Source organism: Cupriavidus sp. 05N38 (assembly GCF_056397345.1).
Map to the genome: position 1 here is coordinate 225,809 of NZ_JBFTNF010000010.1, position 47,578 is coordinate 273,386.

Sequence of the window (47,578 nt, forward strand, 5' to 3'; positions counted from 1 at the left end):
TGCCGTCGCGCTTGATGATGACGTCACCATTGCCCAGTGCGTCGGCCGACAATTCCTCGCAATCGAGGAAGGAATTGTATTGGTCGCCCAGGTCGCCCGGCGTGTTGGTCACGGCGATCTGCTTGGTCAGGCCGGCACCCAGCGAGTCGGTACGGGCCACGATGATGCCGTCGTCCACGCCCAGTTCCAGGAAGGCATAGCGGATGGCGCGGATCTTGGCCAGGAAGTCCTCGTGCGGCACGGTGACCTTGCCATCCTGGTGGCCGCACTGCTTCTCGTCGGACACCTGGTTTTCGATCTGAATGCAGCATGCGCCCGCTTCGATGAACTGCTTGGCCAGCAGGTACGTTGCTTCGGCGTTGCCGAAACCCGCGTCGATGTCCGCGATGATGGGCACGACGTGGGTAACGTGGTTGTCGATCTTTTCCTGGATGGCGGCCTTGGCAGGGCCTTGGGCAGCATCCAGTTCGCGGAACAGGCCGCCCAGTTCACGGGCGTCGGCCTGGCGCAGGAAGGTGTACAGCTCGCGGATCAGCGCGCTGACGGAGGTTTTTTCGTGCATCGACTGGTCCGGCAGCGGGCCGAACTCGGAGCGCAGCGCGGCCACCATCCAGCCGGACAGGTAAAGGTAGCGGCGCTCGGTGCTGTTGAAGTGCTTCTTGATGGAGATCATCTTCTGCTGGCCGATGAAGCCGTGCCAGCAACCCAGCGACTGGGTGTACTTGGCCGGGTCTGCATCGTAGGCGGCCATGTCGGCACGCATGATCTTGGCGGTGTACTTGGCGATGTCCAGGCCCGTCTTGAACTTGTTCTGGGCACGCATGCGGGCGGCATACTCAGGGTTGATGGCATTCCATGCGCTGCCGTTGTTCTCTTTCAAACCGGCGACTGCCTTGATGTCGTCTTGATACTGGGCCATGGGAAATTCCTAAGAAGAAAGCGCGTTTGAAGAAAGGGTTGCGTGTGTTGCTACGGGTGTCGAAGCAATCAGCGTGGAATCATTGTATGGCGCTTCTGGTGCATCGCGGCGAAGTCTTATATAAGACATAAGAGTTGGTTTGTCCTTATTTTTCAATGACTTAGGCTTTGAATTTCGCAATGTGGAACGCGTTTTCGGGGAACGGAACGATGGCGTTGGGGAAGTTCGGAGCAAATTCCGCAATGTGAAACCCGCTTTCAGTTGTCGGAGGTGACGGCAGGCACGGATGTTCGGGCAACGATAGCTGGGGGATTTGTAGACGTCTGTCGAACGAACAGTGTCATGAGCCGGCGCAGGAACGCGTGGCTGTCTTCGTGTCCGCTGCGGTCGTTCGATCACGAGCGAGGATCGTCGCAAACTGGCCGGCCTCGGCCGCCGGATCACCGGCCTTCCCTGAAATCGGCGATAAACCAAGAAAATCGGGCAGCGCATGCTGCCCGTGTCTCCATCGCCCTTCCTGTTATCTGGCGCTCACCGCCACCGCATGTTCAACGGTTTGCTGCTGACGCAGTTCCTCTGTCGTCGTGCCCCTGCCATCCGGTGCCCAGCCCGGGGGCATGGCCAGGTAGCCAATCGCGTTCAGCACGTTGCCCGATTTCATCATGTCCTGGCCCAGGCTGACCCAGTGCTCGAACTGGTTGACGAGCGGATTGTGCGTGGTGGTCGGATGGACCAGGCCGAAGCGGCACGGTTCGTCTTCACGTTCTTCCACATAGGTGCCAAACAGCCGGTCGAAGATGATCAGCACGCCGCCGTAGTTGGCATCGAGGTAGTCCACGTTCGAGGCATGGTGCACGCGGTGTGCCGACGGGGTGTTGAACACGTATTCGAGCCAGCCAAGTTTGGGGATCCAGGTGGTGTGCAGCCAGAATTGGTACAGCAGGTTCAGGCTCAGCGTGGCCAGCACCACTTCCGGACGCACACCCAGGAACACCAGCGGTGCGAAGAAGATGGCGGTGCCCGTGATCTTGCCGGTCCAGCCCAGGCGGTAGGCGGTGCCCAGCGTCAGCTCATTGGGCGAGTGATGCACGGCGTGGGTGGCCCAGAAGAAGCGGATACGGTGCGAGGCGCGGTGGTACCAGTAGTAGCAGAACTCCTGGGCGATGAAGAGCAGCAGCACCGCGAGCACGCCGTTGATCTGGATCGTGAAGATGCGGTGGTCCCAGGCAAACGCGAAGATCGGCGTGGCCAGCGAGAGCGGCAGCAGTGCCGTCAGCTTGCGGCCGGCCATGTCGGCCAGCGACAGGCCCATTTCGTGCCAGGGGTAGTCCTTGCCTCCCTGACGCGCCTTGCGTGCCAGGAAGAAGGCTTCTACCAGTGAGGCGGCCACGACGATGACCGTGGCGAAGAGCGCTATCTTGTGGAGGTTTTCCATGATCGTCCTGTGTGTTGAGCGGTGACGTTGCTGCGTCGGTGAGCCAACTGTAGGAGTCGGTCGGGGAGGGCGCCATGCGGCAATTATGTCGGCCCATGTCATGGGTCGTGGAACCATGGCGGGTGCAGGACAGACGCCAATGTCCATCGCATCCGGCCGTGAATCCGCGCGGCTGTTCGACGCCGCGATCGTGTAACGCCGTGACATGTTTTCCACCGCGAGATTCACAAGTCCCCGACCTATAGTTCGGTCCGTCGCCGCGCCGCACCGGCTGGCTGAAACCGAAACTGAAACTGAAGGACTTGTGATGACCTCGCGCTTCTCTCGAATCTCCCGCTTCCTTGGCACCGTTGCCGGCACCGTGATGCTGTTGGCCAGCGGCCAGGCGTCTGCCTCGACCGTGGTGGTCGCTCCGGCTCCCGTTCATGTCGCCCGGGCGACGGTTGCGGTGACGACCGCGCCGACAGTGGTCGTGAAGCCAGTAGTGGTTATCAAGCCTGCACCGAAGGTGGTGTACGTGGCCGTAGCGCCGCTGCCGGCGGTGGTCGTGAAGGCCAGCCGGCGTACCGTCTACGTCGCTTCTCGTCCCATCTACGTTGTGCGCTGAGACCGCGAGGTCACAGCATTGGCGCCGTGTGAGCGTTCATGTCCGACCTCGCAACCCGCGCCGAAGGCCGTGACATCGGACGAAATAATTCCTGCCTGGCTTACGACGCCGCCGTTTTCCATACTCTGTTCACCGCGCCGCAGCGCATCGACAAACTGAAGGATTCAAGATGCCCACCACTCTCCAAACCACTGCCACCAAGATCAAGCGCCTGGCCATTGCCGCTCTCGCGACGGGCGCAATGCTGACGGCCGGCTACGCCAATGCCGGTGTCACCGACATCAGCCGTCCTGGCCTGCTGCAGACGGTGCAGGCCGATGTCATCTACGTGCATGCGTTTAGCGCCGATGCCGGTCAGGTACGACTTGACGGTGGCTTCATGCAGAAGGTGAAGACGATGGCCACAGGAAGCTCGGCTGCCGGCGAGCAATCGCAGGAGGCTTCCGAGGCACGCGAACAGGTGGCCAACGAGATTGTGCGCACGCTGCGTGGGCAGGGCCTGAACGCTGTGCGCTCGGACGCCCCTGCACCGGCCAATGCCAACGCGCTGATCGTGGAAGGCGACTTCCGCAAGATCGATGAAGGCACTAGCCGTCGTCGACTGCTGGTCGGCCTTGGCGCCGGCAAGAGCGAGGTCGGCGTGCAGGTGCGCATCTCTTACAAGCCGGCCAACGGCGCGCCGGTGCCGCTGCAGAGCTTTGTCGCCAATGCCGACAGTGGTCATATCCCGGGCATTGCCGAGACCGCTGGCGTGGGCGCCATAGCCGGACACGTGGCGGTCGCCGCTGCCGCAGGGACGGGCGTGCATGGCGTGTCCGAAATGAAGCATGACACCATCTACGCCGATGCCACGCGCCTGGGCGATTCAATTGGCAAACAAGTGGCGGCGGCAAGCAATGAGGAGAGGTGGATGGCGGTGCAACCGGCTATCTGATCGCAGACGGGCAGACGGGCCGGCGGCGGATGAATCGGTAGCTCGCCCCGGCCTTGTCCGGGGCGAGCTACTTCTTGGGCCTGATAGCCGGCAAGCGAGACAACCTCGTGCGTCGTGAAAGCAGCTTTGCGGCTCGATCAAGGACTCCGGTCGTCTCTCAAGACGGCTTCTCCCGTGCGCGGATTCGTCAGGGTGACATTCTCGAGCGCCTTGATTCGCCACTTGCCAACCTGTCGCGTCAGCACGGCAAGGATCAGCGTGTCGACAGCGTGCGGGCCCGCCGGATGAGCCGCACCGGCCGTGAGGCGGCTCCAGAAGTGAATGACCGCCGCATCGTCGCCGATGGGGATCACGTCGATCAGTTCGTTATCCAGCGTGGAATCGCTGTAGATAGTTGCGTGGATGGGCGCATGCAGCTTGATAATCGCCTCGACGCCGCGCACGTAGTGCCCGAACCGGTTCACAAATGTCGCATTCTCATGGAACAACGCGCCGAGGGACTGCATGTCGTGGCTGTTCCAAGCAGTCTGAAACGCGTGGGGCACGTCTTCGGGTTGACTCATTTGAATCATGTGGATTCTCGCAAGTGTCTAGGTCGGGACGCCCGACGTCCGCATCGGACGGTTGTTGTCGAGCGGTTGAATCCTCAGCCGAAAGATGCCCGCCATTGGTGAACGGCCGTGCCCGAGCCCATCTCGGACATCATCCAGCGCTTGCGAAACGGTCGCGCAGCCTGGCCCCGGAGCTACCCGCATCTTCCCCGCCGGACAGAAGGGGTGTCCGGATGGCTAGAGATTGACGAGGGGTTCATACTTGATCTGTCGCTTCAGCGCCAAGGGGGAAGAAATGGACCGCCGAGAATTCATCAGAGCCACTTTGGTACTGCTGCCATCGACGGCAAAGGGCGCCGACCAGATCGGCGAGACCCTCGATGGTACTTGGTTGGTTGTGGTCGAAGGAGAGAAAAGAGAGCGACTGCTTCGAATTGTGGACGCCTCTGCAGAGTCAGGGAAGATCCGGGTGGGTGATATCCGGTATGGCTGGATCGATGCTAAGACGCTGTCGCAGGTAACGGACTTTGACGCGCGATTCACCGGCGACAGATTGCAGATTTCATTTGTCACAAATGCCGGCTCTCGAATCGTAGTATCTCTGCGGTCAGGCGAAGAGAGCCTCGAAGGAACATTTGATGGCGCAAACGGAAAGCACGCCGCCATTCGGATGACTCGGCTCTCCACAGAAGAAGTCTCTGCGATAGCGTCCAACGTCGCGCCTAGTGTAGGTGGAGTAGGGCGCTATCCGTCGTCTGGTCCGCTGCATGTGGTGGCAGGGTCACGCATTAGTCTGGTCTACCTTGGAGCAAACAACTGCGTGGCATGCCGTGGCTACAAAGCCGAGTACTTTGGCTCTATGGACATAATGCGGAAGTCGCTGCCGGAATTCCACCAGATCGAGTACGTCGAGATCAGCCTCGGCGGGTTTAACTCTAACGTCCGGAGCAAGGATCTTCCTGAACATCTCGCTTGGGCCGCTGGAGACCGGCCTAACGGGAAACCCATTCTTCGCGCTCGCGGTACTCCGGCATTCTTTGCTGCGGTCGATAAGGAAATCTGGGCGCAAGGCCATGGTGTCGCGGGCCTCGAGAGCATCGTGATCCCACAAATCAGATTGGCGGTCGCGGAAAGATCTCGGCTGGCCCACTAGATTCGGCGCTTTGCATTTCGGCCGACGCGTCCACTGACTGCGCGTAGGGCGGTAGGCAGAAACTGTTTGGTAGCCGATGGCTTTGATGACTGGGCGCGCCGGCCCTTGAAAAGGCATCCGAAATCAGCGCTGTGATGTCGGCTGCCGGACACGCTTCCGCCAGTCCCTGAAGGACGCGTGAGCGGCCGCAACAGGCAGCCGAACTCGTTCAAGTAAGTCCTCGTTGTCTTCACCGAGTAACCGTTCAAACAGAAAATCGGTCACCTTGTGGCCGGATCGGGCCTGTCGGCCCAGCCCAGCCGAGGTCACCCATCACCTCAGCCGAGTGCCCGCTCCTTGAGCCGCTTCCGGTGAGCCGCAACCTTGGCCCGGTTGCCGCAGATCGCCATGCTGCACCATCTGCGGCCATGGCCCCGCGTGTGATCGGCAAACATCAGCGTGCACTGAGGACCCTCGCACGCTTTCACATGCAAGAAGTCTTCTTCACACACGAGTTTCGCGAGTATCTCGGCGATCGGCATCAGCAACGACTCCGGCGAGCGCCACCGTCGAGTCGCACGTAGTCCGAAGGCCGTTGGCGCACCTGGCGCGTTGGCGACGATCTCGGCATACCCTTCGTCCCGCTCAAGCAGGCGGTTTAGAGGTTCGAGTTCACGCAAATCCTCGGCGACCAGCGGTCGTCCCTTCGTACGCTGGACAAATCCCCTGAACCATTCCCGCAGACTTCGCGCCTGTGCCGCGACGCCATCGAGTTCGCCGGGCATCGACTCCGACCGTAGCGCGTCGAGCGTGCTGCGAGGCACCAAACCTGCCTGTTCTAGCCACGCAAGAAGGCCTTCCCCATCACCGATCCAGTCGACTTGCTCACTCGTCGGCGTGGCAACCGAGTTCAGGAAATCGAGGCCCTGCGCATCGGCCACGAATATTGCGGGAAGTCGTCGGTAGTCCATCTCAAGTGACCTGATGTGCAGTGTTGATGGAGGCCATGGTAACCCCTTAAAATCGTCTTGACAAGTTACACAACAAGAAACTAACCTACATGAACACAGCAGAACGGTTACTCGGGTTCGGAGCGTGTGCATTGCAAACGGCTGGAAGATTGAAAGGAGCGAGAAATGCCTCGTGGAGACGTGAAAGCGGCGCTAGGGGATGGCGCCTGGGCGGACGGAGCGAGTTGCAGGAAGGTGATTAGCGGTCTGGCGGAGCGAGGCGTCAATGCAAGGGCGGCATCCGTGCCGGTGATGTCGTCCGGCGAAGACATCGCCGTACTGGACAGAGCGCTGCAACGAATCGAACAACCGGTTGTGCTTGTCGGCGACGCCCAGCCTGGAAAGCGGCGGTCACTTCGCATGTTGGTTGCTGTTTCCAACGCGTGTTAACCACCGGTCACGTCATCAACTCACGAGAGAGAACCTCATGTCCGCTATTGCCTATCGCCACGCCGACGTCGACGGCTTCAATGTGTTTTATCGAGAAGCCGGTCGTGCCGGTGCCCAGAAAGTACTGCTCCTCCACGGCTTTCCAAGCTCGAGCCACATGTTTCGGGATTTGATTCCTCAACTGTCCGACCGCTTCCATCTGGTTGCGCCGGATCTACCTGGGTTTGGTCGTTCGGATATGCCGGCCCATGACACCTTCGCCTACACGTTCGACAACATCGCCGACGTGATCAGCCGCTTTACCGAAGTGATCGGGTTCGATCGCTTTGCCGTCTACGTATTCGACTACGGCGCGCCGACGGGCTTTCGGCTTGCGCTGAACCATCCGGAGCGGATCACCGCGATCATTTCCCAGAACGGCAATGCTTACGAAGAAGGACTCAGCGAAGGCTGGAATCCTATCCGGGCTTATTGGCGAGATCCTTCGCAGGGAAACCGTGAGGCACTGCGGGCCCTGTTGACTCCGGAAACGACACGCTGGCAGTACACACACGGGGTATCTGACACGGCTTCGGTATCGCCGGACGGGTATTCGCTGGATAACTTTTACTTGGGCCGTGCCGGCGCGGACGAGATTCAACTGGACCTGTTTGGCGACTACCAAAGCAATGTCGCGTTGTATCCCGCGTTTCAGCAGTATTTCAGAACGCACAAGCCTCCGTTCCTCGCCGTCTGGGGGAAAAATGATCCATTCTTCCTGCCTGCTGGCGCTACGGCATTCAAGCGTGACATCCCTGGCGCGGTGGTGCGCTTTCTCGATACGGGCCACTTCGCGCTCGAGACGCATGCGACAGAAATCGCCGCGGCCATGCGTGATTTTCTTGTTACCTGAAGTGTGGGTGTGTGTGGTCGATATGTAGCGACCAGACACGCCAATCAAATTGATTGTTCAACCAAAGGAGCAGCAATATGCGTGCAATCGTGATCGAGAAATTCGGCGGTCTGGATGGCCTTGTCTACACAGAGTTGCCTGAACCCGAACCGCTGGCGGGCCACGTGGTAATCGAAATCAAGGCATTTGGCATCAACCACGCAGAGATGCATATGCGGCGTGGCGAATGGGCCGAAGCCGCAAAGGTAAGCGGCATCGAATGCGTCGGGGTGGTGAAGTCGTGCCCTGGCGGCGAGTTCCCGGTTGGGGCGAAGGTTGCCGCGTTGATGGGAGGTCTAGGTCGAACCATCAACGGGAGCTATGCGGAATACACGCGCGCACCGGTGTCCAACGTCGCATTGATTGAGTCAGACCTGTCGTGGGCCGAACTGGCGGCCATCCCCGAAACCTATGCGACCGCATGGACCTGCCTGTTTCGCAATCTCGAGATCACGGAGGGACAGACGTTGGTCATCCGCGGTGCGACATCATCGTTTGGACAGGCGGCGGTGAAACTGGCGGTCAATGCCGGTGCGCGGGTCATCGCAACAACACGCAATCGCGAGCGCTTCGAGATGCTGGAGGGCCTGGGCGTGGCACGTGTCGAGCTCGAGGGACCGGACCTTTCGCAGCGAATTGCCGAGGCAAAGCAGGTTGACGCGGTACTCGACCTCGTCGGCAACAGCACCATTCTCGATTCGCTGGCGATGCTGCGACGGGGTGGCCGTGCCTGTCTTGCGGGCTGGTTGGGCGGCCTGGCTCCGATCGCGGACTTCAACCCACTCCTGCAAATGGCGAGCGGCGTGTATCTGACCTTTTTCGGTAGTTTCGTGTTCGGCACCCCGGGTTTTCCGCTGTCCGACGTACCGCTTCAGAAAATCGCAGAAGACGTGGCGGCTGGCCGTCTCAAGGTGACTCCGTCCCGGGTGTTCGGCTTTGATCAGATCCATGAGGCGCATCGGGTGATGGAAGCCAATGAAGCCGGCGGAAAGATGGTAGTCGTTCACTGAAGCAACATTGGCTTACCCAGACCGGGAGACATGAGATGTCCACGAAAGTAGCGATCGTCACGGGCGCCAGTCAGGGCGTCGGGCATTCGGGCGGATCGTGTCGATATCCGGCCATTGAACGACCGATCTAGCCCCTCATTTCAGCCAGAATCTGCTCGGCGAGAAAATCACACGGCGGTCGGCCGGACTGTGCGCTGCGGGCAAGCACGACCTCGAGTTCGTCCAGGGGCGGCAACCCTTCGTTCTGGGATAGCTGGACAAGGTGCCCCGGCACGCTGCATCTTGCGAGGGGCGCTATCGCGAGCCCCGCTTCTACCATGCTGACAAGGCCCAGCAGACTCGGGCTTTCGTAGGACATCCGGTACTTGATATTTTCCCGCTGCAGCGCGCTGATGGCATGGGCACGCGCGGTGCTGCCATGTGCGAAGACGGCGATGGGCAGCGGGCGTTCTTTCCATACTTTCCTTGCGGCCGACCCGGCCCACACCATCGGCTCGAACCGGATGAATTCGCCCGCGATGCCCCTTGTTTTCGTGATGCAGGCCAGGTCCAGCGTATTGTCTTTGAGCAAGGGAGCGAGCGCACTGCTGGGCAGGCCGATGACCCGGATTTCGACACGCGGGTGAGCAACCGCGAACTTTCCCAGAACCTGTGGCAGCAACGATGAAGCGTAGTCGTCAGGAACGCCGATGGTGACCCGGCCCTTTATCTCCGGGCGAACGATCGACGCCCATGCTTCCTCCCGCATGGCAAGCATTCGGCGGGCATAGTCCAGAAGCGTCCTGCCCTCTGCCGTAATCGCCACGTTGCGGGTGCTTCGCACGAAGAGCGGTTTTCCCAGCGCTTGTTCAAGCGCCTTGATCTGCATGCTCACCGCCGATGGCGATCGATGCACGGACTCCGCACCCCGAACAAATGAACCTGTATCGGCGACCGCCACAACCATTTCAAGAACGTCCAGATCGAGCTTCTTCATTTTGGTCAGAAAAGCTGAGCAATGGATTCAGTTTAATGCGTTTTACTTGAGTATGCATCGGACCGATACTGCTTGGGATGACCACTTGAACGAGCCCACAAAAATGCACGGTACGGTATCGATTTACGGATTTCTGGCGGTCGGCGGAATGCTTGCCGTGACACCGGGTCCGAACATGATCTACGTGATGTCGCGCTCGATTGCGCAAGGACCTGCGGCCGGCCTGATATCGCTTGCAGGCGTCATGCTCGGATACCTCGTCTATATGTTCGGGGCAGCATTCGGCATCACGGCGCTTTTCCTGAGGGTGCCTTATGCAGGCAGCGCGTTGGGTGCGGTGGGCGCCGTGTATCTGTTCTATCTGGCGTGGCAGGCCGTGAGGCCTGGGGGCCGTTCGCCTCTGGAGGTTCGCGATCTGCCTCGCGAACAGCCTCGCCGGCTCTTCGCGATGGGCGCAACGACTAGTTTGCTGAATCCCAAGCTCGCGATGGTCTTTCTGTCGCTCCTGCCGCAATTCATCAACCATCAGGACGGCAGCGTGCTGAGGCAATCGCTCGTGCTCGGTTCGTCGCTGATTGTGGCATTCGCATCGGTCAATGGCTTTGTGGCGGTCTGCTCCGGCAGCATGGCGAGGTTCCTCTCCAGCCGCCCGGGACTTCTGCTTGCTCAACGCTGGACTATGGGCGTTGTTCTGCTTGCCCTCGGCGCAAACATGGCCATCGATGCATTGAAGTCGGGAGGCTTCTATTGAGCTACGTCGCAAACCAGGTCGAGAGCGGCCGCCTGGTCGGAGACGATCAGTGGCCGAAACTGGCTGCGGATTCAAGCGGTCGATACAACGAGTTGATGGAATCGTTGGTGGGCCGGTGTATCGAAGTTCAGGGTTTTCCGCGGGCGTTCATTGTGCCGCCTGGCTATCCGGGGCGGTGACGGGGAGCGTCCGCGCGGAGCCGTGCGCCGAATGCCAGGCCGAGAACGGGAAGGGCCACGGCGGCGGCGGCGAACAACCATCGCGCTTCCAGCGTTCCGGCGACGGCCGCGGCGCCGCTCATGCCGATCGCCTGTCCCAGGAACAGGCTCGCGGCAAACAGCCCGACCGCCGTGCCGCGCGATGGCGGGAACACCTCGGTCGCCTGCGTTTGCAAGGTGTTGTGAAGCATGTAGAAGCCGAGTCCGCCGAGGAAGCATCCGGGGACGCTCCATTCCCACCGTGGTCCGAGCGCCACGATGGCAAAGGCTGCGCCCAGGAGCATGCCGCCGAGGGCGGCCAGCGCATCAGGCCCCAGGCGCCTGAACAGCACGCCTGAGACCGCCACATAGGCCAGGCCACCAGCACCATACATCGCCATCACGGCGCCGGCCGCGCCCAGGCCGAGCCCGAAGCGGCCGTGCAGGTAGGTCGGCACGAAGGCAAATCCCGCCAGGGTGAACAGGCCTTCGATTGCCGTCACTGCGAACAGCAGCCTTGCGCGCGGCTGACCCAGCACGCTGCGGAACTGCTCCCCGAATGAACGCCTGGCAGCCAGGTGGGAGACCAGGCCCGAGCCCCGCGTCCGCACGGCGAGCGCGGCAACGCCAGACCCCGTCGCCAGCACCCAGAAGACAACGCGCCAGTGCAGCCAGTCGGCAAGCAGGCCGGACATCCACTGGCCACCGATCGTCCCGCCGATGGTCGCGAGGAAGAAGCGGGCAAGCACCTGCTGCCGGTCCCTCGCCGGAACCGTATCGCCGATCATCGCCATGCTCATGGGGATGACCCCCGCCGCTGCGGCGCCCGAGAGTCCCCGGGCCAGCGCGAGGGCGGGCATGGTCGGGGCCACGGCGGCCATGACATGCGCAACGGCGCAGCCGGTCAGCGCCAGCGTGATGACGCGAAGCTTGCCGAAGCGGTCGCCGAGCGGGCCAAATACGAGTTGCATCAGCCCATAGGCCAAAGCGAACGCGGAGATGGACCACGCTGCCATGCCAACGGGTACGCCGAAGTCCGACGATAGCGCCGGAAGCAAGGCGTCACACGCGCGCATGGACGCCATGCTCATGGCCGCCGCAATGGCGAGAGGCCCGAATCGCCTCACTCCGCCACCCTTGCCATCGGATAGGCGTGCCGGGGCTTGGCGATCATGAATACCGTCCCCGCCGCGAGCAGCGCCGGCACCGCGAGCAGGCCGAATACATCGCCGAAGCCCCAGCCAAGGCCGAGGAGGCCCGCACCGATAAAGGAGCCCGCCATGCCACCGATGCGCCCGATGCCCTGCATCCACGCCACCCCGGTGGTGCGTGCCTCGGTCGGATAGAGGCTTGCGGCGTAGGTGGACATCGAAGTTGCCGCGCTCGTGACCAGGGTGCCACAAAGGAAAAGCGAGATACCCAGGAACTCCGGATGATCGACACCGCGTCCCACCACGATGACGAGCACGGCGGCCAGCAGGTACGCCACGACGATGGTACGGTTGGCATTGAAGCGGTCCATGAGCCAGCCAGCAGCAAGGTTGCCCAGCAGGCCACCAAGGGGAAACAGGGAGGCCAGCAGCGCGCCACGTTCCACGCTGTATCCGGCTTCACGGAACAGCGTCGGCATCCAGTTCGTCATCAGGTAATAGATCACCAGACCCATGAAGCACGACAGCCAGAGCATGACGGTGCGCCGCCGGTATCCTGCCGACAGGATGAGTGCAAGAGCCGAAGCCTTTCCCGCCTTGCCTGCCGCAGCCATCGGCGCGACGAACACGCAGTGTTCGAGCGTTTGCCGAGGCGCAATGCGCTTCAGGATGCGCGCGATCCGCTCGGGCGCCCCGTTGCGCACCGCCAGGAACTGGGCCGACTCCGGAAGCAGCGCAAGCAGCAGTACGGCGAGTACCAGCGGCGCGATGCCGCCAGCCGTCAACACGCCGCGCCAGCCGAAATGGGGAATCAGCCAGGCCGATGCCGCGCCGCCCGCCACCAGTCCACCGGAGAAGCCGCAATACATGGCATTCACCGCAAGGGAGCGCAGACGCGACGGCGCGTATTCCGACATCATCGTGATGGTCGTCGGCATGGCTGCGCCGAGTCCGAGGCCGGTCAGGAAGCGCAGGACGGTCAACGTGCCAACGGTTTGCGCCTGGGCGGCAACGAGCGTCCATCCTCCGAAGCATGTGACAGCCGCCACCAGTACCGCCTTGCGGCCAACGCGATCCGCCACCGGTCCCGCGAAGATCGCGCCCAGGCTCAGCCCAGCCAGTGCGGCGCTCATGACGACACCGAGTTCACCGCGGGCGATGCCCCATTCGTGCGCCAGCGACGGAGCGATAAAGCCGATGGCCGCCGTGTCGTAGCCGTCAGCCGCCACGACGAGGAAGCAGAAGGCGAGGACCAGCCACTGGCAGGGGGAAAAGCGTTCGGCGTCGATGAAGGACTGCACGTCGATCGTGCGGGATGCCTGTTTCATCGTTTGTCTCCTGGATGGGCGGGCAAACGCGATGTCCGCGCCTGCCTCGTTTGTGAGGGTCAGGCGGCGAGGTATCCGCCGTCCACGGGCAGGGTCACGCCGGTCACATAGGTGGACATCGACGAAGCGAGGAACAGCACCGCGCCCACCAGCTCTTCGGGTTGCCCCACCCGGTTCATCGGGATACGGGACATGAAGCGTTCGAGCTTCGCCGGGTCCGTGCGCGTGGACGCGGTCATGGGCGTGTCGATGACGCCCGGCGCAATGGCATTGACGCGCACACCGTCGCGCGCGAGGTCGGCTGCCAGCGACTGGGTCAGCATCTTCACCGCGCCCTTCGAGGGCGAGTAGCCGAGCGTGTTCGGCTGGCCCGAGAACGACGCGATGGAGGCGACGTTGACAATGGCGCCACGGGTCTGTCGCAGGGCCGGCAGCCACGCGTGGCAGACGTTGAACGTCCCTTCGAGGTTGACCTTCATCACCCGCTGCAGGTTGTCCAGCGCATGCTCGCTGTCGATGCCCTGGCGAATCAGGATGCCGGCGTTGTTCACCAGCACGTCGACGGGGCCGACGCTGGCGGTGATCTCTTCGGCGACGGCACGGCACTGCGCGGCATCGGTCACGTCCAGCGCGCAGGCACGCGCCGCGTGGTTCCGGGCATCGATCATCGCCGCCGTCTCATTGGCATTGGCTTCGTTCATGTCGGTGACGACGACCGTCGCGCCGGCCTCGGCGAGGCCGATGGCGATGGCCCGGCCGTTGCCCTGGCCCGCGCCGGTTATAAAAGCGACCTTCCCGGTCAGGAGTTGAGGAATCAGCATGATTGCAATCCAGGGAAATTCAGGGTGAACGCCGCCACGCGGCCGCCGCAATGCGGCCGCGTGGGTGACAACAATCGGGCAGGGAGTTCAGTGCATGGCCAGAGGCTCGCGCGCGGAAGCCGCGCTCGCATTCGGGGGCGTGGCCTGAGAGTGATCGGCGATGTGGTTGCCCGCGACATAGCCGAAGGTCAGGCCCGGGCCGAGCGTGATGCCCGCACCGCTGTACTCGCCGCCCATGATGCTTGCCGCGTCGTTGCCCGCTGCGTAGAGGCCGGGGACTGGATCGCCGTCCAGGGAGACGACCTGGGCGTGCTCGTTCGTACGGATGCCCATGAAGGAGCCAAGGTCGCCCGGTACGAGCTTGAGCGCATAGAACGGACCGTTGGCCAGCGGCGCGACGCAGGGATTTGGCGTGTGCAGCGCATCGCCCTGGTAGCGGTTGTAGGCTTTGCTGCCRCGCCCRAACTCGGGRTCGCGSCCGTACTGCGCCGYTTCGTTGTACTGGCGAACGGTGGCGGCGAGYGTCGCCGGTTCGATACCGACCTGCTTCGCAAGGTCCTCGATGGTCTTGCCGCGCTTGAGGTAGCCGTTGCGCAGATGCGGCCCGAGCGGCATCGGGAACGGCTTCACGAAGCCGAGGCCGTAGTGCCGGATCGCCGCATGGTCGGCGATCAGCCAGCACGCCGTCTCCGGCTTGCCCTTCGAGGCGGCGATCATCGCCTGCACGAGATCGTGGTACGAGTTCGCCTCGTTGGCAAAGCGCTTGCCATCCAGGCTGACGGCAATCACGCCTGGTTTCGCCCGGTCAATGAAGTGGGGCATGATGCCGGTCGTGCCGTCCTTGCGCGGCACGAGCGACATGGGCGTCCACGCGGCGGCATTCGACAGGTTCTTGTCGAACACGCCGCCCACCGCTTCGGCCATGCGCACGCCGTCGCCCACATTGGTCTGCGGCGTTGGCGAGAAGTGGCCGTGGCCTGCCTGCACGTGCGGGTAGGTCTCCTTGCGCCGCTCGAGGTCGTGCGGAAACCCGCCGCTGGCCAGCACCACACCGTGACGCGCCTTTACGCTGATCCGCTGGCCGTCGCGCTGAAGCACTGCGCCCGTGACGCGCCCTCCGTCCTGCAACAACGCCACGGCAGGCGACGACAGCCATACCGGGACCGACAGGTCGGCCGCCGACTTCGCGAGTCGCGCGGCCAGCGCATTGCCGTTGGTCAGCGTCATGCCCCGCCCGTACTTCATTACCTCCAGGAAATGCCTGGTCAGGCGTTTGGTGACATACCAGGCGGACGCCAGCGATCGCGTCACCCGCATGAAATGAACGATCTCCTTGCCGGAGCCGATCGTCACACCGAAGACGGTCAGTTCCGGCAGCACGGGGCCGAGGGTCTTGAGCAATGGGCCGAGTTCGCGGGCGTCGTACGGGCGCGTCACCATCGAGCGGCCGCCTTGCGCGGCGCCGGGCGCCTCGGCGTGGTAGTCCGGGAACGTTAGCGGCATGTCGAACTGGACGGCGGTCTTCGACATGAAGAACTCGATCGCTTTGGGGCCGTTCGCCAGGAAGGCGCGTACACGCGCCTCGTCGAACCCGGCGCCGGCCTGGTTCCGGATATAGGTCAGCGCCTGGTCCGGTTGTTCGTGATGGCCGTATGCCTTGGCCAGATGGGTGTTCGGCACCCATAGCCAGCCGCCCGAGCGGGCCGTCGTGCCGCCGTAGTAGCTCGCCTTCTCGGCCACGATGACCTTCAAGCCCCGGCTGGCGGCGGTAATGGCCGCGGACATGCCGGCGACGCCTGATCCGATGATCAGAACATCACATTTTTCCTGTTGCAGTGCAGACATCGACTTCTCCATTCAAGTGCGGGCGGTATGGCCGCCAAGAGCGGCGCCGCCATGATTGCTAGATTAGTACTAGCGCGCTTGAAATGATCTACTAGTTAACCCTACGCTTACGCATTAGATAATGTCTAGTGTTATACTGCGCGCACTAACCATCTCATGGCAGGGACATACCGTGGACCAGACCGACCAGGCACCCGAGCCACCCGAGCGAGAACGCCGCGGCATCCAGTCGATTGAAGTGGGGGGGGAAATCCTGAAGGTGCTGGCCTCCGAGGCCAGGCCGATGGCGCTACGCGATCTCGTGAAGGCGGCAAACATGCCGTCCGGCAAGATCCATCCGTATCTGGTGAGTTTCGGGAAGATCGGACTCGTCGCCCAGGACCCGGTCACGGGTCGCTATCTGCTCGGCCCGATGGCCATCCAGCTCGGGCTGACCAGCCTGCAGACGCTCAACCCCATCCGCGAGGCCACGCCGTTCGCCGAAGCGCTGTCGGAAGAAACGTCGCACGCGGTCGCGCTCGCGGTATGGGGAAACCTCGGGCCGGTCATCGTGCGGCTCATCGATGCGTCCTATCCCATCCACACGAATATCCGAACCGGCACGGTCATGTCGCTCGCCAATACGGCAACCGGCAGGATTTTCTCGGCGTTCCAGCCGCGCCAGCTCACCGAGAAGCTGTTGCTGGACGATCGCGTACGGCTCGGCCCCGATATCGCGCATCCGCTGGACGCTGCCATTGTGGAGGAGATGATCAAGGAAGCGCGGGCGCGCCACATGTCCCGCAGCATCAACCATCCCACGCCAGGGATCGTTGCCTTTTCCGCGCCCGTGTTCGACTACTCGGGAAACATTGCGCTGACGATTACCATCATGGGGCCGACCGGCACGGTCGATACCGATTGGGACGGCCCGGTTGCCAAAGCGCTGGATGCCTGTGCGCAGGCAGTTTCGAAGCGCCTTGGCTACCGGGCCAAGTAGCGGTGCTTGCGAGGGGAATCGTGCACGCTGCCGAGCGAACAGGCGTTCAGCTTCGTGTGGCTGACCGTCGGCATGGCATGACCGCTGCCGATTCCAACGTAGCCGGCTATCTGTCCCCAAGCGGTATCCGCATTACGTCGCATACGCGAGCCTGGCGCCGACGTGAGTGATGCTCTGGAAGGTAATACCAGTACTACCAGTGACCGTCCGAGCCGCCGGAAGCTGGACCACGGTGATCGGCGAAGCGGTCCAGCAGGAAGTCCACGAGAACCCGAACCTTGTCGGGGCGATTGCTCTGGGCCGGAAATACGAGATTGATATCCGCCGGTGTGAGCTGCCATTGCGGCAGCACCCGGCACAACGCGCCGCTTCGCAGGTGCTCCGCGACGTCCCACTCCGAGCGTACGATCAAGCCTTGACCATCGAGCGCCCAGGCCAACGCGGACTCTCCGTCGTTTGTGCTCATGGTCCCGCGGATCTTGACGGTTTCCTGCTGCGCGCCGTTGCGCAAATGCCAGGTACCAAACGTCTCATCGCTCTCACGGATGAAAATGCAGTTGTGCCGGGACAGGTCGCGCGGACTTGAAGGCTCGCCGCTTGCTTCGATGTAAGACGGTGCGGCACAGACCATGCGGCGGTTGTTGGCCAGTAGCCGACCGGTCAGTCGCACATCCGGCAGTTCTCCAAAGTGGACCAGCACGTCCAGACCCTGCTCGACCAGGTTCAGCGAACGATGGCTCAGATAAAGCTGCACCTCGACTTTCGGAAACTTCCGCGTGAATTCGGAGAGGGCCGGCGCGATATGCCTTCGTCCGAATCCCAGTGTTGCCCCGATTTTTAGCAAGCCGTGCGGCGTACTGCTGCTTCCCGCAATGGTGCGCTCAAGGGCTTCCATCTCCGCATGAATTCTGGCGCCTTCGACCAGGTAGCGCTCCCCCTCGGGCGTCAGGCTGATGCGTCGCGTGGTCCTGTGCAACAGGCGGACACCCAGACGGGCCTCAAGGCCAGAAAGCCGCTTGCTGACGGCCGGTGGCGTGACGCCCAGTTCCTGCGCGGCCCCTGCAAGGCTTCCGTGCCGGTTGATCAGCATGAAAAACGCAAGGTCGGAGAAATGGTCCATTGGTGAACTACAGGAACGAAAGAAGTGAATAACTATGAATTATGCGTCATGTGGTAACTGATAGGATGGTTTCCATAACGATTCATACTCACAGGAGACGCCCATGAAGTTTGCCCATCTCACCGCAGCGCTGATTTGTGCCACGTTCGCTGGCACTGCGGCTGCGCAATCCTATCCTCAGCGACCGGTCCGGCTCATTGTGCCGTACGCGCCGGGTGGAAGCGCCGACATCGCCGCGCGTCTGGTATCTGACACTTGGGCGAAAAGTCTGGGCGGCACCATCGTGGTTGAGAACCGGGCCGGCGCCGGCGGCAATATCGGTGTCGATGCGGTCGCGAAAGCCGCCCCCGATGGCTACACGATCGGACTGCAAACGGTCTCGCTCGCCATCAACCCGGGCCTGTTCCCGCGCATGCCGTACGACACGCTGAAGGACCTTGCGCCGATCGGCATGGTCGCCAGTTCGCAGCATGTCCTGGTGGTCAACAACAATGTGCCCGCCAGGAACCTTCAGGAACTGATATCCGTTGCGAAGGCAAAGCCCGACAAGCTGACCTATGGTTCGGCAGGCAACGGGAGCACGTTTCATATGTCCGCAGAACTGTTCAAGTCTGTGGCAAGCGTCTCTATCGTCCACGTCCCTTATCGCGGCGGTGGCCCGGCCCTGGTTGACACGATCGCCGGTCAGGTCGACATGAGCTTCCCGGTGGTTTCCGCCGCCCAGCAACATGTCCAGAGCGGCAAGCTCCGGGCGCTGGCTGTCACCGGATCAAAGCGCTCCCCACTGCTTCCCAATGTCCCGACCGCAGCCGAGGCGGGCCTGTCCGATTACACGTTTGAAACCTGGTTCATGGTGTTTGCGCCGGCGGGCACGCCGAAGCCTGTCGTAGACAAGTTGAACGCCGCACTGAATGCCGCGCTGGCATCGCAGGCGGCCAGGGACCGGATGCTCAAGGAAGGCTTCGAGGCGACGCCGAGCACGCCCGAGGCGGCGCGGCAACGCCTGGAAAAGGAGATGCCCATGTGGGCCAGATTGATCAAGCAGCGCGGCATCACCGCGGAATGATCCTGAAAGAGGTATAGCAATGACCCCGACAACCCTGTACCAGAAGCTGGTCGACTCCCATACGGTCGCCAGAATTGATGAAGACAACGTTCTGTTGTATTGCGACCTGCACCTGATGAATGAGTACACCAGTCCTCAGGCATTCCATGGGCTGCATGAGCAAGATCGCGGTGTGCTGATCCCCGGGCAAAACGTCTCCGTCGTCAGCCATATCATTCCGACGCACCCAACGGCGATCCGGGTGATCGCGGATCCCGCCTCCGCCCTGCAGGCCACGAACCTCCGGGACAACTGCAACCGGCATGCGATTCCGCTGTTCGACACCAACGACACGCTGCAAGGGATCGAGCACGTGATTGCACCGGAGCACGGGATGATCCGGCCGGGCATGGTGGTGATCTGCGGCGACAGCCATACCACGACGTATGGCGCGCTCGGCGCCCTGGGCTTCGGTATCGGGACCTCCGAGGTCGAACATGTGCTGGCGACCCAGACGCTGGTCTATCGGATGGCAAAGACCATGCGCATCCGCGTAGACGGGAAGCTCCCGGTCGGCACGACCGCCAAGGATCTCATTCTCAGGATCATCGGTGCGATCGGCGCGCAAGGCGCACGCGGGTATGTCGTCGAATACTGCGGATCGGCCATTCTGGATCTGAGCGTCGAGGCACGCTTCACGCTCTGCAACATGACGGTGGAAGCTGCGGCGCGAGGCGCGTTGATCGCGCCAGATGCGGTCGCCACCGATTACGTGCTGCGCCGTGCGGTGGACATCGAAGGCCCGCAACGTGAAGATGCGCTCCGATACTGGGCAAGCCTGCAAAGCGATGCGGGCGCCCTGTTTGATATGGAGTATGTGTTTGACGCGAGCGATGTCGAGCCCTATGTGACCTGGGGAACCAGCCCCGACCAGGTACTACCTGTTTCCGGACACATTCCATTCCCCGAGGATCAGATCGACGAAGTCGAGCAGCGGTCGGTTGAACGGGCGCTTGCGTACACACACCTGACGCCCGGGGCGGCGTTGGAAGGCACGCCGATCCAGCATGTCTTTATCGGATCCTGTACCAACGGACGCATCGAGGATCTCAGGGCCGTGGCGAACGTAGTCCGCGGCAAGAAGGTGGCCGAAGGGGTCAGGGCCATGGTGGTACCCGGCTCAGGCGCGGTCAAGGCTCAGGCCGAACGGGAAGGCATTGCCGACATCGTTACCGCCGCGGGATTCGAATGGCGCCAGCCGGGTTGTTCGATGTGCCTGGCAATGAACGATGACGTGCTCGCCGACGGCGTTCGCTGCGCTTCCACCACCAATCGCAATTTCGAGGGCAGGCAAGGACGCGGGGCCATCACCCACCTGATGAGCCCGCCCATGGCCGCCGCCGCGGCGATCACCGGAACGATCACCGACGTCCGAAAGCTGGAGACTTCCCATGTCTGAGTACACGCACATCACTGGCAAGGGTGCGGCGATCCGCATCGAAAACCTCGATACCGACCAGATCATCCCGAAGCAGTTCCTGCGGGGCATCGACAAGACTGGCCTGGACAAAGGCATTCTCTATGACCACCGCTTCGACGCCACCGGCGCACGCCGTCCGGACTTTGTGCTGAATCGCCCGGAGTACGCCGGCACCGGCATCCTCATCGGCGGAGCGAACTTCGGCTGCGGATCGAGCCGCGAGCACGCGGTATGGGGACTGCAGCAATTTGGCATTCGCGCCGTCATTGCACCCAGCTTCGGCGAGATCTTCTATTCGAACGCCATGAATAACCAGCTTCTGCTGGTAATGTTGCCGCGGGAAGCCATTGAGCAGTTGATGAACGACGTGGACGCGAATAGCGGCAACGTGATCACGATTGATCTCGATGCGATGCGGGTGCGGACACCTTCAGGGGAGTATCCCTTTGAGCTGTCCGCGAGGCACCGCCGCATGTTCCTCGAGGGGCTGGACATCATCGGCCTCTCCCTGAAGCACCGTGGCGAGATTGAGGAGTTTGTCGGGAAGTACTGGTCCAGCTTCCCCTGGACAAAAAACGTAGCCAGACAAACTCGAGACCGGCTTGGGTCTACCTGAAAAGGACGACTTCGCTTGTCGCGAGTCGGGTGGGTGCCTCGCACAACTCGCACAACTCGCACAACAGCCGGTCGGCGTGTGGCCAACGGCGCTACCCCGCCCGTAGCGCCCACAGGGCCTCCAGCACGTATTCCGTGGCACGTTCTACCCGTTCCGCGCTGTGCGCCAACCCCAGTCGCCGCCACAATGCCGGCCGCAGCGGCCGCATCACCACGCGCGCATCCGGCGCCGGCGTGGTGACCTCGTGTGGCAGCAGGGCCGCGCCATAGCCGGCCGCCACCAGGCTCTTGATGGCGTCGTTGTAGTTGAGCTGGATACGCGGCGCCGGCCTCTGGCCACCGCTGGCGAACCACTCGGCGGTCAGGCGCGACAGGCGCGTGGTGCCGTCATTCAGGATCAGCGGGCGCGTTGCCAGCCAGGCCGGCGTGATGCGCGCAGGGCAGGGCCAGCTCGCTGGCAGGAAAGCCCGCACAGGATCCCGCCGCCAAGGGCGGATGGTCAGCCCCGCCACGCGCGCCTGTGGCAGGGCCACCAGACCGATCTCCAGCGTGCCGGCGGCCAGCCGCGCCAGCGTCTCCTCCGAGGTGAGCACGGCCACCTGCACGTCGATGTCGGGGTGCTGCTCCGCCAGCATGGCCAGCGCCTGCGGCAGCAGGTGGGCGATGGCCCCGGTCGAGGCGCCGAGGCGCACGCGGCCGGTCAACCCCTGCACCTGACGCTGCACGTCGTCCAGCGCAAGGTCGGCATCGGCCAGCAGGCGGCGGGCGCGATCGACCAGTGTCTCGCCAATCGACGACGGACGCACCTCGCCGCGCTTGCGCGTCAGCAGTGGCGCGCCGACGCGGGCTTCCAGCTCGGCAATGTGCAGGCTGACGGTGGGTGGAGCCAGGTGCAACGCGCGCGCAGCTTCGGCGAAGGAACCCAGATCGGCGATGGCGACGAGGGTACGCAGGCGGTCCAGGCTGATCTCGCGCATGGGGCGGAACTCCGGTCAAGGGCGTAAATGCTGACGAGGATATCGTTCAGGATTCGTGAATTTCATCGTCATGAAATTCAACTTTTCCGATTCTATCCGGTGGCGCAAGATGGCGCTTCCATGATCGCGCCACACCCGCGGCCGCACCAACGCAAAGCTGATGCCGAACCGGCCGGGGCCGCCACTTTCACGTCACTTCCGAGGATCCATCCCATGCGCTACCGCTTGTTTTCATCGACGGCGACCAGGGCACCACCGGCCTGCAGATCCATGAACGCCTGCGCGGACGCGACGATCTGCGCGTCCTTACGCTGCCCGCCGGCCAGCGCAAGGATGCGCGCGCCCGCGCCGACGCCATCAACGGCTGCGACATCGCCATCCTGTGCCTGCCGGACTCCGCCGCACGCGAGGCGGTGACGTCCATCGTCAATCCTGCGGTGCGCGTGATCGACGCCAGTTCGGCACACCGCACGCAGGCCGGCTGGACCTATGGCTTTCCGGAGATGGCCGCCGGCCAGGCGCAGCGCATCGCGGGCGCGCTGCGCGTCAGCAACCCGGGCTGCTATCCCACCGGGGCGATCGGCCTGCTGCGCCCCTTGGTGGAGGCCGGCCTGCTGCCGCACGACTACCCCATCGCCATCCACGCGGTGTCGGGCTATTCGGGGGGCGGCCGCGCCGCCGTCGATGCCTACGAGGGACCGGAGGCCACCCGGGCCCTGCCGTTCCAGGTCTATGGCCTGGGCCTGGCGCACAAGCACACGCCTGAAATCCAGCAGCACGCGGGCCTGGCACGGCGCCCCGCCTTCGTGCCGGCCTACGGCGCCTTCCGGCAAGGTATCGTGCTGACGGTGGCGCTGGAGCTGGACCTGCTGGCATCCGGCACGGACGTCGACAGGCTGCACGCCTGCCTGCTCGACCACTACGCCGACGCCCGCCATGTCGAGGTGATGCCGCTCGCCGAATCGGCCGCCGCCACGCACCTCGACCCGCAGGCGCTGAACGGCACCAACGACCTGCGCCTGGGCGTGTTCGCCAACCGCGAGCACGGGCAGGTGCTGTTGGCAGCGGTGTTCGACAACCTCGGCAAGGGTGCCGCGGGGGCGGCAGTGCAGAACCTCGACCTGATGCTGGCCGGGGTGGCGGCGGAGGTTCGCCGGGCCGCCTGACCTCTACCCAGGGTAACGGCGGTCGCCGCAGCCGGGCGAGTTCACCGTATCGCCGTCCAGGCGCGTCACTTAAGGCGGCGCAAGCCTCGGCGTCGAGATAAGAAGCGGGCCGGCAGCTTGTCGGCTTCCGGCCCGATGATGTCCCATGCAGATCAGATGTCCTCGATCGTCGCCTGGATGCGTCCCTCCCGAATCGCGGCGAGAAACGCCCGGAAATCGCTCCGGTTCTGTGATGCGTATTCGGTGGCGAACTCGCCGATCGCGTCATCGAAGGTCTGGCCGGAGCCCATGTAGCCCGCCATGACCGCGGCGTCGCCCGTCCGCGCGTGCGCACGGGCCAGGGCATGGGCGCACATCCGGCCGTACTGCCTGAGCATGCCGCTATCCCAGTCCTCGATGACGGCCGACATCTTCATATCGCGCAACTGCCGGATGTAGAAGTCCCGACCATTCTTGCCCCGGGTCCAGCCCAGGAACACGTCGCTGGCGGCCTGCATCAGCCGCTGGCCCACAATCACGCGCTGGCCGTGATTGTCGTACACGCTCTTGCCAGCATAGGGCTCCAGCACCGACGCCCGCGCCTCCTTCACCTGCAGGAACAGCGGGTCGTTATCGGCCGCCATGAACAGGCACACGGCGCACATCGTGCCGACACTGCCGACGCCGACAACCTTGATGGCCATGTCGAAGAAGTGAAAGCGGTCGAACAGCACCCGCGTATGGTCGGGCAGGCTCTCGCGGTACCGCGCGATGGCCTCCTCGTAGCCCGATGACAGGCCGGGCGCCTGTTCTTCAGACGGATGAAAGATCAGCGGCGGCTCGTCCTTGATCCTCGGATGCAGACCTTCCTCCACGACAAACTTCGGATACAGGTGGTCGGGTACCGACTTGCGCCGTTCCGCGGCGATGCGTTCGGCCAGCCGCTTGCGCGTCATCTCGACGATCTTGGGATCGCCGCTACGGTCCTCGTACTTCTGCAGGTCGATGCGGTCGTACCAGACATCGAGCGCGCGCATCCCCGCGTAGTTTTGCATTCGCTCCCGGTACTCGCGCACGGAGTCAGTCGCCACGCGTGCCGCGTCGCTCCTGGGTAGTGCCAGATGGTCGGCCGCGATCACGATGCTGGCCGTGAGTCGCTTCAGGTCCCACTCGAAGGGAGCCGGAAGGGTCTCGTCGAGGTCGTTGATATCGAAGATGACATTGCGCTCCGGCGTGGCAAATCCGCCGAAGTTCATCAGGTGCGCGTCACCGCAACTCTGTACGCGAATGCCGCTGGAGGGGGCGGTTGCCAGGTCGGCTGCCATGATCGCGGCCGCGCCCCGGTAGAAGGCAAAGGGCGAGGCTGACATGCGGCCGAAGCGGATCGGCACCAGCTCCAGTATCCGGCCCGTGTTCGATGCGTCCAGCAGTGCCACCGGATCCTTGCGATTGCGCGCGGCCTTCCAGCCGGATTGGGAAGAGCGCGGCACATCATCGCGCAGGGCCCGGCCTTTGGCGGCGCGCTCGTCTGCGGTGAGATAGATCGATGCGGAAGTCGGTTGGCCACCCTTCTGGGTGCGTTTCTTGTTGTCCGCCCTGGCCATGGATCGTCTCCTTGTTGTTGGGCATACGTGGGCACATCCCGAATGGGCGGCACTTGCACGCAAGCCCATACGGGACGCAAACGCGGCGAAGCAGAGCCCCACGCATGCGCCGGCGACTGGCCGGCGCTGATGGCGGTGAGCATCATCGCTTACTCAAGGTTAGGTGCAATTCAATCGCATCGCGGGCAAATTACCGCGCTGGGCCGGGAAAGGTGTCCTATTGTGTCTTGGCATTGGCAAGGCTCGATTGTGTCGATTGCGGCACCTTGGGTGGGCCGGGCCGGTGCATTCACTTCAGGAGACTGCGATGGGTAAGCTGGCTGCCACACTCAAGCATGAATTCATGGAAATGCTGCCGCCGACGATCTTCTTCTTTATCGCGCTCCACGTCGTGGCGATCATCCGTGCCCTGATGCTCCGCGGCACAGGGGTCTCGCTGCCTGCGTCGGCCTCCGTCCTCCTTGCTGCACTGATCCTCGGCAAGTCGGTGCTCGTTGCCAACATGCTTCCGTTCATCAACCGCTTTCCCGAGAAGCCGCTGATCTGGAATGTCCTCTGGAAGACGGCGATCTACATGGTGGTGGCGTTGTTCGTGCACTACCTGGAACGCCTCTACGACTACTGGAAGGACGCTCCTGGCCTGGCCGCCGCCAACCACCAGTTGCTCGTTGGAATCAACTGGCCGCAGTTCTGGGCGATCCAGATACTGCTCGTGACGCTAATCCTCAACTATTGCGTGATCGCCGAGCTGGGTCGCKTCTTGGGCCGGGAGAGGCTCAAGGCGATCTTCCTTGGTCCTCTGCCGCGGAGCGTCGTGGAGAGGAGTGCCAGGCCATAAAGCCACGGCTCGGCGATACGCATTTCACCCGCCGGTTTGCCGGGTGCACATGTGCGGCATGCGGCATGGGCCATGCGATTCAATTCAGAACGCGTAGCGAAAAAATTCACTTCTGTTTTCACTTGCCTTGGCAGAGTATTTTTCAGCACTCGGCAACGCCAGCGCGTGCCCGTTCGAGGTGCCCTCAAACACATTGGAACAGGGGTAAGGAATGACCACGGATCGCAACGTACTGGCCAGAGGCGTTGCGCTGGCCGCGGCCGCCGCCTTGTTGCACGCCGGCCCGGGCATGGCGCAGGACGCGCGCAAGGACGCCACCAGTGCTACCAGGGCCGCCAACCAGAAGCTGCTTGGCGAGCTGCCTTTCGCCGACCGCTCGGATTTCGATGACGCGCACCGCGGCTTTATCGCGGCGCTGCCGGACGCCATCATCAAGGGTACGTCGGGGAACCCGATCTGGAATCCGCAGCAGTACGCCTTCATCAAGGAGGGATCGGCCGCGCCTGGCACCGTCAACCCGAGCCTCTGGCGGCAGGCGCAGCTCATCAATATCAGCGGGCTGTTCCAGGTCACCGATGGCATCTATCAGGTCCGTAACCAGGATCTGTCGAACATGACCATCATCGAGGGCAAGGAAGGGATCACGGTGGTAGACCCGCTGGTCTCGCAAGAGACGGCAAAGGTCGCCATCGAGCTCTACTACGCCAACCGGGGCCGCAAGGCGGTCAAGGCGGTTATCTATACGCACAGCCACGTCGACCACTACGGCGGCGTCCGCGGCGTGGTGGACGCGGCGGATGTGGCATCTGGCAAGGTCAAGATCTACGCGCCGGAAGGCTTCCTCGAAGCGGCCGTCGCCGAGAATGTCATGGCGGGTAATGCCATGAGCCGCCGCGCCAGCTATATGTACGGAAACCTGCTGCCGCCCGACCCGAAGGGCCAGGTGGGCGCAGGGCTGGGCACCACGACATCTGCCGGCACCGTGACGCTGTTGCTTCCCACCGAAACCATCACCAAGACGGGCGAGAAGCGCACGATCGACGGGCTGACCTATGAGTTCCTGATGGCGCCGGGGTCGGAAGCGCCATCGGAGATGCTCTGGTATATCGAAGAGAAGCGCGCAATATCCGCCGCCGAGGACTGCACTCACACACTGCATAACACCTACTCGCTGCGTGGCGCCAAGATCCGCGAACCGTTGCCGTGGTCCAAGTACCTGAACCAGGCGCTGACCATGTGGGGCGCCAAGGCAGACGTCATGTTCGCCCAGCACCACTGGCCGACCTTCGGGCGCGAGAACGTCGTCAAGCTACTGCGCCAGCAGCGCGACCTGTACCGCTACATCAACGACGAAACGCTGCATCTCGCCAACCAGGGCGAGACGATGGTCGAGATCGCAGACAAGTTCAAGCTGCCGCCGGGCCTTGCGCTGATGTGGGCCAACCGGGGCTACTATGGCTCGGTCAGCCATGACGTCAAGGCGACCTACGTGCTCTACCTCGGCTGGTTCAACGGAAACCCGGCCACACTGGACGAGCTGACGCCGGCGGAAGCCGGCAAGCGCTACGTCGAGTTCATGGGCGGCGCCAACGCTGTGCTGGCCAAGGCAAGGCAGTCTTACGCCCGCGGCGAGTACCGCTGGGTCGCGCAGGTGGTCAACCACGTTGTGTTCGCCGATCCGTCGAACCAGGCCGCCAAGGCCCTGCAGGCCGATGCGCTCGAGCAACTCGGCTACCAGGCCGAGTCCGGCCCGTGGCGCAACTTCTACCTCAGCGGCGCCAAGGAACTGCGCGAGGGCGTGAAGAAGCTGCCGACGCCGAACACGGCCAGTGGCGATACAGTGAAGGCGATGACGCCGGAGATGTTCTTCGACTACCTCAGCGTGCGCGTCAACCGCGCCAAGGCAGCCAACGCTCATGTCGTGCTCAATGTCGACCTCGGCAAACCGGAGGGGACCTACCTGCTGGAACTTGAGAACGGCGTGCTCAATCACACTGCGGGCGTGCAGGCGCAGCAGGCCGATGCCAACATCACGATGTCACGCGATACGCTGAACGGCGTCATCCTGGGCCAGACCAAGATGGCGGATGCAGTAAAGAACGGTAGCGCGAAGGTCACCGGCAACCAGATGAAACTGGACGAGCTGGTGAGTTACCTCGATACGTTCGAGTTCTGGTTCAACATCGTGACACCGTAATCAGGAATTGGCGCGGCTGGCGGACCGGGCGATCCGGCGCCGGTGCTGACGCGCCGTGAGCTGGAAGTCCTTGCGCTGCTGGAGCAATCCATGTCCAACAAGCGGATCGCACTGACGCTCAATATCAGCGTACAGACCGTGAAGTGGAACCTCAAGAAGATCTTCGTCAGGCTGCAGGTGTCAAGCCGCTACGAGGCCATCATCGCGGCCCGCAAGCTGGCGCTCTGTGAGCGTTGACGCGCACGCGTGGCATCAGCCCACGAAGCGCCGGTCAACGCTCCAAATTGACGCGCCGAAAGATCAGGTGCAACCTTCCATCATCTTCCTCCCCCGCACCGGAGCCCGCCATGACCTCCCAAGAATTCCGAGCGTTCAAGGCAAACCTGGCGATGTTGCTACGCGACATGCCGATCGGAACCACGGCCGATTTCTCCGACGTGGCCGTTGCCTACTGGGATGGCACCCAGGTGATCGGCGCTTATTTGCGCGACGGCGGGCGGCTGGATGAGGACTTCGAGTTCGACCGGAACGCGTGTGAGAGCTGGCACGACGAACTAGTCGGCTGGCAGGCCAACCCGACCTTCACCGAACGCGAGGAACTGAAGGGCAGCCTGCAGCACCCCGGGCAACGCGCCGCCTGACCGCAGCACCTCGCCAGCATGTCTGGTGGTGCTGGCACTGGTCCAGGATGCCGATGCGATGTGCTTCAGGAGCGGCTCACCATCGACGGTGGCATGGAATGCAAAGTCGTTGGCATCCGTTGCATGGCGGGCACCGGGTCCCGTGTCGCATGCTTGCTAACCGGGAACTTGCAGAGTGTGTCCGCCAGCGCTTCCCGGTTTGCCAAAGTTAGCGGGCCTGATACCGAGATGGGTGGCGAACGTCGTCGACCCGTCGGAGAGACATCCATGTCCGTGAAATTTCTGAATCCGAGCTTGTTAAGTACGTTCCGGGGCAATCTGCCCGGCATGGTCATCAGCGCGGTGGTAACAGTCGCAGCCATGTCGCTCGCCTCGCATTACCAGGCGCCGGTGATGCTGTTCGCCTTGCTATTGGGTATGGCGCTGAACTTCCTGTCCCGAGAATCCTCCACTGCTTCCGGTATTGACTTCAGTGCCAAGCAGGTGCTTCGGCTGGGGGTGGCCTTGCTGGGATTACGCATCACTGCCTCGCAGGTAGCGGCGCTGGGCTGGCACTCCGTTGCCATGGTCGTATTGGCGGTGGCGCTGACCATATTGTGCGGCATCGTGCTGGCCCGAATGATGGGGTTCCAGACGTTCTTCGGCTTGCTCACCGGGGGTGCCGTGGCGATCTGCGGTGCTTCCGCGGCGCTGGCCCTGTCGGCAGCCATGCCACAGCATCCGCTAAAGGAGCGCGCGACGCTGTTCACGGTAATTTCCGTGAGCACGCTATCGACGGTCGCGATGGTGCTATATCCGATGCTCGCGCAACTGTTGGCCCTGCCTTCTTTGCAGGCCGGAGCCTTTATTGGCGGAACCATCCATGACGTGGCCCAGGTCGTGGGGGCCGGCTACAGCATCTCGCATGAAGCTGGTGATGCGGCTACGCTGATCAAGCTGATGCGCGTGGCCATGCTGCTGCCGGTGATCGCGCTGGCAGCCTGGTTGTCGCAGCGGCATCAGCGGGCACAAGGGGAAGCCGGAAAGGGGCCGCGCCCGCCGCTGCTGCCATGGTTTGCCGTGGCCTTCGCGGTGCTGGTGGCGATCAACAGCACAGGCTGGTTGCCTCCGGGGTTGGTAAAGGCGGGGCAGTTTGCTTCGCAGTGGTGCCTGGTCATGTCCATGGTGTCGATCGGCATGAAGACCCACCTCAAGGATATCCTGTCCGTAGGCTGGAAGCCGGTGGCGCTGATGGTTCTCGAGACGCTGTTCCTGGCCGTGCTGTTCTACGGCATGCTGGTGGTGGTGCGATTCTAGTTTGGCAACCACGGGGCCTGGCGTCGCGGACCGCATTGTCCGGCAAGGCCGCCCATGCGTGCGCGCCAGGGCGATAGAGAGGAAGGGATAACCCAGGCGAGTCACGCTAGAAGCTGACACCCAGTGAAAGGATCGCGACCTGATCGGATGAGCCGGGATTGAACCAGTAAAAGCCTGCGGTGAACTTGCGCACCGTGACCTGTAAAAAGCCGCCTCGCTGGAGATCGCGGCTCCCCCCGTAGATCCGGGTACGCTGGGCGACGACACCGAGTCTCAGCCATTCGATCGGGCGGAATCCGAGTTCACTCCAGGCATAGAGATAGCCCGATTCGTCTCCATGTGGATTCAAGTATTCGGCTTCGATGTAGTAGTCGAACTTGCGTATGGCCACGCTGGCCTCGAGTCCGCCGATCACACCATGCGTGGAGCCTCCCACGAATCCGACGATAGGCGTCGCCTTGAACTGGACGGATTCGCCTCCCGAGAATGTCCAGCCGATGAATGCCGACTGCGAGTGCTTCGCCTCGTAGTTGGTTCTTGCCTCGAGGTGGAGCTGCGATTTTTCCGCAATGAAGATACCGCTGAGGTAGTCGCCGCTCTCACGCGGCATGTTCCAGTAGCCTGTCGCCGAGAAAGTCCACGGTGCGCCGGCAGGCTGTGCTGCGCCGTCCGGCGCGGGCTGGGGCGGTTCCTGTGCGCGGACACCGCCCACGGCCAGCGTGGTGGCCAGCAACATGGAGGCGGCTCGCATCCGAGCCACCCAGCGAGTTCCTGACGGCAATTGCGAGGGAGAGGCGCCGGCCGTGTCCCGCCGGCGTGCGAACCAGGAACATGACCGCGTCAACCAGCTCCCGGGCCAGCCCATCTCGGAGACCCGGTCCACCACGTCCGGCACCGGCTCGCGCATCGGCGCATCCTCCGGCGGCGCGGTCGCGCCCGCGCCGATAGTTGTCTTGGGTGCATCTGCCACGGAGAACTCCCGGACGCTGCATCGATGATCGGACAAAGTGACAGGGGCCAGTTCTGGCTATTTCCCCCGGCTCCGACAAAGTGTCCCGCGTGCCAACAGGCTCCCCGAAACGGTGTCTTCCTGAAAGGGCGAGGGGCTCAGAAGCGAAACACGGCACTCAGCATGGGCCCCTTGAGTGTCAGCCTCTGCACCAGGTCGTCGCCACCCAGATAAAAGGTCAGGTAGCGGTAAGTCAGTTGCACATCGCCCCATTTTGCTGCGTACGCCGCCCCTCCGGATGCCTGCACCGTATATCTGGCGGAGCCGGCACCGACGTCCAGGTAATAGGGCATGTACCATCTGCCCGAGTCGCCAAGTCGGATACGCCCGCGAACACCGATGATGCCGTCGATGATATTGGCCGTCTGCGACAGGCTCCCGTCTTTCGCAAGCGTCGCGCCTTGTTCCGTGAACGTGGCAGACAGTGTCCAGTTCGCGTTCGCGCTCAGGTTCAGGTACCGAAGCCCGCCGAGTGGTTCGATCGTGCCCCAGGACACGCGCTGCCCGGTATAAGCGACAGCAAGTCCGAACAGGCCACCGCTCAGGCTGCTGCCTGTTCCGGTTGTCACATCGCGCGGTATGACAACCCTGGCACCGTTCCCCGCGCCGACGGCATTGACGGTGGTCTGTTGGTGACCGAAATCCAGATAGGCAGCATCGGCCAGGATCGTCCAGTTTCCCTTGCTGGCCTCGGCCTGCAACATGAGCAGGAACTGCAGATTCTGGAGATAGCTGTCCGGCCCCGTTCCCACGTCGAGTCTGCCACCTCCGGTCGAAGACGATCCGGAGAAGCCGAAGGCTCCGCTCACATTGGGTAACCAGAGGTATGGCCCGATCGCAAAACGCCATCCATTCGCATCCGGCGATTCCGCATGAGCCAGGCCGGCCGCGATTGCAAGGACGAGAGTGACACCCAGACGGTTCCTGCCGGGCTTCGCAAGCCGCTTCTTGCCATAATCCGCGTCGGGCAGAACGCCTTGTGGTGCGTTTTCCATGCTTTACGCCTCCGCTCTTGGATCCGAACCCCAAGCCGATCAACACGCAGACACAGACGCCCGCGTCAGTCGCCTGCCCCATGGATGCTTGCCAGCGCCGCCAGACAATGCCTTGTGCAGTTGATGGCAATGCATCTGGTCTGCCGCAGATCGAACGGTGACCTGTGCCGTTCCGTGACGACTGCCGGTCCCGCTGGCCAGATCCAATGGAGCCTTGCGCGCCTATGCCGCCAGAGGCGCCTCGTATTCCTCCCGGAATTGCTGAAGCGAACTCTCCACTACCGTCACGGCACCGTCGATCAGGCCACAGCGTCCGCTGCCGGGCAGGATATTGCACAGGTTCTCCAGCGCCTCCAGGTCGGCACGCACGCCCCGGCCGGTGTCGATCCGGTTGAGCAGCCGCATCAACTGGAAGGTTCCACCCTTGCATGGAGGACACTGGCCGCACGAGCCCTGAGCGAAGAAGCTCACGTACTCGGCAACCTTGCGCACGATGCTGGTGCCTTCCGATACGACGATCATTGCGCCGGTACCCAGCCGTGAGCGCCGCAGCCTCACCGAATCGAAATCCAGCGCGACATCGAGATCGCGTTTCGTCAGCAGGGTATTGGAGGGGCCACCGGTAAAGACCGCCTTGAACTCCTTGCCCTGCAACATGCCGCCGCCATGCTCGAATACCAGCGACTCGAGACGCGTGCCCATTGGCAACTCGTACAGGCCGGGGCGCAGCACGTCCCCGGAAAGCGAATGGAGCTTTGTTCCCGTGGCATTCCCGATGCCGAGGTCCCGATACCATTGCGCGCCGTGGCGCAGAATCCCGGGGACGTGGGCCAGGGTCTCCGTGTTGTTGACGATGGTTGGCGCGCCACGCACGCCGTGCTCGGCCGGGAATGGCGGCTTGCGGCGCGGGAAGGGGAACCCGCCCTCGACGCTGGCTATCACCGCGGTCTCCTCGCCCCCGATGTACAGCCCCGAACTGGGCAYGATCCCCAGGGTGACTTGCTTGCCCACCAGCCGCTCGAGCTCGGCGAACAGCGGATGCTCCAGCCATTGCCCGACCGCTGTGCGTGTCRCCGCGAGGGATTCTGGCTGGTGCGGATTGACGTACAGGACGACGTGGTTGGCACGGGTGGCCGCGGCGGCAATGAGCGCGCCCTCGATGACCTGGTGTGGCGTGTGCTGCAGAAGAAAGCGGTCCTTGAACGTGCCCGGCTCGTCTTCGTTACCGTTGCAGATGATGTACTTGTCGCCGTCAGGCGCAGCGGCGACTGGCGCCCATTTGCGATGCGTCGCGAAGCCGGCGCCGCCCATGCCGCGCAGATCGGCCCGCTCGATCTCGGCGATGATTGTCGCCGGCTCGCGCAGGGCTTTCGCGAGCCCCTCTCCGCCGCCCGTGGCAAGCCATGCGAGCAGGTCGGCGCCAAGCTGGATGTCTTCCTTTAGGAGAACCTGGTTCAGGTGTGTCATCGCTCGCTCCGAGTAACGCTCACCGGACACCGCTGACCACCCGGCCCCGGGCGCCGGAATGTAGTCCGGCATCGACGCGCAAGTCGAAATGCGCGTAGCCAGGGAACAGCATCGGCGCCTTGACATGAAGGGGTAGCCCGGCGAGCGTCAGTTCCCGCTGCCAAGCATGTACGTGGCCGATTCCTGCACGACTGGCCATGACCCCGCGCCGCGGTCCGGCGGCACTGGCGCCTGCGCGCCGCCCCATGCTCAGGATGTCGAGCAGCGCGTTTCCCATCAGCCGGTTGCGGCCGTGAATGCCGCCCGTCACCTCGCCAACGCAATACAGCCCGCCGACGCCCGTGGCGCCATCCTTGTCGATCGCAACGCCGCCGTTCTGGTAGTGGAGCGTCGGATAGACGAGGAAGGGGTCCCGCGCCGGGTCCTGGCCGCACTTGCGCGCAAGATGGCTCAGCGTGACCAGGCGCTTGGCCAGGATGCCGGGATTCTCCATTTCGAGCGTCGGCGTATCGAGAAAGACCCCCACCTGCCCACCACGCGTGATGCCGCGTCCCTCCGCGCACTCGCGCAGGATCGCCGACGCGACGACGTCGCGCGGCTTGAGTTCGTCCACGAAGCGCTCGCCTTCCCCATTGATCAGCTTCGCCCCGGCGGAACGTGCTGCCTCCGAGATGAGTCCGCCAGCGAGATGCGGCGGGTATGCGATGCCGGTGGGATGGTACTGGAACGAATCGAGTTCGCGCAGCCGGGCGCCGATCCGGTACGCGAGCACGAGGCCGTCGGCGGTGGCGCCGTAGTGATTCGAGGTCGGGAAGGCATTCAGGTGCAGGCGTCCCGCGCCCCCGGTGGCGAGGATCACGGCATGGGCACGCACCAGGACGAAGGTGCGCCATTCGAGGTTGTAGATCACCGCGCCGGCGCAGTTTCCCCGCTCGTCGGTCAGCAGTTCGACCACCGGGCATCGGTTCCACACGTCGATGGCGGCGTCCAGGTCCACCGCCTCGCGCAGTACCCGCATCATCTCGAGCCCGGTATAGTCCCGGTAGGAAAGAATGCGGGCGGCCGAAGCTCCCCCCGGCCTCTTCCGCATGAGGTTGCCGCCGGGGAGCCGATCCTCCTCCTGGTCGAACATCATGCCGAGCCGGATCAGCCAGCGAATCACATCGGGCCCATCCATTACCATCTGCGCGACTAGCTCGGGATCGCCCTGGAAATGGCCGGCGCGCAGGGTGTCCTCGAAGTGCAACTGCGGGCTGTCGTCCTCGCCGATGGCAGCCTGGATGCCGCCTTCGGCCATCACGGTATTGCTGTCGCCGAGACGCAGCTTGGTGGCCAGGATGACCCGCGCGCCCTGCTTCGCAGCGGTGAGCGCGGCCGCACATCCGCCACCGCCACCACCGATCACCAGCACGTCGGTGGTCGTGAGCTGGGCACCTGCAATATCCACGTCGTCGATCAGCGCGTTGGCTTGCAACTGACGCGCGAGATCGGGCTGGCACGGATCACCTCGGTTCACCCCGACGACCAAGGACACGCGCGCATTCGGGCCATGGTCCGGGTGAAAGCCTTTCAGGAGTGCATCGACGGACGAGTCATCGCTGCGTACCGCCGGCGTCATGCCTGGCCGGTAGCGCTGGCGGGCGTCGTCATAAGGGATGCCGGCAGGCATGATCTGTTGTCCCGTCAGCCTGGCGGGCGCGCGCCCGGCGCATCGAAATCGATCTTCATCTCGCCGTTCTCGATCTGTTGCAGCCGGCGCATCAGATTCGCCGGCCGTAGCGACAGCGACGCGGTCATCCGCCGCACGAACAGGCCGAGGTGGTTGGGCCGGATCAGCTCGGGACAGGCCAGCGTGCAGAGATTGCACATGACGCATTCGTCGAAGACGCGGCCAGACTCCGCCAGCTTTCCCTCCACGGCGAGGTTTACCCCGCGCTGCACGTCGAGTCCCTTCGGGCATGCGCGATCGCAACCGCTGCAGTGACGGCAATGGGAGGCTTCCGGGAATGTTTGCTCGATGACGTGCAGGACCTGCCAGCTATCGTCCAGATCCTCCATGCGATAGACGTGGCGTGCCGGGGCAGTGAAATAGTCGAGCGAGGCCACCTGCATGCCTTCCTCGATCAGGGTCTCGCAGGCGAGCGCCGTGTTCACCTCCGGCTCGCCGCTGCGCCGCACCAGCACACGGCAGGACCCGCACACGCCCTGACCCATGCAGCCGACGCCTTCCACGAGGGTCTCCCCGGCGTGGAGAAACGCTTGCAGGATAGAGCAGTCGGGTGGGGCGTCGATCTGATGGCCTTCGATGGTGAGGCGTACCATCTTCTTGCACCCTGTCGTCTGGCGGCGCTCGCGCCACACTGGCGCACTTGCCGAAAAGGTCATATAAACCATAGCACACAGGCGGTTATGCTAGCGGGGGAATCGCTATGGGTCCGTTCCGTCCGATGCGACGCACGCGTATTTCCTTCGCACCAGCCTGCGTACCGGACTGCCACCTCTTCGCAGGAGGGCAATCCCCGGCGTTGCAATTGGCTCACCAGCAAATCCGCCTTGTGCTTTCATGCGTGAACCGGCCCTTGCCCGGCTCACCAGAATCCCAGAATCTTCCACCAGGTACCCCCTACCACGGCGAAGATGGTCAGTTCCAGCACGCACATCACCGCGCCGACCCGCCACCACTGTCCCATCGTCACATAGCCGCTGCCGAAGATGATTGGCGATGTGCCGGTGGCGTAGTGGGTCAGCGTCAYCATGATCGCGGAGCCGGCCGCCATCATCAGCATGAAAGGCGGGACATAGGGTGGCGGGATCAGGTGAGCGCCCACGGTGAGAAAGGCCAGCATCATCGCGCTGATATGCGCCGTGGTACTCGCGAACAGGTAGTGGGAAAAGACGAACGCCAGCACCAGCACGGCGGCAATCGAGAGCCAGCCCATTCCACTGGCGGCGATGGCATCGCGCATATCGGCCGAGAACCATGCGATCACGCCAAGCTTGTTGAGCTGTTCCGCGAGCATTACCAGGGCGCCGAACCAGATCAAGGTGTCCCAGGCGCTCTTCTCCGATAACACATCATCCCAGTCGATCGTGCCGGTGATGATCAAGGCGAAGAGGCCGAGAAATGCGACCACGGTCGGATCGAGGGTGAAAGCCGGGCCCATGATCATCGCCGGCACGTTGGCCCACAGGACCAGCATCATGGCGAACACGCCCATCATGACCCGCTCCTTTCCACTTAACGGGCCCATGCGGGCAAGCTCGCCCCTGGCGTAATCGATGGCGTTGGGCGTCGCCTTCAGTTCGGGCGGGCAGAGCACGAAAACGACAAGCGGCATCAGCAACAGGCAGAGCAGGCCGGGCAGCAGCATGCACAGCGCCCAGGTGGTCCAGGTCAGGTGCAGCGACTGGCCACTGGCCTTGGCCACGTAGTCGACGACCAAGGGGTTCGGCGCGGTGGCGGTCACGAACATGGCCGACGTGATCGGGTTGGCATGGTAGTTGACCAGCGCCAGGTAGGTGCCGACCTTGCCCTCAGTCCCCTTGGTCGGATCAGAGTCGAAAGCGCCGGCGATCGACCGCATGATCGGATGGACAATGCCGCCACCGCGCGCGGTGTTGCTGGGCGTAAATGGCGCCAGGACCAGCTCGCAGATCGCAAGCCCGTAGCCGATGCCGACGGTGCGCTTGCCCAATAGCGCGATGAACATCAGGCCGACGCGATTGCCCAACCCCGTTTTCTTCAGCCCGCGCGAGATCAGGATGGCCACGACGATCAGCCAGATCAGCGGATTCGAGAAACTGCTCAGCGCATCGGCGATGGCGCCTTTGGACGAGTTCGAGGTCACTTGCGCCAGTGACACGATCACGATTGCCATCATTGCCATCACACCGATCGGCATCACCTTGAGAATGATTGCGACGATCGTGGTCAGGAAAATGGCCACCAGATCCCAGGCGTCCGCGTTCAAGCCAGCCGGCGCGGGCATCAGCAGCAACGTGACAAGTACGGCCGTGGTGATGATGGCCGGCGTCAGCCGGAAGGGCACCACGGACATGAAGTAGCGATACATCGCGACGATCTTGGCGAGCATCTCCGAACCTCCCCGAAAAGGACACGGTGAATAAAGACAGCCAAGGTCCTCGCATCTGTCGACGCGAACTGTGCCTTCCGGCGGCGTAGCATTTCTCAAGAGATCCTGAACGATGGGCCTCGCGAGCAGAAGTGAATCTTTTCGAAGGGAGGATGAAGAACTTACAAGGATGGAGCTCGCCGGAGACGAGTTGACAGGGGCGAGTTGGACGCGGAGGGGCTAACCACACGATCCGCGCTGCTGAGCTGACCGGTATGCACCATTTCGGTGCCAAATTTGCCTGGCACCTGCGCCCTGTCCATGCGAGAAGTGTCGCTACTGTGACACTCCGGGCGTCGCAGCGCCTGTCAGATCCGCGGGTGTTCTTCGCGCGTGTCCGACACGGCCGCGAGATAGTGTTCCGCGCGCATGAAGCGCCCCGGCGACATCGCTCGCGCCCACCGCGGTCGGGGGACGACCAAGCGTTCGCGACGTAAAGTCGTAGAACGCTTCATCGCAATGGAAGCCAAAGGGGGCCTTCCCACGCTTTCAGCGCATCGAGAAACGCTTTCAGCTTTGACGGCGTGAAGCGGCGAGTCGGATAGACGGCATGAACGAATATTTCCGGTGACGACCATTCCGGCAAGATGCGAACGAGCTCCCCGCGGGCGATATGCGCATCGGAATAGCCGGAAGGAAGGAGTGCGATGCCGTGACCGCGGAGCGCAAAGGCGCTGACGATGTGAAAGTCGCGCGCGGCGACGGGGCCCGTTACGCGAACGTTGACTGACTTTCGTCCGCTGACCAAATGCCATTCCGTCTCGTTGTTCCGGGCGTTGATCAGCACGCAGGGATGTTGGCTGATGTCTGCGGGCCGGGCCGGGAGATGGTGATTCCGTGCGTATTCGGGGGAGGCGACCAGGTGCCTGATACTTCTTCCCACGCGTTGCGCGACAAGGCTCGAGTCCCGCAAGTCACCGAAGCGGATCGCGACGTCGACGTTTTCGGCGATCAGGTCCACGAAAACGTTGGTGAAGTAAAGATCCACCTGGATGCGCGGATAGTTCCTTAGAAACGACGACAGAAATGCGTAGAACGGCTCCTGTTCCAGCATCACGGGACCGGAGATGCGCAGCAGGCCCTCCGGCTTTTTTTGCGTCTCGGTGATCACGCGCTCCGCGTCGTACAGATGGCTCAGCGGCTCGCTGCACTGATCGAAATAGGCTCGTCCCTGCGCGGTCAGGCTGAGCTTGCGGGTCGTGCGTTGCAGCAGCGTCACGCCAAGGCGTTCCTCGAGCGCCGTCACCTTGCGGCTGACGGTGGAAACGGGCATGCCAAGGGCTAGTGCAGCGCGACTGAAGCTCTCGAATTGCGCCACTCGGACGAAGACGGCGATGTCATTCAGGTCGGCCAGTTCGGTCATGTGGACATGTGGGACTTTTGCATGGATGGAAAAGAGATTCCACATATTCCAGTCTAATCAAAAATAGATTCCTCGGCCAGACTTCTCTCCACGCAATCCAGCGCCTTTCGGAGAGATACCATGGCTAACAACGTCGTCATCATTACCGGTGCTTCCAGCGGAATCGGAGAAGCCACCGCCAAGCTCCTTGCCACGAAAGGCGCCACGGTCGCCTTGGCCGCTCGCCGGCTCGGCAGTCTTCAGCGCATCGCCGCCGAAATCCGGGCAAAGGGCGGCAAGGCATCCGTTCACCAGGTCGACGTCACTGACCAGGCGCAGGTCAATCGCTTGATTGGCGACGTCGTATCGCAACACGGCCGCCTGGATGTGATGGTCAACAACGCCGGCCTGATGGCCATCGCGCCCCTGTCGCTGCGCAAGACAGACGAATGGGATCGCATGATCGACATCAACATCAAGGGTCTTCTCTACGGTATCGCAGCGGCGTTGCCAGTCTTCGAAAGGCAGCAATCGGGTCACTTCGTCAACATCGCGTCGGTCGTGGGCCTGAAAGTCTTCAGTCCCGGAGGGACGGTGTACTCGGGCACGAAGTTCGCGGTGCGCGCCATTTCCGAAGGCTTGCGCCACGAGGTCGGCGGCCACATCCGCACCACGGTGATCTCGCCGGGGGCGGTCGACACCGAACTGAAGTTCGGCTCCGGGCATGAGGACAGCCGCAACTTCGTCGTCGATTTCTACAAGATGGCCATCCCGGCCGATGCCATCGCACAGGCCATCGCCTATGCGGTCGAGCAGCCAGATTCGGTCGACGTCAACGAGATCGTGATCCGCCCCACCGTGCAGGATTTCTGAGGGTCGCGGCGGGCAGGGAAGTGCTTAAGCCGATGAGGAAGTTCAGCGAGTTACGTCAGATGCCAATCCGATAAGCCCGCAGTGCTGGATCTCGACCGAATACCGACCCACCAATTTCATCCGGGTTTGACCCACCGTCAGGCAGCGTCATTCCGCTATCTCGATGCGGATAACGCTTGGCCATCGACGCTTTCACCACCAATGCAGGAGCAAGATCATGAGCAACCTCACCAAGCAACAGTTCAAGCGCGTCTGGTTTATCACGGGCGCTTCACGCGGCCTGGGCGCGCTGATGGCCAAGGCAGCCCTTGCCGATGGCAACGCCGTCGTCGCCACGGGCCGCAACGCCGCCGCAATTGCCGAGCGTCTCGGCGAGTCGTCCGCATTGTTCCCTGTCGCACTGGACGTGACGGACGGCGCGCAGGTCAAGGCGGCTGTCGAGGCCGCCGTCGAGAGGTTCGGCCGCATCGATGTGCTGATCAACAACGCTGGTTTCGGGCTGCTCGCCGCCGTCGAAGAATCGAGCGACGCCGACGTGCGCCGGATCTATGAAACCAACGTCTTCGGTCTGCTAAGCGTGACGCGCGCCGTGCTACCAGTGATGCGCAAGCAGCGCTCGGGTCACGTTATCAATATTTCGTCCATTGTCGGCTATCAAGCGGCGGCCGGGGTCGGCGTGTACAGCTCGACGAAGTTTGCCGTCGAAGGCATCACGGAAGCATTGCACGCAGAACTGAAGCCGCTTGGCATCCATGCGACCCTCGTCGAGCCGGGCTTCTTCCGCACCGACTTTCTGGATACGTCGTCTCTCCTCGTCGGCAAGGAAATCATCGACGACTACGCTGAGACCTCGGGCAAGCTGCGCGACCTCGCAGTCGTCATAAATCACAAGCAGCCGGGCGATCCGGAGAAGCTGGCAACGGCGCTCGTCACGCTGGTCGATGCGCAAACGCCGCCGTTGCGCCTGCCGCTTGGCACCGACACGCTAAAGGCGATCGCCGAGAAGAACGCGTACGTGACGACGGAAACGCAGGCGTGGAAGTCGCTGTCGGAATCCACAGACTTTCCGGCGTGAAGACGATGAGAGCAGGCTGAGGCCGTTGCGAGCCGCGTGCTGTCGTTCTTGACGCAGCAAACCGTCCAGACCTGAACCAGTCGGCGTATGACTGCCAGGAGAAGCGGTCGATGTGGCCGACGAAACCCGGCAGCCGCATGGCGGCAACCGTGACTTCGGTGTGCTGCCATGTCATGGATGCCGCATCTTCCTGCGCGGCACGCTTCGCTACGACTGCCCTCAGGGCGCCGGGGTTTCAGGGCAGCAGGTGGGTATCGCCGGCGGCCTGCGGTGGCAACTTGACTGCCAGTGCCTTGAAATCGCCGCTGGTTGCGACCGAACCCGCGTGCGCGACGCTCTTCGGAATGACGATCAGGTCGCCGGGGCCGACTTCGCGCTGTTCATTGCCCAGCCAGAATGTTCCCTTTCCTGCGATGACATACTGGATCTCGTCGGCGCTGGTGTGGTAGTGCTTTGGAACGTTGCCCGATTGCACAGCAACGGTCCCTTGCGGCGTCGTCACCAGCCCTCTCGTGCGCAGCGTGCCCATATTGGGAACCTGTGGCCCGAGGTCTTCATTGGTCAAGGCCGCCAGGTTGATGATCTGCGGCGCCAACGCGGCGGGCGGGGTCTGCGCGTGGGCGGGCGGCAGCCCCATGTGGGCCGCAAGGTAGCCGCAAGCAAAGGCGACCGGGACTGCGGAAAGAGCGGCAAGGCGATGCATATTTATCTCCCTTTGGTTGGCCTGCGATCATTGCGCCGTCACGACGCTTGATTCGTGCGATCCGGCTGGATTGTCTCACCGCGATCCGCGCCCAGAATTAAGGGGAAACCCGAAAGCACTGAATCGATCGCATCTCGGAGAGGGTGCTGCCGAAGCCGGAAGGGAATTTACCTTGGGCCGCCTCTGGTATTGAAAAGGAAGCCGGTTCTCTTTCCACTCACTTCCGGAATGAAACCGCTGTCGACCGCGAAGCTGGTGAATGCATCCGCGACAGAAAGCCGTTCATTCGAGGTTCCGCATTTCGGTATCCATCCAGCTGCAGAATTGCCGGACCACGCGCGATTCCGAGCGGCGCTGGTAACGATATGTTCCGATCTCAACCGGCTCGTATCCGGGCAGGACCACCAACGCGCCGGCTTGTGTTTCCCTGGCCGTGAGGATCGGCGGCGCGAGCACCATCCCAAGACCGGCAACACAAGCATGAAGAGCCGCATCGTCGGTGTCGAATTCATGGGCGAAGGAAAGCTCTGCCAGCGAAATATCGAAGGTTTCGCACCAGAGCTTCCAGTCCCAATTGCCGGCTGCGCGCTGAAGAGCCGGCACGTCCGAAACGGTGATCTCCCGGCGATTGGTGTCTCTTGCCAGCAGGCTCGGCGAAACAACCGGGCGGCTCAGGTCGCGAGCAAGGAGTTCCCATCCTTCGGCTGCTTCCCCTGCCCGGAAATAACGGATGCTGACATCAGAGACCGGGACGGCGAGCAAACCTCGCGCGGAACCAGTTTCCACCCGAACGCGGGCCTCGGGGCAGAGCGCGTGAAAGCGATCCAGTGACGGGATGAGCCAACGCACTGCAAGCGACGTTGACGCCTGAACGCTGATTTCGGTTTCGTCGCGATACAGGGCATCGGCCGAATGCTCGATGAGCCCGATCGCCGGCGCGACCTCCTGATAGAACCGCTGTCCCACGTCGGTAAGGGAAACGGTGTTATTTCCCCGGTGGAAGAAGGTCACGCCAAGCTCGTCTTCAAGCTTCTTGAGCTGGTGGCTTACCGCGCCGGCGGTAACGCCGAGTTCAGCGCCGGCGGCCGTCAGGCTCCCGGTGCGTGCCACGATCGCAAACACCCGAACGGCGTTGAGAGAGACGCGATGCCTGTTCTGCATGAGGTTTCCTCAAGCTCCCCTAAAATTACTCGTTTGAGTGTCGCAAAAAAATATAGCACAATCGAAAGTGAAAATCCGCTCGGTAAGTACGATGCGCTCAAGAAAATATTGAATCGACACCAAAGTCACGGCGTGGGTGATGGCGGGGACGGCATTATTTTATTAATTTTCTTTTCACAATAAACTACTCGCACCCAGAGATCTGTGATGATTTCCATCCCACGTCACTACCGCGACATGATCATGCTTTCCGCGCCGATTGCGGGAATTCAGTTTGCGCAGATCGTATTGACGAGCACCGATCTGATGATGATGGGCTTGATCGGCATGGAGGCGCTGGCGGCCGGTGGTCTTGCCACGCTACTTTACAATCAGTTCCGCACCATGTGCGTCGGCATGGTGACAGGCTTGGGAAATCTCATTGCCGCTTCTATCGGACGGGCCGAAAAACGCACGGAAAGCATAATGGTCGATGCTGCTGCCCGGGAGGAGATCCGCGGCCTTGTCCGCTCTGCGTTGTTTCTCGCCACGGTCGTCGCTCTTATCGGTGGCGGCTTGCTTGCCGGTCTGGGTTATTGCCTCACCTTTCTCGGCCAGGATGACACCGTCGTCGCCCTGGCAAGGCCGGTGATGATCACGCTTGCGCCGGGGCTCTTACCCATGGTCTGGCTCAATGTCTTGCGGCAATTCGCCGTCGGTATGCGCCGCCCCGGCTCGCTTTTGTGGGTCACCGTGGTCTCCATCGCCGTCAACGTGCTATTGAACGCGATGTTCATCTATGGGTGGCTAGGCCTGCCCAGACTCGGACTGACGGGCGTCGGGCTTTCGACGACGTTTGTGCAGGTATGGACTTTCCTTGTCTATCTTCGCGCCGTTCAACGGGACGAGAAGCTGAAGGATTTTCTGTCGCTCGCCTTCTGGAAAGCACGACCTGCGACATCTCCCTGACCTATGGTCTCGAGGCGTCAATTACTTCCGTGGCGTCGATCTTGATAGGAAATTTCGGGCCTGTTGTGCTTGCTGCCTCCAATGTCATCAACCAGCTTGCCAAGATCGTCTATCAAATCAATGTCGGCCTCTCTCACGGGTCGTCCATTATGGTCAGCCGTGCCATCGGGAAACAGGAATATGGGGAGATCGGAGTCATTGCACGAGGCGCCATGACAATCTGCTTTATTCCGATGACGGCGATCGGGCTCGTTTACCTGTTCTTTCCCCATATTGTATTGTGGCCATTTCTCGGCGCTCACGCAGATCCTGCCATATTATCCACAGCAACCACGCTGCTCTGGTTCGCCGTTTTCAATCAGTTCTTTACGGCTTCGCAGAATATCAGCATTGGCCTCTTGCGTGGCCTTGGAAATACGAAAGCCGGACTGAGCAATAGCCTGATTTCCTATTGGTTGATCGGCATTCCAGCGATACTATTTTGCAGCGATTGGCTCGGATGGGGCGGCGCGGGCGTTTGGTTCGGCTTGTGCATCGCTTTCGGCGCGAGCAGCGTGCTGCTCTGGCGACGTTTCATGGCCGATCTGAAGCGGATATCGCAGCCTGGATAGATGGAGCGGTGGCCAATCCACCGCATGCCGTACCGCCGCGCGCCAAGTCAAAACCCGTCAGAACTTGTGACGAAGCCCGATCGCGACGCCGAGCATATTGCTCTGGCCGTTGCCCAGCGTGTAGCTGTTGCCGAGCGAGAGGCTGTTGGCATACACCGTGGCCAGCGATTCCATCATCAGGCCGGCGTTCTTCGCATAGGCCGTGGTCAGGTAGGCGTCGGTGCGCTTGGAGAATGCGTAGTTGGCCACCAGCGCGATCTGCCAGGGGTTCGGCACGCCCGTGTTGCCGAACAGGCTTTTTACGTTGTCGTAGTCGTATTCGAGCGTGAGACCCACGGCGGGCGTGACCTGGTAGGTGCCGCCGATCCAGTAGAAATCGTCCCGCTGGATCACCACATCCGCGGCATTCTTGTTCTGGCCCCAGCGGTATCCCCCCATGATCTTGGCCGTTCCGAACGCGTAGCTCGCACCCACCGCGGCTTTTTTCAGCGTGCCGCTGCCGGTGCCGATGGTCGGATTCCACTGGTCGTAGGCCGCCATCAGCCCGATCGGGCCCGCGGAATAGGAGACGCCCGCGCCGTAAGCCGTATCGCGCCGGAACTGGCCGGGAACCTCGCCGTTGCCGCCGATTGCGGTGGCCACGCCTACCGTCTGCGGCAGGGCCAGGCCAACGCCGAACGACCAGTGGGCGATAGCCGTGACCGGACCGAACTGGCCGTTGTACTTGAGCGTGTTGTCCTCGCGGAAGTTGGCGCCGGTCTGCAGTACGACGGGCTCGTACTGCGTGGCGAACGCGGTGGGCTCATAGTTGGCGACCGTCTCGAACATCGACGTGTACTGGCGCCCGAAGCTGAACTGGCCGATGGGACTCTGCACGCCGACGTACGCCTGGCGCCCGAAGATCCGGCCGCTCTGCTGGGAAGCGCCGGTGTCGAGGCCGAAGCCACTCTCGAGCACGAACACCGACTTGAGGCCGCCGCCGAGGTCCTCGGTGCCGCGCATGCCCCAGCGCGAGCCGGACAGGCCACCCGAGTTCAGGCGGTAGACGTCGTTGGCCGGGCCGCGGTTGAAGCCGTTGGTGGCAACGGGCACTGCGCCGGCGTGGTTCACATACTCCACGTTTGCGTCCACCACGCCATAGAGCGTGACGGACTGCGCAAAGGTCGTTCCTGAACAGGCAAGCAGTGAGAAGAGGGCGGTCGTCTTGATGTTCATGTCGTGGCTCTTTTGATTTTCCCTGGGGTCTTGTTTGTTACTTCTTGCTTGCCGTCATGCTGCATTCGCGTATTGCATCGCGTATTTCCAGCCAAGTTCGGCCAGCGGGATCGCTTTGCGACTTGTTTCCACGGCGTCGGCGCTGGTCGCATTGCCACTCCTCGCGCGCCGGGCGATGCCGTTCATGATCGCGGAGAGGCGGAACAGGTTGTAGGCGAGATAAAAGTCCCAGTGCTCGATCGACTGCGTGCCGTTGGTGCTCCCGTACCAACGGAGATAGCTTGCCTCGTCGGGGATGCCGAGCGCCTGCAGGTCGAGGCCGCCGATGCCACGCCACAGGTCGGCCGGGATATGCCAGCTCATGCAGTGGTAGGCGAGGTCGGCCAGCGGGTCGCCCAAGGTCGCCAGCTCCCAGTCGAGCACGCCGATCACGCGCGCTTCGGTGGGGTGGAACACGAGGTTGTCCATGCGGTAGTCGCCGTGGACAAGGCAGGTACGGTCGCTGTCCGGCAGGTGCTGCGGCAGCCAGTCCGCAAGCGCGGCGAGAGCGGGGTTGTCGTCCATGCCGGCCTCCCGGCACTGGCTCGCCCAGCGCCGGACCTGCCGGGCGATATAGCCGCCGTGCTTGCCAAAGTCGGTCAGGCCTGCGGCGTCGAGGTCCACGCGGTGCAACGCGGCGATGACGCGGCCCATCTCGCGATACATTGCCGAGCGCTGCTGCCGCGAGAGTCCCGGCAGCGACTGGTCGAACAGGATCCTGCCCTGCAGGAACTCCATGACGTAGAACGGGCTGCCAACAATGGCGGTGTCCTCGCTGTAGAGGAATGTGCGCGGCACGGGGACCTCGCTGTCCCGAAGCGCCTGCATTACCCGGTACTCGCGGTCGATTGCGTGGGCCGACGATAGCAACTGGCCCGGCGGCTTGGTGCGCAGGACGTACTGCCGCGGGCCGCAGGCGATCCTGTAGCTAGGGTTGGATTGTCCGCCCGTCAGACGCTCGACGGACAGCACGGGATAGTCGATCAGCCCGTGGGCGAGCAGGAGCCGGGCCAGGGCACGACTGTCGAACGGGGACGGGCCGGCTGCCTTCGCCGGCGGGGTGGCGGTGACTTCCATAGGCATTCTCCTGTGGCGCGGTGGCGGTCAGAGCGAACTGACGGCGTGGCCGCCGTCGACGGGCAGGACCGTGCCGGTCATGTAGTCCGAAGCGCTGGAGGCGAGCAGCAGCAGGGCGCCGTCCAGCTGGGTGGCGCGGCCGAGCCGGCGCTGCGGAATGCGCCGGATGAGCGCCTGGCCGTTCTCCGTCTCGAAGAAGTCCCGGTTGATATCCGTCTCGAAGTAGCCGGGGGCGAGTGCGTTGACCCGGATCCCGTGGCGTGCCCATTCCAGGGCCAGCGAGCGCGTCAGGTGGATCAGCCCCGCCTTGGCGGCGGTGTAGGCCGGCACCTGTTGCGCCACGCGCAGGCCGAGGATCGAGGCGATGTTGACGATGCTGCCGCCGTTGCCCGCGTCGCGCATCGTCCGGGCGGCGCACTGTGCCACGCGCCACGCGCCGTTCAGGTTGGTGTCGATCACGCTCTGCCAGGCGTCCTCCGTCACGTCCATGGCAGGGGAAGTCGTGGCGATGCCAGCGCTGTTGACCACGATCTGGGCCGGACCGAGCTCGCGCTTCACCGCATCGAATGCCGACTCGACGGAAGCGGGGTCCCGCACGTCGAGTGGCACCACGCATCCGGTGGCGCCTTGCTTGCGCAGCGCCGCCAGTATGGTCTCGCCTTCGCCGACGCGCCGGCCCGCCAGCGCGACGCGGCAGCCCGCGCGGGCGAGCGTCTCGGCGAAGTGCCGGCCGAGGCCGCCGAACGCGCCCGTGACGAGCGCGACCTTGCCGTGCAGGTCGCCAAACGGGTTCGGCGGTGGTTCCGGCTGCCATTGAGGTTGAGTCATCAGCTTGTCTCCGTTGTTTTGTAGTGGGGGCGTGCTCAGTCGACGGCCTTGCCCATGTCCTCGACCACCTTCTTGGCGTCGCCGAACACCATCATGGTCTTGTCCATGTAGAACAACTCGTTGTCGAGACCGGCATAGCCGGCCGCCATCGAGCGCTTGTTCACGATGATGGTCTTG

Annotated in this window: 45 protein-coding genes and 1 pseudogene (1 of these 46 only partly in view); 20 read left to right on the forward strand and 26 right to left on the reverse strand. The window is 63.0% G+C overall.

The window, feature by feature from the left end; translation table 11 throughout:
* Both AC1DK4_RS10300 and AC1DK4_RS10305 read right to left on the reverse strand, forming a co-directional pair.
* Nucleotides 1-919, reverse strand: partial view of an isocitrate lyase gene (locus tag AC1DK4_RS10300; protein WP_441614024.1) — the 5' portion only. 662 nt of this gene lie to the left of the window's left edge; the window shows 919 of its 1,581 coding nt (coding positions 1-919); its start codon is at nt 917-919; its stop codon lies beyond the left edge, outside the window.
* Between the two features lie 520 nt (nt 920-1,439).
* On the reverse strand, nt 1,440-2,354 hold the full coding sequence (locus AC1DK4_RS10305) for a sterol desaturase family protein (protein WP_441614025.1): 915 nt from the start codon (nt 2,352-2,354) through the stop codon (nt 1,440-1,442).
* Nucleotides 2,355-2,661: 307 nt separating this feature from the next.
* Between AC1DK4_RS10305 and AC1DK4_RS10310 the strand changes: the two genes are divergently transcribed.
* Both AC1DK4_RS10310 and AC1DK4_RS10315 read left to right on the forward strand, forming a co-directional pair.
* Entirely contained in the window at nt 2,662-2,961 is a 300-nt protein-coding gene (locus tag AC1DK4_RS10310; protein ID WP_441614026.1) for a hypothetical protein, read from the forward strand.
* Between the two features lie 169 nt (nt 2,962-3,130).
* Nucleotides 3,131-3,895: a DUF4410 domain-containing protein gene (locus AC1DK4_RS10315; protein WP_441614027.1), complete on the forward strand. Its 765-nt coding sequence runs from the start codon at nt 3,131-3,133 to the stop codon at nt 3,893-3,895.
* 137 nt (nt 3,896-4,032) lie between these two features.
* Here AC1DK4_RS10315 and AC1DK4_RS10320 read toward each other — a convergent pair whose 3' ends face one another.
* Nucleotides 4,033-4,467: an SgcJ/EcaC family oxidoreductase gene (locus AC1DK4_RS10320; protein ID WP_441614028.1), complete on the reverse strand. Its 435-nt coding sequence runs from the start codon at nt 4,465-4,467 to the stop codon at nt 4,033-4,035.
* 274 nt (nt 4,468-4,741) lie between these two features.
* Between AC1DK4_RS10320 and AC1DK4_RS10325 the strand changes: the two genes are divergently transcribed.
* Nucleotides 4,742-5,599: a hypothetical protein gene (locus AC1DK4_RS10325; RefSeq protein ID WP_441614029.1), complete on the forward strand. Its 858-nt coding sequence runs from the start codon at nt 4,742-4,744 to the stop codon at nt 5,597-5,599.
* A 317-nt stretch (nt 5,600-5,916) separates the two neighbouring features.
* Here the strand turns inward: AC1DK4_RS10325 and AC1DK4_RS10330 are convergent, their stop codons facing one another.
* On the reverse strand, nt 5,917-6,549 hold the full coding sequence (locus AC1DK4_RS10330) for a CGNR zinc finger domain-containing protein (protein WP_441614030.1): 633 nt from the start codon (nt 6,547-6,549) through the stop codon (nt 5,917-5,919).
* A 466-nt stretch (nt 6,550-7,015) separates the two neighbouring features.
* Here AC1DK4_RS10330 and AC1DK4_RS10335 point away from each other — a divergent pair, with 466 nt between their 5' ends.
* Together AC1DK4_RS10335 and AC1DK4_RS10340 are read left to right on the forward strand one after the other, a co-directional pair.
* Nucleotides 7,016-7,870, forward strand: a complete 855-nt coding sequence (locus AC1DK4_RS10335; RefSeq protein ID WP_441614031.1) for an alpha/beta fold hydrolase — start codon at nt 7,016-7,018, stop codon at nt 7,868-7,870.
* Between the two features lie 77 nt (nt 7,871-7,947).
* Nucleotides 7,948-8,919, forward strand: coding sequence for a zinc-binding alcohol dehydrogenase family protein (locus AC1DK4_RS10340; RefSeq protein WP_441614032.1), 972 nt, complete (start codon nt 7,948-7,950; stop codon nt 8,917-8,919).
* A gap of 127 nt (nt 8,920-9,046) precedes the next feature.
* Here AC1DK4_RS10340 and AC1DK4_RS10345 read toward each other — a convergent pair whose 3' ends face one another.
* The gene (locus AC1DK4_RS10345; protein WP_441614033.1) at nt 9,047-9,895 is read right to left on the reverse strand and encodes a LysR substrate-binding domain-containing protein; all 849 of its coding nucleotides are present in this window, start codon (nt 9,893-9,895) and stop codon (nt 9,047-9,049) included.
* A 103-nt stretch (nt 9,896-9,998) separates the two neighbouring features.
* On the opposite strand from AC1DK4_RS10345, the gene AC1DK4_RS10350 reads away from it, so the two are divergent.
* The gene (locus tag AC1DK4_RS10350) at nt 9,999-10,646 is read left to right on the forward strand and encodes a LysE family translocator (protein ID WP_441614074.1); all 648 of its coding nucleotides are present in this window, start codon (nt 9,999-10,001) and stop codon (nt 10,644-10,646) included.
* Between the two features lie 163 nt (nt 10,647-10,809).
* Here the strand turns inward: AC1DK4_RS10350 and AC1DK4_RS10355 are convergent, their stop codons facing one another.
* The 4 genes from AC1DK4_RS10355 to AC1DK4_RS10370 all read right to left on the reverse strand — a co-directional run bounded on the left by AC1DK4_RS10355 (nt 10,810) and on the right by AC1DK4_RS10370 (nt 15,988).
* Nucleotides 10,810-11,970: an MFS transporter gene (locus AC1DK4_RS10355; protein ID WP_441614034.1), complete on the reverse strand. Its 1,161-nt coding sequence runs from the start codon at nt 11,968-11,970 to the stop codon at nt 10,810-10,812.
* The gene (locus AC1DK4_RS10360) at nt 11,967-13,322 is read right to left on the reverse strand and encodes an MFS transporter (RefSeq protein ID WP_441614035.1); all 1,356 of its coding nucleotides are present in this window, start codon (nt 13,320-13,322) and stop codon (nt 11,967-11,969) included. The genes AC1DK4_RS10355 and AC1DK4_RS10360 overlap by 4 nt, the downstream gene beginning before the upstream one ends.
* 59 nt (nt 13,323-13,381) lie before the next feature.
* Nucleotides 13,382-14,143: an SDR family NAD(P)-dependent oxidoreductase gene (locus tag AC1DK4_RS10365; RefSeq protein WP_441614036.1), complete on the reverse strand. Its 762-nt coding sequence runs from the start codon at nt 14,141-14,143 to the stop codon at nt 13,382-13,384.
* Between the two features lie 87 nt (nt 14,144-14,230).
* Nucleotides 14,231-15,988 (reverse strand): FAD-dependent oxidoreductase, encoded by a 1,758-nt coding sequence (locus AC1DK4_RS10370; RefSeq protein ID WP_477131506.1) that lies wholly within the window; start codon nt 15,986-15,988, stop codon nt 14,231-14,233.
* A gap of 172 nt (nt 15,989-16,160) precedes the next feature.
* Here AC1DK4_RS10370 and AC1DK4_RS10375 point away from each other — a divergent pair, with 172 nt between their 5' ends.
* Nucleotides 16,161-16,967, forward strand: a complete 807-nt coding sequence (locus AC1DK4_RS10375) for an IclR family transcriptional regulator (RefSeq protein ID WP_441614038.1) — start codon at nt 16,161-16,163, stop codon at nt 16,965-16,967.
* Between the two features lie 193 nt (nt 16,968-17,160).
* Here the strand turns inward: AC1DK4_RS10375 and AC1DK4_RS10380 are convergent, their stop codons facing one another.
* Entirely contained in the window at nt 17,161-18,087 is a 927-nt protein-coding gene (locus AC1DK4_RS10380) for a LysR family transcriptional regulator (protein ID WP_441614039.1), read from the reverse strand.
* A 103-nt stretch (nt 18,088-18,190) separates the two neighbouring features.
* Between AC1DK4_RS10380 and AC1DK4_RS10385 the strand changes: the two genes are divergently transcribed.
* The 3 genes from AC1DK4_RS10385 to leuD are packed head-to-tail and all read left to right on the forward strand — an operon-like array spanning nt 18,191 to nt 21,228.
* Nucleotides 18,191-19,153, forward strand: a complete 963-nt coding sequence (locus AC1DK4_RS10385) for a tripartite tricarboxylate transporter substrate binding protein (protein ID WP_441614040.1) — start codon at nt 18,191-18,193, stop codon at nt 19,151-19,153.
* Between the two features lie 19 nt (nt 19,154-19,172).
* Entirely contained in the window at nt 19,173-20,591 is a 1,419-nt protein-coding gene (leuC, locus tag AC1DK4_RS10390) for a 3-isopropylmalate dehydratase large subunit (protein WP_441614041.1), read from the forward strand.
* Nucleotides 20,584-21,228, forward strand: a complete 645-nt coding sequence (gene leuD, locus AC1DK4_RS10395; protein ID WP_441614042.1) for a 3-isopropylmalate dehydratase small subunit — start codon at nt 20,584-20,586, stop codon at nt 21,226-21,228. Before leuC ends, leuD begins: the two co-directional genes overlap by 8 nt.
* A gap of 91 nt (nt 21,229-21,319) precedes the next feature.
* Here the strand turns inward: leuD and AC1DK4_RS10400 are convergent, their stop codons facing one another.
* Nucleotides 21,320-22,204 carry a LysR family transcriptional regulator gene (locus AC1DK4_RS10400; protein WP_441614043.1) on the reverse strand — a complete coding sequence of 295 codons (885 nt, stop codon included), beginning with the start codon at nt 22,202-22,204 and terminating at the stop codon, nt 21,320-21,322.
* Nucleotides 22,205-22,437: 233 nt separating this feature from the next.
* On the opposite strand from AC1DK4_RS10400, the gene argC reads away from it, so the two are divergent.
* Entirely contained in the window at nt 22,438-23,370 is a 933-nt protein-coding gene (argC, locus tag AC1DK4_RS10405; protein WP_441614075.1) for an N-acetyl-gamma-glutamyl-phosphate reductase, read from the forward strand.
* A 152-nt stretch (nt 23,371-23,522) separates the two neighbouring features.
* Here argC and AC1DK4_RS10410 read toward each other — a convergent pair whose 3' ends face one another.
* Nucleotides 23,523-24,953 (reverse strand): DUF2252 domain-containing protein, encoded by a 1,431-nt coding sequence (locus AC1DK4_RS10410; protein ID WP_441614044.1) that lies wholly within the window; start codon nt 24,951-24,953, stop codon nt 23,523-23,525.
* A 307-nt stretch (nt 24,954-25,260) separates the two neighbouring features.
* On the opposite strand from AC1DK4_RS10410, the gene AC1DK4_RS10415 reads away from it, so the two are divergent.
* The 5 genes from AC1DK4_RS10415 to AC1DK4_RS10435 all read left to right on the forward strand — a co-directional run bounded on the left by AC1DK4_RS10415 (nt 25,261) and on the right by AC1DK4_RS10435 (nt 29,925).
* Nucleotides 25,261-25,791, forward strand: a complete 531-nt coding sequence (locus tag AC1DK4_RS10415) for a hypothetical protein (protein ID WP_477131507.1) — start codon at nt 25,261-25,263, stop codon at nt 25,789-25,791.
* Nucleotides 25,792-26,002: 211 nt separating this feature from the next.
* Nucleotides 26,003-27,988, forward strand: a complete 1,986-nt coding sequence (locus AC1DK4_RS10420; RefSeq protein ID WP_441614046.1) for an alkyl/aryl-sulfatase — start codon at nt 26,003-26,005, stop codon at nt 27,986-27,988.
* A gap of 42 nt (nt 27,989-28,030) precedes the next feature.
* Nucleotides 28,031-28,225: a response regulator transcription factor gene (locus AC1DK4_RS10425; protein ID WP_441614047.1), complete on the forward strand. Its 195-nt coding sequence runs from the start codon at nt 28,031-28,033 to the stop codon at nt 28,223-28,225.
* 110 nt (nt 28,226-28,335) lie between these two features.
* Nucleotides 28,336-28,629, forward strand: coding sequence for a hypothetical protein (locus AC1DK4_RS10430; RefSeq protein WP_441614048.1), 294 nt, complete (start codon nt 28,336-28,338; stop codon nt 28,627-28,629).
* 267 nt (nt 28,630-28,896) lie between these two features.
* Nucleotides 28,897-29,925 carry a YeiH family protein gene (locus AC1DK4_RS10435; protein ID WP_441614049.1) on the forward strand — a complete coding sequence of 343 codons (1,029 nt, stop codon included), beginning with the start codon at nt 28,897-28,899 and terminating at the stop codon, nt 29,923-29,925.
* 106 nt (nt 29,926-30,031) lie between these two features.
* Here the strand turns inward: AC1DK4_RS10435 and AC1DK4_RS10440 are convergent, their stop codons facing one another.
* From AC1DK4_RS10440 to AC1DK4_RS10475, 8 genes and pseudogenes are all read right to left on the reverse strand, one after another.
* Nucleotides 30,032-30,895 (reverse strand): hypothetical protein, encoded by an 864-nt coding sequence (locus AC1DK4_RS10440; RefSeq protein WP_441614050.1) that lies wholly within the window; start codon nt 30,893-30,895, stop codon nt 30,032-30,034.
* A 137-nt stretch (nt 30,896-31,032) separates the two neighbouring features.
* Nucleotides 31,033-31,929 (reverse strand): hypothetical protein, encoded by an 897-nt coding sequence (locus AC1DK4_RS10445; protein WP_441614051.1) that lies wholly within the window; start codon nt 31,927-31,929, stop codon nt 31,033-31,035.
* 222 nt (nt 31,930-32,151) lie between these two features.
* A complete protein-coding gene (locus AC1DK4_RS10450) occupies nt 32,152-33,396 on the reverse strand; it encodes a complex I 51 kDa subunit family protein (RefSeq protein WP_477131508.1) in 1,245 nt (414 codons plus the stop codon).
* Between the two features lie 19 nt (nt 33,397-33,415).
* Nucleotides 33,416-35,065 carry an FAD-binding protein gene (locus tag AC1DK4_RS10455; protein ID WP_441614053.1) on the reverse strand — a complete coding sequence of 550 codons (1,650 nt, stop codon included), beginning with the start codon at nt 35,063-35,065 and terminating at the stop codon, nt 33,416-33,418.
* Nucleotides 35,066-35,079: 14 nt separating this feature from the next.
* Complete coding sequence (locus tag AC1DK4_RS10460; RefSeq protein WP_441614054.1) at nt 35,080-35,718, reverse strand: 2Fe-2S iron-sulfur cluster-binding protein; 639 nt, start codon at nt 35,716-35,718, stop codon at nt 35,080-35,082.
* Nucleotides 35,719-35,803: 85 nt separating this feature from the next.
* Nucleotides 35,804-35,890: pseudogene (locus AC1DK4_RS10465) on the reverse strand (hypothetical protein); the annotation flags it as partial.
* A gap of 94 nt (nt 35,891-35,984) precedes the next feature.
* A complete protein-coding gene (locus AC1DK4_RS10470) occupies nt 35,985-37,490 on the reverse strand; it encodes a DASS family sodium-coupled anion symporter (RefSeq protein WP_477131509.1) in 1,506 nt (501 codons plus the stop codon).
* A 490-nt stretch (nt 37,491-37,980) separates the two neighbouring features.
* Nucleotides 37,981-38,892, reverse strand: coding sequence for a LysR family transcriptional regulator (locus tag AC1DK4_RS10475; protein WP_441614056.1), 912 nt, complete (start codon nt 38,890-38,892; stop codon nt 37,981-37,983).
* Nucleotides 38,893-39,012: 120 nt separating this feature from the next.
* Between AC1DK4_RS10475 and AC1DK4_RS10480 the strand changes: the two genes are divergently transcribed.
* Nucleotides 39,013-39,744 (forward strand): SDR family oxidoreductase, encoded by a 732-nt coding sequence (locus AC1DK4_RS10480; RefSeq protein ID WP_441614057.1) that lies wholly within the window; start codon nt 39,013-39,015, stop codon nt 39,742-39,744.
* 217 nt (nt 39,745-39,961) lie between these two features.
* Nucleotides 39,962-40,819, forward strand: coding sequence for an oxidoreductase (locus tag AC1DK4_RS10485; RefSeq protein ID WP_441614058.1), 858 nt, complete (start codon nt 39,962-39,964; stop codon nt 40,817-40,819).
* Between the two features lie 235 nt (nt 40,820-41,054).
* On the opposite strand, the gene AC1DK4_RS10490 is transcribed toward AC1DK4_RS10485, so the two are convergent.
* Nucleotides 41,055-41,522, reverse strand: coding sequence for a cupin domain-containing protein (locus AC1DK4_RS10490; RefSeq protein ID WP_477116696.1), 468 nt, complete (start codon nt 41,520-41,522; stop codon nt 41,055-41,057).
* A 282-nt stretch (nt 41,523-41,804) separates the two neighbouring features.
* A complete protein-coding gene (locus tag AC1DK4_RS10495) occupies nt 41,805-42,683 on the reverse strand; it encodes a LysR family transcriptional regulator (protein ID WP_441614060.1) in 879 nt (292 codons plus the stop codon).
* 207 nt (nt 42,684-42,890) lie between these two features.
* Between AC1DK4_RS10495 and AC1DK4_RS10500 the strand changes: the two genes are divergently transcribed.
* Together AC1DK4_RS10500 and AC1DK4_RS10505 are read left to right on the forward strand one after the other, a co-directional pair.
* Nucleotides 42,891-43,631 carry an MATE family efflux transporter gene (locus AC1DK4_RS10500; RefSeq protein ID WP_477131510.1) on the forward strand — a complete coding sequence of 247 codons (741 nt, stop codon included), beginning with the start codon at nt 42,891-42,893 and terminating at the stop codon, nt 43,629-43,631.
* A gap of 29 nt (nt 43,632-43,660) precedes the next feature.
* Nucleotides 43,661-44,242 carry an MATE family efflux transporter gene (locus AC1DK4_RS10505; RefSeq protein WP_477131511.1) on the forward strand — a complete coding sequence of 194 codons (582 nt, stop codon included), beginning with the start codon at nt 43,661-43,663 and terminating at the stop codon, nt 44,240-44,242.
* Between the two features lie 57 nt (nt 44,243-44,299).
* On the opposite strand, the gene AC1DK4_RS10510 is transcribed toward AC1DK4_RS10505, so the two are convergent.
* The 4 genes from AC1DK4_RS10510 to AC1DK4_RS10525 all read right to left on the reverse strand — a co-directional run.
* The gene (locus AC1DK4_RS10510; RefSeq protein WP_441614062.1) at nt 44,300-45,457 is read right to left on the reverse strand and encodes a porin; all 1,158 of its coding nucleotides are present in this window, start codon (nt 45,455-45,457) and stop codon (nt 44,300-44,302) included.
* 54 nt (nt 45,458-45,511) lie between these two features.
* Nucleotides 45,512-46,573, reverse strand: coding sequence for a phosphotransferase family protein (locus tag AC1DK4_RS10515; protein ID WP_441643213.1), 1,062 nt, complete (start codon nt 46,571-46,573; stop codon nt 45,512-45,514).
* Between the two features lie 27 nt (nt 46,574-46,600).
* Nucleotides 46,601-47,401: an SDR family NAD(P)-dependent oxidoreductase gene (locus tag AC1DK4_RS10520; RefSeq protein ID WP_441614064.1), complete on the reverse strand. Its 801-nt coding sequence runs from the start codon at nt 47,399-47,401 to the stop codon at nt 46,601-46,603.
* 35 nt (nt 47,402-47,436) lie between these two features.
* Nucleotides 47,437-47,578, reverse strand: a 142-nt coding sequence (locus tag AC1DK4_RS10525) for an NAD(P)(+) transhydrogenase (Re/Si-specific) subunit beta (RefSeq protein ID WP_477131515.1), incomplete at its 5' end; no start/stop codon positions are given.

Coding starts and splice junctions, on each gene's coding strand:
- AC1DK4_RS10365 (WP_441614036.1), bottom strand. CDS start 14,143: ATGCTGATTCCTCAACTCCTGACCGGGAAGGTCGCTTTTATAACCGGC.
- leuD (WP_441614042.1), top strand. CDS start 20,584: ATGTCTGAGTACACGCACATCACTGGCAAGGGTGCGGCGATCCGCATC.
- AC1DK4_RS10490 (WP_477116696.1), bottom strand. CDS start 41,522: ATGCATCGCCTTGCCGCTCTTTCCGCAGTCCCGGTCGCCTTTGCTTGC.
- AC1DK4_RS10520 (WP_441614064.1), bottom strand. CDS start 47,401: ATGACTCAACCTCAATGGCAGCCGGAACCACCGCCGAACCCGTTTGGC.
- AC1DK4_RS10435 (WP_441614049.1), top strand. CDS start 28,897: ATGTCCGTGAAATTTCTGAATCCGAGCTTGTTAAGTACGTTCCGGGGC.
- leuC (WP_441614041.1), top strand. CDS start 19,173: ATGACCCCGACAACCCTGTACCAGAAGCTGGTCGACTCCCATACGGTC.
- AC1DK4_RS10480 (WP_441614057.1), top strand. CDS start 39,013: ATGGCTAACAACGTCGTCATCATTACCGGTGCTTCCAGCGGAATCGGA.
- AC1DK4_RS10305 (WP_441614025.1), bottom strand. CDS start 2,354: ATGGAAAACCTCCACAAGATAGCGCTCTTCGCCACGGTCATCGTCGTG.
- AC1DK4_RS10335 (WP_441614031.1), top strand. CDS start 7,016: ATGTCCGCTATTGCCTATCGCCACGCCGACGTCGACGGCTTCAATGTG.
- AC1DK4_RS10445 (WP_441614051.1), bottom strand. CDS start 31,929: ATGGAAAACGCACCACAAGGCGTTCTGCCCGACGCGGATTATGGCAAG.
- AC1DK4_RS10345 (WP_441614033.1), bottom strand. CDS start 9,895: ATGAAGAAGCTCGATCTGGACGTTCTTGAAATGGTTGTGGCGGTCGCC.
- AC1DK4_RS10410 (WP_441614044.1), bottom strand. CDS start 24,953: ATGGCCAGGGCGGACAACAAGAAACGCACCCAGAAGGGTGGCCAACCG.
- AC1DK4_RS10325 (WP_441614029.1), top strand. CDS start 4,742: ATGGACCGCCGAGAATTCATCAGAGCCACTTTGGTACTGCTGCCATCG.
- AC1DK4_RS10400 (WP_441614043.1), bottom strand. CDS start 22,204: ATGCGCGAGATCAGCCTGGACCGCCTGCGTACCCTCGTCGCCATCGCC.
- AC1DK4_RS10510 (WP_441614062.1), bottom strand. CDS start 45,457: ATGAACATCAAGACGACCGCCCTCTTCTCACTGCTTGCCTGTTCAGGA.
- AC1DK4_RS10385 (WP_441614040.1), top strand. CDS start 18,191: ATGAAGTTTGCCCATCTCACCGCAGCGCTGATTTGTGCCACGTTCGCT.
- AC1DK4_RS10460 (WP_441614054.1), bottom strand. CDS start 35,718: ATGGTACGCCTCACCATCGAAGGCCATCAGATCGACGCCCCACCCGAC.
- AC1DK4_RS10455 (WP_441614053.1), bottom strand. CDS start 35,065: ATGCCTGCCGGCATCCCTTATGACGACGCCCGCCAGCGCTACCGGCCA.
- AC1DK4_RS10380 (WP_441614039.1), bottom strand. CDS start 18,087: ATGGACCATTTCTCCGACCTTGCGTTTTTCATGCTGATCAACCGGCAC.
- AC1DK4_RS10330 (WP_441614030.1), bottom strand. CDS start 6,549: ATGGACTACCGACGACTTCCCGCAATATTCGTGGCCGATGCGCAGGGC.
- AC1DK4_RS10495 (WP_441614060.1), bottom strand. CDS start 42,683: ATGCAGAACAGGCATCGCGTCTCTCTCAACGCCGTTCGGGTGTTTGCG.
- AC1DK4_RS10320 (WP_441614028.1), bottom strand. CDS start 4,467: ATGATTCAAATGAGTCAACCCGAAGACGTGCCCCACGCGTTTCAGACT.
- AC1DK4_RS10350 (WP_441614074.1), top strand. CDS start 9,999: ATGCACGGTACGGTATCGATTTACGGATTTCTGGCGGTCGGCGGAATG.
- AC1DK4_RS10340 (WP_441614032.1), top strand. CDS start 7,948: ATGCGTGCAATCGTGATCGAGAAATTCGGCGGTCTGGATGGCCTTGTC.
- AC1DK4_RS10315 (WP_441614027.1), top strand. CDS start 3,131: ATGCCCACCACTCTCCAAACCACTGCCACCAAGATCAAGCGCCTGGCC.
- AC1DK4_RS10360 (WP_441614035.1), bottom strand. CDS start 13,322: ATGAAACAGGCATCCCGCACGATCGACGTGCAGTCCTTCATCGACGCC.
- AC1DK4_RS10310 (WP_441614026.1), top strand. CDS start 2,662: ATGACCTCGCGCTTCTCTCGAATCTCCCGCTTCCTTGGCACCGTTGCC.
- AC1DK4_RS10515 (WP_441643213.1), bottom strand. CDS start 46,573: ATGGAAGTCACCGCCACCCCGCCGGCGAAGGCAGCCGGCCCGTCCCCG.
- AC1DK4_RS10430 (WP_441614048.1), top strand. CDS start 28,336: ATGACCTCCCAAGAATTCCGAGCGTTCAAGGCAAACCTGGCGATGTTG.
- AC1DK4_RS10420 (WP_441614046.1), top strand. CDS start 26,003: ATGACCACGGATCGCAACGTACTGGCCAGAGGCGTTGCGCTGGCCGCG.
- AC1DK4_RS10500 (WP_477131510.1), top strand. CDS start 42,891: ATGATTTCCATCCCACGTCACTACCGCGACATGATCATGCTTTCCGCG.
- AC1DK4_RS10485 (WP_441614058.1), top strand. CDS start 39,962: ATGAGCAACCTCACCAAGCAACAGTTCAAGCGCGTCTGGTTTATCACG.
- AC1DK4_RS10475 (WP_441614056.1), bottom strand. CDS start 38,892: ATGACCGAACTGGCCGACCTGAATGACATCGCCGTCTTCGTCCGAGTG.